58 protein-coding genes and 1 pseudogene (2 of these 59 running past the window's edge) are annotated in these 55,250 nt (G+C 60.6%); 31 read left to right on the forward strand and 28 right to left on the reverse strand.

The genetic code is table 11. From position 1 onward, the window contains the following. On the reverse strand, nt 1-729 hold the 5' portion of the coding sequence (locus AC097L_RS08825; protein ID WP_479585958.1) for a LysR family transcriptional regulator. Its footprint begins 237 nt before the window's first position; 729 of the gene's 966 nt are visible here — the first part of the coding sequence; its start codon is at nt 727-729; its stop codon lies beyond the left edge, outside the window. Nucleotides 730-923: 194 nt separating this feature from the next. On the opposite strand from AC097L_RS08825, the gene AC097L_RS08830 reads away from it, so the two are divergent. From AC097L_RS08830 to AC097L_RS08870, 9 genes are all read left to right on the forward strand, one after another. After that, complete coding sequence (locus AC097L_RS08830) at nt 924-1,889, forward strand: ABC transporter substrate-binding protein (protein WP_479585959.1); 966 nt, start codon at nt 924-926, stop codon at nt 1,887-1,889. Between the two features lie 63 nt (nt 1,890-1,952). Continuing rightward, nucleotides 1,953-3,023, forward strand: coding sequence for a multiple monosaccharide ABC transporter substrate-binding protein (chvE, locus tag AC097L_RS08835; protein WP_479585960.1), 1,071 nt, complete (start codon nt 1,953-1,955; stop codon nt 3,021-3,023). A 114-nt stretch (nt 3,024-3,137) separates the two neighbouring features. Further along, nucleotides 3,138-4,664 (forward strand): multiple monosaccharide ABC transporter ATP-binding protein, encoded by a 1,527-nt coding sequence (mmsA, locus tag AC097L_RS08840; protein ID WP_479585961.1) that lies wholly within the window; start codon nt 3,138-3,140, stop codon nt 4,662-4,664. 34 nt (nt 4,665-4,698) lie between these two features. Further along, the gene (gene mmsB / locus AC097L_RS08845; protein ID WP_479585962.1) at nt 4,699-5,904 is read left to right on the forward strand and encodes a multiple monosaccharide ABC transporter permease; all 1,206 of its coding nucleotides are present in this window, start codon (nt 4,699-4,701) and stop codon (nt 5,902-5,904) included. After that, nucleotides 5,901-7,436 (forward strand): sugar ABC transporter ATP-binding protein, encoded by a 1,536-nt coding sequence (locus AC097L_RS08850; RefSeq protein ID WP_479585963.1) that lies wholly within the window; start codon nt 5,901-5,903, stop codon nt 7,434-7,436. Before mmsB ends, AC097L_RS08850 begins: the two co-directional genes overlap by 4 nt. Nucleotides 7,437-7,594: 158 nt before the next feature. Continuing rightward, nucleotides 7,595-8,641, forward strand: a complete 1,047-nt coding sequence (locus AC097L_RS08855; protein ID WP_479585964.1) for an ABC transporter permease — start codon at nt 7,595-7,597, stop codon at nt 8,639-8,641. Further along, on the forward strand, nt 8,638-9,615 hold the full coding sequence (gene yjfF / locus AC097L_RS08860; protein WP_479585965.1) for a galactofuranose ABC transporter, permease protein YjfF: 978 nt from the start codon (nt 8,638-8,640) through the stop codon (nt 9,613-9,615). Before AC097L_RS08855 ends, yjfF begins: the two co-directional genes overlap by 4 nt. Nucleotides 9,616-9,636: 21 nt before the next feature. Beyond that, on the forward strand, nt 9,637-11,373 hold the full coding sequence (locus AC097L_RS08865; RefSeq protein ID WP_479585966.1) for an IlvD/Edd family dehydratase: 1,737 nt from the start codon (nt 9,637-9,639) through the stop codon (nt 11,371-11,373). Between the two features lie 16 nt (nt 11,374-11,389). Further along, nucleotides 11,390-12,319, forward strand: a complete 930-nt coding sequence (locus AC097L_RS08870) for a dihydrodipicolinate synthase family protein (RefSeq protein ID WP_479585967.1) — start codon at nt 11,390-11,392, stop codon at nt 12,317-12,319. A 45-nt stretch (nt 12,320-12,364) separates the two neighbouring features. Here AC097L_RS08870 and AC097L_RS08875 read toward each other — a convergent pair whose 3' ends face one another. Beyond that, nucleotides 12,365-12,868 carry a hypothetical protein gene (locus tag AC097L_RS08875; RefSeq protein ID WP_479585968.1) on the reverse strand — a complete coding sequence of 168 codons (504 nt, stop codon included), beginning with the start codon at nt 12,866-12,868 and terminating at the stop codon, nt 12,365-12,367. 78 nt (nt 12,869-12,946) lie between these two features. Here AC097L_RS08875 and queC point away from each other — a divergent pair, with 78 nt between their 5' ends. The 8 genes from queC (at nt 12,947) to AC097L_RS08915 (ending at nt 20,581) form a co-directional block, all read left to right on the forward strand. Then, entirely contained in the window at nt 12,947-13,645 is a 699-nt protein-coding gene (gene queC / locus AC097L_RS08880) for a 7-cyano-7-deazaguanine synthase QueC (protein ID WP_479585969.1), read from the forward strand. Between the two features lie 165 nt (nt 13,646-13,810). Beyond that, nucleotides 13,811-16,627 carry an XrtA/PEP-CTERM system TPR-repeat protein PrsT gene (prsT, locus tag AC097L_RS08885; protein ID WP_479585970.1) on the forward strand — a complete coding sequence of 939 codons (2,817 nt, stop codon included), beginning with the start codon at nt 13,811-13,813 and terminating at the stop codon, nt 16,625-16,627. A gap of 147 nt (nt 16,628-16,774) precedes the next feature. Next, a complete protein-coding gene (gene xdp1 / locus AC097L_RS08890) occupies nt 16,775-17,662 on the forward strand; it encodes an exosortase-dependent surface protein XDP1 (protein WP_479585971.1) in 888 nt (295 codons plus the stop codon). Between the two features lie 170 nt (nt 17,663-17,832). Continuing rightward, nucleotides 17,833-18,114: a hypothetical protein gene (locus AC097L_RS08895; protein WP_479585972.1), complete on the forward strand. Its 282-nt coding sequence runs from the start codon at nt 17,833-17,835 to the stop codon at nt 18,112-18,114. 64 nt (nt 18,115-18,178) lie between these two features. After that, entirely contained in the window at nt 18,179-18,700 is a 522-nt protein-coding gene (locus AC097L_RS08900; protein ID WP_479585973.1) for a hypothetical protein, read from the forward strand. Between the two features lie 4 nt (nt 18,701-18,704). Then, nucleotides 18,705-19,241: a hypothetical protein gene (locus tag AC097L_RS08905; protein WP_479585974.1), complete on the forward strand. Its 537-nt coding sequence runs from the start codon at nt 18,705-18,707 to the stop codon at nt 19,239-19,241. A 24-nt stretch (nt 19,242-19,265) separates the two neighbouring features. Then, nucleotides 19,266-19,772 (forward strand): hypothetical protein, encoded by a 507-nt coding sequence (locus tag AC097L_RS08910; RefSeq protein WP_479585975.1) that lies wholly within the window; start codon nt 19,266-19,268, stop codon nt 19,770-19,772. A 35-nt stretch (nt 19,773-19,807) separates the two neighbouring features. Next, nucleotides 19,808-20,581, forward strand: coding sequence for a hypothetical protein (locus tag AC097L_RS08915; RefSeq protein WP_479585976.1), 774 nt, complete (start codon nt 19,808-19,810; stop codon nt 20,579-20,581). A 161-nt stretch (nt 20,582-20,742) separates the two neighbouring features. On the opposite strand, the gene AC097L_RS08920 is transcribed toward AC097L_RS08915, so the two are convergent. Both AC097L_RS08920 and AC097L_RS08925 read right to left on the reverse strand, forming a co-directional pair. Next, the gene (locus AC097L_RS08920) at nt 20,743-21,168 is read right to left on the reverse strand and encodes a group I truncated hemoglobin (RefSeq protein WP_479585977.1); all 426 of its coding nucleotides are present in this window, start codon (nt 21,166-21,168) and stop codon (nt 20,743-20,745) included. A gap of 11 nt (nt 21,169-21,179) precedes the next feature. Further along, nucleotides 21,180-22,106 carry a DUF3034 family protein gene (locus AC097L_RS08925; RefSeq protein WP_479585978.1) on the reverse strand — a complete coding sequence of 309 codons (927 nt, stop codon included), beginning with the start codon at nt 22,104-22,106 and terminating at the stop codon, nt 21,180-21,182. A 153-nt stretch (nt 22,107-22,259) separates the two neighbouring features. Here AC097L_RS08925 and AC097L_RS08930 point away from each other — a divergent pair, with 153 nt between their 5' ends. Continuing rightward, a complete protein-coding gene (locus tag AC097L_RS08930) occupies nt 22,260-23,915 on the forward strand; it encodes an AMP-binding protein (protein WP_479585979.1) in 1,656 nt (551 codons plus the stop codon). A gap of 88 nt (nt 23,916-24,003) precedes the next feature. Here AC097L_RS08930 and oppF read toward each other — a convergent pair whose 3' ends face one another. The 7 genes from oppF to AC097L_RS08965 form a co-directional block, all read right to left on the reverse strand. Beyond that, a complete protein-coding gene (gene oppF, locus AC097L_RS08935; protein WP_479585980.1) occupies nt 24,004-25,005 on the reverse strand; it encodes a murein tripeptide/oligopeptide ABC transporter ATP binding protein OppF in 1,002 nt (333 codons plus the stop codon). Next, nucleotides 24,998-26,035 carry an oligopeptide/dipeptide ABC transporter ATP-binding protein gene (locus tag AC097L_RS08940; RefSeq protein ID WP_479585981.1) on the reverse strand — a complete coding sequence of 346 codons (1,038 nt, stop codon included), beginning with the start codon at nt 26,033-26,035 and terminating at the stop codon, nt 24,998-25,000. Before AC097L_RS08940 ends, oppF begins: the two co-directional genes overlap by 8 nt. Nucleotides 26,036-26,048: 13 nt before the next feature. Beyond that, nucleotides 26,049-26,879 carry an ABC transporter permease gene (locus AC097L_RS08945; protein ID WP_479586332.1) on the reverse strand — a complete coding sequence of 277 codons (831 nt, stop codon included), beginning with the start codon at nt 26,877-26,879 and terminating at the stop codon, nt 26,049-26,051. A gap of 95 nt (nt 26,880-26,974) precedes the next feature. Continuing rightward, nucleotides 26,975-27,895, reverse strand: coding sequence for an oligopeptide ABC transporter permease OppB (gene oppB / locus AC097L_RS08950; RefSeq protein WP_479585982.1), 921 nt, complete (start codon nt 27,893-27,895; stop codon nt 26,975-26,977). 165 nt (nt 27,896-28,060) lie between these two features. Beyond that, entirely contained in the window at nt 28,061-29,596 is a 1,536-nt protein-coding gene (locus tag AC097L_RS08955; RefSeq protein ID WP_479585983.1) for a peptide ABC transporter substrate-binding protein, read from the reverse strand. Nucleotides 29,597-29,991: 395 nt separating this feature from the next. Continuing rightward, nucleotides 29,992-31,209, reverse strand: a complete 1,218-nt coding sequence (gene dinB, locus AC097L_RS08960) for a DNA polymerase IV (protein WP_479585984.1) — start codon at nt 31,207-31,209, stop codon at nt 29,992-29,994. A 4-nt stretch (nt 31,210-31,213) separates the two neighbouring features. After that, nucleotides 31,214-31,498, reverse strand: a complete 285-nt coding sequence (locus tag AC097L_RS08965; protein WP_479585985.1) for a phage integrase N-terminal SAM-like domain-containing protein — start codon at nt 31,496-31,498, stop codon at nt 31,214-31,216. Between the two features lie 666 nt (nt 31,499-32,164). Here AC097L_RS08965 and AC097L_RS08970 point away from each other — a divergent pair. Continuing rightward, nucleotides 32,165-32,395, forward strand: a pseudogene (locus tag AC097L_RS08970) (transposase); the annotation flags it as partial. Between the two features lie 102 nt (nt 32,396-32,497). Here the strand turns inward: AC097L_RS08970 and AC097L_RS08975 are convergent. Further along, the gene (locus AC097L_RS08975; protein ID WP_479586339.1) at nt 32,498-32,875 is read right to left on the reverse strand and encodes a hypothetical protein; all 378 of its coding nucleotides are present in this window, start codon (nt 32,873-32,875) and stop codon (nt 32,498-32,500) included. Between AC097L_RS08975 and AC097L_RS08980 the strand changes: the two genes are divergently transcribed. The 5 genes from AC097L_RS08980 (at nt 32,874) to AC097L_RS09000 (ending at nt 34,768) form a co-directional block, all read left to right on the forward strand. Then, a complete protein-coding gene (locus AC097L_RS08980) occupies nt 32,874-33,689 on the forward strand; it encodes a transposase (RefSeq protein WP_479586333.1) in 816 nt (271 codons plus the stop codon). The two genes, AC097L_RS08975 and AC097L_RS08980, sit on opposite strands and share 2 nt — an antisense overlap. 67 nt (nt 33,690-33,756) lie before the next feature. Continuing rightward, on the forward strand, nt 33,757-33,882 hold the full coding sequence (locus AC097L_RS08985; protein ID WP_479585986.1) for a hypothetical protein: 126 nt from the start codon (nt 33,757-33,759) through the stop codon (nt 33,880-33,882). A 16-nt stretch (nt 33,883-33,898) separates the two neighbouring features. Next, nucleotides 33,899-34,162 carry a BrnT family toxin gene (locus AC097L_RS08990; protein ID WP_479585987.1) on the forward strand — a complete coding sequence of 88 codons (264 nt, stop codon included), beginning with the start codon at nt 33,899-33,901 and terminating at the stop codon, nt 34,160-34,162. Then, the gene (brnA, locus tag AC097L_RS08995; protein WP_479585988.1) at nt 34,152-34,421 is read left to right on the forward strand and encodes a type II toxin-antitoxin system BrnA family antitoxin; all 270 of its coding nucleotides are present in this window, start codon (nt 34,152-34,154) and stop codon (nt 34,419-34,421) included. Before AC097L_RS08990 ends, brnA begins: the two co-directional genes overlap by 11 nt. Nucleotides 34,422-34,438: 17 nt before the next feature. Further along, on the forward strand, nt 34,439-34,768 hold the full coding sequence (locus AC097L_RS09000) for a hypothetical protein (RefSeq protein WP_479585989.1): 330 nt from the start codon (nt 34,439-34,441) through the stop codon (nt 34,766-34,768). Nucleotides 34,769-35,163: 395 nt separating this feature from the next. Here the strand turns inward: AC097L_RS09000 and AC097L_RS09005 are convergent, their stop codons facing one another. The 4 genes from AC097L_RS09005 to AC097L_RS09020 form a co-directional block, all read right to left on the reverse strand. Continuing rightward, the gene (locus tag AC097L_RS09005) at nt 35,164-36,147 is read right to left on the reverse strand and encodes an IS110 family RNA-guided transposase (protein WP_479585990.1); all 984 of its coding nucleotides are present in this window, start codon (nt 36,145-36,147) and stop codon (nt 35,164-35,166) included. A gap of 460 nt (nt 36,148-36,607) precedes the next feature. After that, nucleotides 36,608-37,999, reverse strand: a complete 1,392-nt coding sequence (locus AC097L_RS09010; RefSeq protein WP_479585991.1) for an 8-oxoguanine deaminase — start codon at nt 37,997-37,999, stop codon at nt 36,608-36,610. A gap of 102 nt (nt 38,000-38,101) precedes the next feature. After that, nucleotides 38,102-38,554, reverse strand: coding sequence for a DUF4864 domain-containing protein (locus AC097L_RS09015; protein ID WP_479585992.1), 453 nt, complete (start codon nt 38,552-38,554; stop codon nt 38,102-38,104). 123 nt (nt 38,555-38,677) lie between these two features. After that, nucleotides 38,678-39,598, reverse strand: a complete 921-nt coding sequence (locus tag AC097L_RS09020) for a YihY/virulence factor BrkB family protein (protein ID WP_479585993.1) — start codon at nt 39,596-39,598, stop codon at nt 38,678-38,680. Nucleotides 39,599-39,901: 303 nt separating this feature from the next. Here AC097L_RS09020 and AC097L_RS09025 point away from each other — a divergent pair, with 303 nt between their 5' ends. The 3 genes from AC097L_RS09025 to AC097L_RS09035 are packed head-to-tail and all read left to right on the forward strand — an operon-like array spanning nt 39,902 to nt 41,821. Further along, nucleotides 39,902-40,279 carry a DUF4398 domain-containing protein gene (locus AC097L_RS09025; RefSeq protein ID WP_479585994.1) on the forward strand — a complete coding sequence of 126 codons (378 nt, stop codon included), beginning with the start codon at nt 39,902-39,904 and terminating at the stop codon, nt 40,277-40,279. Nucleotides 40,280-40,306: 27 nt separating this feature from the next. Continuing rightward, a complete protein-coding gene (locus AC097L_RS09030; RefSeq protein WP_479585995.1) occupies nt 40,307-41,218 on the forward strand; it encodes an OmpA family protein in 912 nt (303 codons plus the stop codon). Nucleotides 41,219-41,239: 21 nt separating this feature from the next. Next, on the forward strand, nt 41,240-41,821 hold the full coding sequence (locus AC097L_RS09035) for a BON domain-containing protein (protein ID WP_479585996.1): 582 nt from the start codon (nt 41,240-41,242) through the stop codon (nt 41,819-41,821). Nucleotides 41,822-41,949: 128 nt separating this feature from the next. Here AC097L_RS09035 and AC097L_RS09040 read toward each other — a convergent pair whose 3' ends face one another. From AC097L_RS09040 to AC097L_RS09065, 6 genes are all read right to left on the reverse strand, one after another. Beyond that, nucleotides 41,950-42,441 (reverse strand): dihydrofolate reductase, encoded by a 492-nt coding sequence (locus AC097L_RS09040; RefSeq protein WP_479585997.1) that lies wholly within the window; start codon nt 42,439-42,441, stop codon nt 41,950-41,952. After that, complete coding sequence (locus tag AC097L_RS09045; protein WP_479585998.1) at nt 42,438-43,250, reverse strand: thymidylate synthase; 813 nt, start codon at nt 43,248-43,250, stop codon at nt 42,438-42,440. The genes AC097L_RS09040 and AC097L_RS09045 overlap by 4 nt, the downstream gene beginning before the upstream one ends. Nucleotides 43,251-43,260: 10 nt before the next feature. Next, nucleotides 43,261-43,575: a CcdB family protein gene (locus AC097L_RS09050; protein ID WP_479585999.1), complete on the reverse strand. Its 315-nt coding sequence runs from the start codon at nt 43,573-43,575 to the stop codon at nt 43,261-43,263. 107 nt (nt 43,576-43,682) lie between these two features. After that, nucleotides 43,683-43,922: a type II toxin-antitoxin system CcdA family antitoxin gene (locus tag AC097L_RS09055; RefSeq protein ID WP_479586000.1), complete on the reverse strand. Its 240-nt coding sequence runs from the start codon at nt 43,920-43,922 to the stop codon at nt 43,683-43,685. Between the two features lie 145 nt (nt 43,923-44,067). Beyond that, on the reverse strand, nt 44,068-45,495 hold the full coding sequence (locus AC097L_RS09060; protein WP_479586001.1) for an FAD-binding oxidoreductase: 1,428 nt from the start codon (nt 45,493-45,495) through the stop codon (nt 44,068-44,070). Between the two features lie 16 nt (nt 45,496-45,511). Beyond that, complete coding sequence (locus AC097L_RS09065) at nt 45,512-45,907, reverse strand: DUF2069 domain-containing protein (RefSeq protein WP_479586002.1); 396 nt, start codon at nt 45,905-45,907, stop codon at nt 45,512-45,514. 21 nt (nt 45,908-45,928) lie between these two features. Between AC097L_RS09065 and AC097L_RS09070 the strand changes: the two genes are divergently transcribed. Continuing rightward, on the forward strand, nt 45,929-47,185 hold the full coding sequence (locus AC097L_RS09070; RefSeq protein WP_479586003.1) for a YihY family inner membrane protein: 1,257 nt from the start codon (nt 45,929-45,931) through the stop codon (nt 47,183-47,185). Nucleotides 47,186-47,209: 24 nt separating this feature from the next. On the opposite strand, the gene AC097L_RS09075 is transcribed toward AC097L_RS09070, so the two are convergent. The 3 genes from AC097L_RS09075 to AC097L_RS09085 form a co-directional block, all read right to left on the reverse strand. Next, the gene (locus tag AC097L_RS09075; protein WP_479586004.1) at nt 47,210-47,776 is read right to left on the reverse strand and encodes a DUF3237 domain-containing protein; all 567 of its coding nucleotides are present in this window, start codon (nt 47,774-47,776) and stop codon (nt 47,210-47,212) included. Between the two features lie 241 nt (nt 47,777-48,017). Beyond that, nucleotides 48,018-48,980: a sensor domain-containing diguanylate cyclase gene (locus tag AC097L_RS09080; RefSeq protein ID WP_479586005.1), complete on the reverse strand. Its 963-nt coding sequence runs from the start codon at nt 48,978-48,980 to the stop codon at nt 48,018-48,020. 183 nt (nt 48,981-49,163) lie between these two features. Further along, nucleotides 49,164-49,841, reverse strand: coding sequence for a phosphatase PAP2 family protein (locus tag AC097L_RS09085; protein WP_479586006.1), 678 nt, complete (start codon nt 49,839-49,841; stop codon nt 49,164-49,166). 179 nt (nt 49,842-50,020) lie between these two features. On the opposite strand from AC097L_RS09085, the gene AC097L_RS09090 reads away from it, so the two are divergent. Then, nucleotides 50,021-50,473 carry a CBS domain-containing protein gene (locus tag AC097L_RS09090; RefSeq protein WP_479586007.1) on the forward strand — a complete coding sequence of 151 codons (453 nt, stop codon included), beginning with the start codon at nt 50,021-50,023 and terminating at the stop codon, nt 50,471-50,473. A gap of 149 nt (nt 50,474-50,622) precedes the next feature. Here AC097L_RS09090 and AC097L_RS09095 read toward each other — a convergent pair whose 3' ends face one another. Further along, nucleotides 50,623-51,846 (reverse strand): polyhydroxyalkanoate depolymerase, encoded by a 1,224-nt coding sequence (locus AC097L_RS09095; protein ID WP_479586008.1) that lies wholly within the window; start codon nt 51,844-51,846, stop codon nt 50,623-50,625. A 181-nt stretch (nt 51,847-52,027) separates the two neighbouring features. Between AC097L_RS09095 and AC097L_RS09100 the strand changes: the two genes are divergently transcribed. Continuing rightward, nucleotides 52,028-52,684 carry a glutathione S-transferase gene (locus AC097L_RS09100; RefSeq protein ID WP_479586009.1) on the forward strand — a complete coding sequence of 219 codons (657 nt, stop codon included), beginning with the start codon at nt 52,028-52,030 and terminating at the stop codon, nt 52,682-52,684. Nucleotides 52,685-52,729: 45 nt separating this feature from the next. Here the strand turns inward: AC097L_RS09100 and AC097L_RS09105 are convergent, their stop codons facing one another. Next, entirely contained in the window at nt 52,730-53,152 is a 423-nt protein-coding gene (locus AC097L_RS09105) for a cupin domain-containing protein (RefSeq protein WP_479586010.1), read from the reverse strand. A gap of 111 nt (nt 53,153-53,263) precedes the next feature. Between AC097L_RS09105 and aroC the strand changes: the two genes are divergently transcribed. Beyond that, on the forward strand, nt 53,264-54,361 hold the full coding sequence (gene aroC / locus AC097L_RS09110; protein WP_479586011.1) for a chorismate synthase: 1,098 nt from the start codon (nt 53,264-53,266) through the stop codon (nt 54,359-54,361). A 48-nt stretch (nt 54,362-54,409) separates the two neighbouring features. On the opposite strand, the gene AC097L_RS09115 is transcribed toward aroC, so the two are convergent. Then, nucleotides 54,410-55,250, reverse strand: the 3' portion of a protein-coding gene (locus tag AC097L_RS09115) for an NAD-dependent epimerase/dehydratase family protein (RefSeq protein WP_479586012.1). The gene runs 80 nt beyond the window's last position; the window shows 841 of its 921 coding nt (coding positions 81-921); its start codon lies off the right edge, out of view; it ends in the stop codon at nt 54,410-54,412.

The raw sequence follows: 55,250 nt of genomic DNA on the forward strand, positions 1-55,250 counted from the left end.
GGTGATGAACAGCAGCGCGGCCGACTCGATCACGTTGAGCGGCGGTGCCAGCCCCACTTCCTGGAACATCAGCTCAAATCGGTGCCGCAGCACGCTGCCCGCGGGCGGCACGATCCAGCCTGCGGTCACTACATCGCGCAGTGCCAGTCCTTCTATGTTGACCAGCGGATGGCCGGGGCGGGCAATGGCGCACACCGGTTCTTCGATCAATGGCTCGTAACGCAGATTGGTTTTGTCTTGCTCGGCAAACAGGCGTGCCACCACCAGGTCCAGCTTGCCCTGCTGCAGCCGTTCGATCAGCACAGGGCTGTTTTCAATTTCCAGGCCGACGCGCAGCGTGGGCTGCTCCCGCTTCACCATGGCCACGGCGGATGGCAATAGCGTCAGGCCCGGCGAGGTGATGGCGCCGATGCTGACCTGGCCAAACCGACCAGCCTTGAGGGCCGTGAGCTCCTCGTGCGCCTGGTTCAGGCTGGCCAGGGCCACGCGGGCATGGCGGATCATGGTTTCGCCGTACCAGGTGGGGCGCATGCCGCGCGGCAGCCGGTCGAACAGCGGCACCCCCAGCGCGTCTTCCAGGTCCTTGAGCAGCTTGGAAGCGGCCGGTTGGGTCATGTTCAACACCTGCGCCGCCCGGTGAATGTTGCCCTCGTCGTCCAGCGCCACCAGCAGCAGCAACTGGCGGGTTTTGAGGCGGGCACGGATGAACCACGGAGTGCTTGATGCCATGGGGTTTTCCAGAATGTGAATATTAATATGTATTTTGGCTAAAAAACCATTGGATTGATACCTGTTTTGTTCTTAGACTGTGAGGGTATTTGTAATTAAGTATTCATCTAATTAGCCAAAGAAGCTGATATCGGGTTCTGAACCCGTCCATTTGGACGGTGGACGGGGCAATAACTAAACCAATAGGAGACAACATGCACATCAATCGCCGTACCTTAGCCATCGCACTGGCTGCTGCACCACTGGCCGGGCTGCTGCCTGGCACCGTGTTCGCACAGAAAAAAATCGTGTTGGGTTTTAGCCAGGTGGGTGCTGAAAGCGAATGGCGCACTGCCAATACCGAGTCCATCAAGGCCTCTGCGGCAGAAGCCGGTATCGAGCTGAAGTTCTCCGATGCCCAGCAAAAGCAAGAAAACCAGATCAAGGCCATCCGCTCTTTCATCGCACAAAAAGTGGACGTGATCGCGTTCTCGCCCGTGGTCGAGTCCGGCTGGGAAACCGTGCTGCGCGAAGCCAAGGCCGCCAAAATCCCGGTGGTGCTGACCGACCGCTCGGTGAACGTGAAAGACGACTCGCTGTACGTCTCGTTCATGGGCTCGGACTTCACCGAAGAAGGCCGCAAGGCAGGTCGCTGGCTCGTCGAAGCCATGAAGGGCAGCACCGGCGATGTCAACATCGTCGAGCTGCAAGGCACGGTGGGTTCGGCCCCGGCCATTGACCGCAAGAAGGGCTTTGAAGAAATCATCAAGGCCGACCCCAAGTTCAAGATCATCCGCTCGCAAACCGGCGACTTCACCCGCGCCAAGGGCAAGGAAGTGATGGAAGCCTTCCTCAAGGCCGAAGGCAAGAAAATCAATGTGCTGTACGCGCACAACGACGACATGGCCATCGGTGCCATCCAGGCCATCGAAGAGGCCGGTCTCAAGCCCGCCAAGGACATCACCATCATTTCCATCGATGCGGTCAAGGGCGCATTTGAGGCCATGATTGCCGGCAAGCTGAATGTGTCTGTGGAGTGCAGCCCGCTGCTGGGCCCGCAACTGATGTCCGCCGTCAAGGATCTAAAGGCCGGCAAGACGCTGCAAAAACGCATCGTTACCGAAGAAGGCATCTTCCCGATGGAAGTGGCCGCCAAAGAATTTCCCAAGCGTAAATACTGATCTACAACCCCCACGGCGCGTTGGATACTAGGCGCGCCTTTTACAACCCTCGGAGACAATGGAATGAAACGTACTTTTATCAAATCCCTGCTGGCTAGCCTGGCTTTGGCTGCACTCGGCATTGCGCCGCAAGCCAATGCCCAAGACAAGGGCACCATCGGCATTTCCATGCCGACCAAGTCCTCAGCCCGCTGGATCGCTGACGGCGACAATATGGTCAAAGTGCTGAAGGACCGCGGTTACAAAACCGATCTGCAGTACGCCGACGACGACATCCCGAACCAACTCGCCCAAATCGAGAACATGGTGACCAAGGGTGTGAAGGTTTTGGTGATTGCCTCCATCGACGGCACCACGCTGTCCAAAGTGCTGCAGAACGCGGCCGACAAGGGTGTCAAGGTCATCGCCTATGACCGCCTGATCAAGGGCTCCAAAAATGTGGACTACTACGCCACGTTCGACAACTTCCAGGTTGGCGTGCTGCAAGCGGGCACCATCGTGGACAAGCTGGGCCTGAAGCAAGGCAAGGGTCCGTTCAACATCGAACTGTTTGGCGGTTCGCCAGATGACAACAACGCCTTCTTCTTTTATGACGGCGCGATGAGCGTGTTCAAGCCTTACATCGACAGCGGCAAGCTGGTGGTGCGCAGCAAGCAAATGGGCATGGAAAAAGTCGGTACCCTGCGTTGGGACGGCGCGGTGGCCCAGGCACGTATGGACAACCTGTTGTCGGCCTTCTACACCAAGGACAAGGTCGATGCCGTGCTGTCCCCGTACGACGGTATTTCCATCGGCATTTTGTCCTCGCTCAAAGGCGTGGGCTACTGCACCAAGACCCAGGCTTGCCCTGTGGTGAGCGGCCAGGATGCGGAAGTGCCTTCGGTCAAGTCCATCCTGCGCGGCGAACAGTACTCGACCATCTTCAAGGACACGCGTGAGCTGGCCAAGGTCACCGCCAACATGGTGGACGCAGAACTGTCTGGTAAGAAGCCCGAAGTCAACGACACCAAGACCTACAACAACGGCATCAAGGTGGTGCCTGCGTACCTGCTCAAGCCAGTTGCTGTGGATGCCAGCAACTGGAACCCGATCCTGATCGGCAGCGGCTACTACAAAGAATCCCAGATTAAGTAAAGGCATCCGCTCCAGGCCGAAAGCCTGGGGTGTTGCCAGTGCGCTTGAAAAGGCCCTGCATTGCGAGGTGTGGGGCCTTTTTTTTAGGTGGTTTATAAAAATAAAAGGGTGCTGATGGTGAACACGATCCTAGAGATGCACGACATCCGCAAGACATTCCCCGGAGTGGTTGCGCTGAACAAAGTGAATCTGCGCGTGAGCGCGGGCGAAATACATGCCCTCGTCGGCGAGAACGGCGCGGGCAAATCGACCTTGATGAAGGTGCTGTCGGGTGTGTACCCGCATGGCGAATACACCGGCGAAATCCGCTACCTGGGCCAGGAGCAGCGCTTCAAGGGCATCCACGACAGTGAGCAGCAGGGCATCATCATCATCCACCAGGAGCTGGCTCTGGTGCCGCTGCTGTCGATTGCCGAAAACATCTTTTTGGGCAACGAGACCGCGCACAACGGCGTGATCGACTGGATGGCTGCGCACAGCCAGACCCAGGCACTGCTGAAGAAGGTCGGGCTCAAAGAATCCCCCAACACGCTGATCACCAACATCGGCGTGGGCAAGCAGCAACTGGTGGAAATTGCTAAGGCGCTGTCCAAAAAAGTCAAACTGCTGATCCTGGACGAGCCCACCGCCAGCCTGAACGAAACCGACAGCGATGCGCTGTTGATGCTCTTGCTGGAACTCAAGGCCCAGGGCATTGCCTGCATTTTGATTTCGCACAAGCTCAACGAAATCTCCAAGGTGGCTGACTCCATCACCATCCTGCGCGACGGCACCACGGTGGAAACACTGGACTGCCGCGCCGAGACCATCAGCGAAGACCGCGTGATCCGCGGCATGGTGGGCCGCGAAATGGCCGACCGCTACCCCAAGCGCACGCCCAATATTGGCGAAACCGTGTTTGAGCTGCGCGACTGGCGCGCCTACCACCCGCAGCACGCCGACCGCGAAATGGTCAAAGGTATCAACCTCACCGTCAAGCGTGGCGAGATCGTCGGCATTGCCGGGCTGATGGGCGCGGGCCGTACCGAGCTGGCCATGAGCGTGTTTGGCAAATCCTGGGGCCAGCGCATCAGCGGCAAGGCGTTGCTGCACGGCAAGGAAATCGACGTGTCCACGGTGCAAAGAGCCGTGGCCCATGGCCTGGCCTATGTGACCGAAGACCGCAAGGGCAACGGCCTGGTGCTGGGGGAAGACATCCAGTGGAACACCTCCCTGGCCAACCTGCCCGGCGTGTCCAAAAACGGCGTGATCGACGATGGCCGCGAGTACGTCGTGGCCCAGGGCTACCGCGAAAAAATGCGCACCCGCTGCTCGGGCGTGGACCAGAAAGTGGTCAACCTGTCAGGCGGCAACCAGCAAAAAGTGGTGCTCAGCAAATGGCTGTTCACCAACCCCGAGGTGCTGATCCTGGACGAGCCCACACGCGGCATCGACGTGGGGGCCAAGTTCGAGATCTACACCCTGATTGCACAGCTCGCCGCCGAGGGCAAATGCGTGATCGTGATCTCATCCGAGATGCCCGAGCTGCTGGGCCTGTCGGACCGCATTTATGTGATGAACGAAGGGCGTTTTGTGGCCGAGATGCCTACCGCCGAGGCCAGCCAGGAAAAAATCATGCGCGCCATCGTCAGCGCCAACTAAAGCATTACGAGAGCCCCACCAGAGCATTTGAATCATGGAAAAAACAACTACATCCCCTGCGGCGCCTGCTGCCACCGCTGCGCCTTCGGGCCTGAGCTTCTTCAAGAGCAACCTGCGTGAATACGGCATGCTGCTGTCGCTGGTGGCCATCATGGGCTTCTTCCAGTTCATGACCGACGGCACGCTGATGCAGCCGCTGAACCTGACCAACCTGGTGCTGCAAAACAGCTACATCGTCATCATGGCGCTGGGCATGCTGCTGGTGATCGTAGCCGGCCACATCGACCTGTCGGTGGGCTCCATCGTCGGGTTTGTCGGCGCGGTGGCCGCCGTGCTGATGGTCAACTACAACTGGCATTACCTGCCCACGGCCATCGTCTGCCTGGCGGTCGGCGGGCTGATCGGTGCGGCGCAGGGCTACTTTGTGGCCTTCTTCCGCATTCCGTCCTTCATCGTGACGCTGGCGGGCATGCTGGTGTTTCGCGGCCTGGCGCTAGCGCTGCTGCAAGGGCAATCGGTAGGGCCATTCCCGGACACCTTCCAGTCGCTCAGCTCGGGTTTCATCCCGGATCTGCTCAGCTCGGAAGGCTTGCGCCTGACCTCGCTGCTGCTGGGCGTACTGGTGGCTTTGGCCCTGGTGGTGGCGGGCATCCGCGCACGGGCCAACCAGCAAAAGCACGGCGTGGCCGGCGAGCCCACGGCCTTCTTCTGGGGCAAGATGGTGATTTTCTCGGCCCTGCTGATTACCTTCAGCTACCTGCTGGCATCCTACAAGGGCCTGCCCAATGTGCTGATCGTCATGGCGCTGCTGATTGCAGTGTTTGACTTTGTCACCAGCCGCACCACCATTGGCCGCCGCGTCTACGCCCTGGGTGGCAACGAAAAGGCCGCCAAGCTCTCCGGCATCAAGACCGAGCGCCTGGCTTTTTATACCTTCATCAACATGGGCGTGCTGGCCGCGCTGGCCGGGCTGGTGTTTGCCGCGCGCCTCAACACCGCCACGCCCAAGGGCGGCCTGGGTTTTGAGCTGGATGTGATTGCCGCCTGCTTCATCGGTGGAGCCTCGGCTTCTGGTGGTGTGGGCAAAGTGATGGGCGCGGTGATTGGCGCGTTCATCATGGGCGTGATGAACAACGGCATGTCCATCATGGGCATCGGCATCGACTACCAGCAGATCATCAAGGGCTTGGTGCTGCTGGCCGCCGTGTTTGTCGACGTGTACAACAAAAACAAGGGATGACCCGCGCTGGTGTTCAGCCCGTGGCACAGCCCGTGCTGGAGCTCACGGGTATTGACAAAGCATTTGCCGGTATTCCTGTGCTCCGTGGCGTGCAACTGCGCTTGTACCCCGGCGAGATCCATGCCCTGATGGGCCAAAACGGCGCGGGCAAATCCACGCTGATCAAGGTGCTCACCGGCGTGCTGGAGTCCAGCGGCGGGCAGATGCTGTTGATGGGTGAGCCTATCCGGCCCGATTCGCCCCTGGCGGCCCAAAAGCTGGGCATCAGCACCGTCTACCAGGAGGTGAACCTCTGCCCCAATCTGTCGGTGGCTGAGAACGTGTTTGCCGGGCGCTTCCCACGCCTGGGCTGGACCCAGGGCTACCGCATCGACTGGGCCACCGTGCACCGCCGCAGCCGCGAACTGCTGGCCCGTATCGGGCTGGATATTGATGTGACGCAGCTGCTGTCCACCTACCCGGTGGCGGTGCAGCAACTGGTGGCCATCGCCCGGGCGCTGGGCGTGGAATCCAAGGTGTTGATCCTGGACGAGCCCACTTCCAGCCTGGACGAAGACGAGGTGCAAAAGCTGTTTGAAGTGCTGCGCCGCCTGCGCGGCGAGGGCCTGGCGATTGTGTTTGTGTCGCACTTTTTGAACCAGGTCTACGCCATTTCTGACCGCATCACCGTGTTGCGCAATGGAGAGTGGGTGGGGGAATGGATGGCCGATGCCTTGCCGCCCCAGGCTCTGATCTCCGCCATGCTGGGCCGTGAATTTGCGGTGCAAAACGCCCACGCCGGGCAGCAGCGCGACAGTGCCCAGGATGTGGTGCTGCTGCAAACCCAGGGCCTGGGCCAGGCCGGGCGATTGCAAGCGGTAGACCTGAAGCTGCATGCAGGCGAGGTGCTGGGGCTGGCGGGCCTGCTGGGTGCGGGCCGTACCGAGCTGGCGCGGCTGTTGTTTGGCCTGGAGGCATCCGACAAAGGCAGCTTGCAGATCGACGGCCAGACCGTGCAGCTTGGCAATCCCTCTGATGCGGTGCAGTACGGCATCGCCCTGTGCCCCGAAGAGCGTAAAACCGACGGCATCGTCGCCGAGCTGTCGGTGCGCGAAAACATTGCCCTGGCGCTGCAGGCGCGGTTGGGCGTGCGCAAGTTTTTAAGCATCGCCGAGCAGACCACGCTGGCCGAGCATTTCGTCAAAACCTTAGGCATCAAAACCGCCAGCATTGAAACGCCCATCGGCCTGCTGTCGGGCGGCAACCAGCAAAAAGCGGTGATCGCCCGCTGGCTGGCCACCGACCCGCGCCTGCTGATTCTGGACGAGCCCACGCGAGGCATCGACGTGGCGGCCAAGCAGGAAATCATGGAAGAAATCCTGCGTCTGGCGCGCGGCGGCATGGCCGTGCTGTTTATTTCCAGCGAGATGAGCGAAGTGGTGCGCGTGTCCGACCGCATTGCCGTGCTGCGCGACCGCCGCAAAGTGGGGGAACTGCCCGGTGGCAGTTCCGAAGACGAAGTTTATGCACTGATTGCCGCCGACCATGTGTAGTTTTTGCTCACCCCCAGGCTGCGCTGCGCTGCGCCAACCCCCCTCGCATCGGTTTGACAAAACCGATGCGACACGCAGGGGGCGATACCAGTGGCCCGGCAAAGCCGGTTCCACGGTATCTCTGGCGGGGCACGTTCTGGCTGCAACCGGGGTTCGCTATGTTTAAGGTGTTTTTAATGCACCCGCGGGCGTGGCCCTTGCTGACCTTGCTATTACTTTTGATAGTGAACGTGGTTTTTAATCCCGGTTTTTTGCACATCGAGTGGCGTGATGGCCACCTCTACGGCAGCCTGATCGACATCCTTAACCGGGCGGCACCGCTGGTGCTGGTGTCGCTGGGCATGACGCTGGTGATCGCCACGCGTGGCATCGACATTTCGGTAGGCGCAGTGGTGGCGATTTCGGCCGCGCTGGCCGCCTGGATGATTGGTGGCGCGCTGGTGGTGCAAGACGGTGTGGCCGTACACGCCAGCCGCTTCCCCATGCCGCTGGCGATTCTGGCCGCGCTGGGTGTGGCGTTGGTGTGCGGCCTGTGGAACGGCGTGCTGGTGGCCCGTATCGGCATGCAGCCCATCATTGCCACGCTGATTTTGATGGTGGCAGGCCGGGGCATTGCCCAACTGATCACCGGCGGGCAGATCATCACCATCTACTACGCACCGTTTTTCTTTCTGGGCAGTGGCTATCTGGCGGGCTTGCCGTTTTCGCTGTTCATCGTAGCCCTGGTGTACGGCGTGCTGCACCTGGCCATGACGCGCACGGCTCTGGGCTTGTTCATCCAGGCGGTGGGCATCAACCCGGTGGCGGCGCGCGGTGTGGGTATCCAGGCCCGCAAGCTGACGGTGTGGGTGTATGCGTTCTGCGGGTTTTGTGCCGGTGTGGCGGGGCTGCTCATCAGCTCCAACGTGAAGAGTGCGGACGGTAACAACGCCGGGCAACTGCTGGAGCTGGATGCCATTTTGGCCGTCACCCTGGGTGGCACCGCGCTGACTGGCGGGCGCTTCAGTTTGTTTGGCAGCGTGGTTGGCGCGCTGATCATCCAGACCCTGACCTACGCCATCTACTCGCTGGGTGTGCCGCCCGAGATCAACCTGGTGGTGAAGGCCGTGGTGGTGTTTGCGGTGATGCTGCTGCAGTCTGCCGAGTTCCGCGCCACCGTACGCATGTGGACGCTGCGCCCTGTGCACGCAGGAGGCCGGGCATGAGTACCGCCAAGCGTTTCAACCCCCAGCACCTGCCTATTTTGGCGACGGTGTCGCTATTCGTGGCGATGGCGACATTGGGTTCGGTGTTCTATGACGGATTTTTCTCGCCACAGGTGTTTTTGAACCTGCTGATCGACAACGCCTTTTTGGTGATCGTGGCGGTGGGCATGACCTTTGTGGTGCTGTCCGGCGGCATTGACTTGTCAGTGGGCTCGGTGATCGCGTTCACCACCATGGTGTCGGCTTCGCTGGTGGAGAAGCACGGCTGGAGCCCGGCGCTGGTGATTCCGCTGGTGCTGCTGATGGGCACGGCGTTTGGTGCCTTCATGGGCTTTTTGATCGAGCGCTTTCGCCTGCAGCCCTTTATTGTGACGCTGGCGGGCATGTTCCTGGCGCGCGGCCTGTGCTACCTGATCAGCATTGACTCGATCAGCATGACCAACGAGTTCTATTCTGAAGTCTCACAAATGCGCATTCCGGTGTGGGGCGATGCCTCGCTGTCGATTGGCGCGGTGATTGCGCTCATCGTGCTGGCGGTGGCCGTGTTTGTGGCGCATTGCACACCGTTCGGCCGCACGGTGTACGCCGTGGGCGGCAGCGAAAACTCGGCCCTGCTGATGGGCTTGCCGGTGCGTGCCACCCTGATTGGCGTGTACACACTGTCGGGTTTTTGTTCGGCGCTGGCGGGTGTCGTGTTTACCTTTTACATGCTCTCGGGCTACGGCCTACATGCCGTGGGCATGGAGCTGGACGCGATTGCAGCGGTGGTCATTGGCGGCACGCTGCTGACCGGCGGCTCGGGCTACATGGTCGGCACGCTGTTTGGCGTGCTGATGCTCGGGATTATCCAGACCCTGATTTCCTTTGACGGCACTTTGAGTTCCTGGTGGACGCGCATCGTCGTGGGCGCGCTGCTGTTCCTGTTTTGCCTGCTCCAGCGCGTCTTTGCCGCGCGCAAATCCCCCCATTCCTGATTTTTTTCTGAAGACCCCCCTATGACCGATACCCCTAAAAAAATGCGCTCCGCCGAATGGTTTGGCTCGGCCGACAAAAACGGCTTCATGTACCGCAGCTGGATGAAGAACCAGGGCATCCCGGACCACGAGTTCGATGGCCGCCCCATCGTCGGCATCTGCAACACCTGGAGCGAGCTGACCCCTTGCAACGCCCATTTCCGCAAGATCGCCGAGCATGTGAAGCGCGGCATCTTCGAGGCCGGTGGCTTCCCGGTGGAATTCCCGGTTTTCAGCAATGGCGAATCGAATCTGCGCCCCACGGCGATGCTGACCCGCAACCTGGCCAGCATGGACGTGGAAGAAGCCATCCGCGGCAACCCCATCGACGCAGTGGTGCTACTCACCGGCTGCGACAAAACCACGCCTGCGCTGCTGATGGGTGCGGCCAGCTGCGACATTCCGGCCATCGTGGTCACCGGCGGCCCCATGCTCAACGGCAAGCTCGAAGGCAAGAACATCGGCTCCGGCACGGCGGTGTGGCAACTGCACGAATCACTGAAAGCGGGCGAAATCAATTTGCACCAGTTCTTGTCAGCAGAGGCGGGTATGTCACGCTCTGCGGGCACCTGCAACACCATGGGCACTGCCAGCACCATGGCCTGCATGGCCGAGGCATTGGGCACCTCACTGCCGCACAACGCTGCCATTCCGGCGGTGGACGCGCGCCGCTACGTGCTGGCGCATATGTCGGGCACGCGGGCGGTGGAGATGGCCCGTGAAGGCCTCACGCTGTCCAAAATTCTGACCCGCGAAGCCTTCGAGAACGCCATCCGCGTCAACGCGGCCATCGGTGGCTCGACCAACGCCGTCATCCACCTGAAGGCCATCGCTGGCCGCATCGGTGTGCAGCTGGATTTGGAGGACTGGACCCGTATCGGACGCGGCACGCCGACCATCGTCGACCTGCAGCCCTCGGGCCGTTTCCTGATGGAAGAGTTCTACTACGCCGGTGGCCTGCCCGCCGTGCTGCGCCGCCTTGGCGAACACGGCCTGCTGCCGCACCCCGATGCGCTCACCGTCAACGGCAAATCCATGTGGGAGAACGTGCGCGAAGCTCCCCAGTACAACGACGAAGTGATTCGTCCTATCGACAACCCCCTGATTGCCGACGGTGGCATCTGCATCCTGCGTGGCAATTTGTCGCCTCGCGGTGCGGTGCTCAAGCCGTCTGCCGCCACGCCCGCGCTGCTCAAGCACCGTGGCCGTGCCGTGGTGTTCGAGAACCTGGAGCACTACAAGGAACGCATCGTCGACGAAGACCTGGACATCGACGCGAGCTGCGTGATGGTCTTGAAGAACTGTGGGCCCAAGGGCTACCCCGGCATGGCCGAGGTGGGCAATATGGGCCTGCCGCCCAAGCTGCTGCGCCAGGGCGTGAAGGACATGGTGCGCATTTCCGATGCCCGCATGAGCGGTACCGCCTACGGCACCGTGGTGCTGCACGTGGCCCCCGAAGCCGCTGCGGGTGGTCCGCTGGCCGCTGTGCGCGACGGCGACTTCATCGAGCTGGACTGCGAACAAGGCCGCCTGCACCTGGATATCAGCGATGCCGAGCTGGCCGAGCGCTTGGCTGCCCTGGCAGGCAATGCGCCCAAGCCGCTGTCGGGTGGCTATGCCCGTTTGTATGTAGACCACGTGCTGCAAGCCGACGACGGCTGCGACTTCGACTTCCTGGTCGGTTGCCGTGGCTCCACTGTGCCCCGTCATTCCCATTAATTTCTTGTTGAACACCATGCACAACGCATCCAACCCGCGTTACCGCGGCATCTTCCCGGTCGTCCCCACCACCTTCACGCCCTCGGGCGAACTGGATCTGCCCAGCCAGAAGCGCTGCGTCGATTTCATGATCGACGCGGGCTCTGACGGCCTGTGCATCTTGGCCAACTTCTCCGAGCAGTTTTTGCTGTCGGACGATGAGCGCGAAGTGCTGACCAAAACCATCCTGGAGCACGTTTCAGGCCGCGTGCCGGTCATCGTCACCACCACCCATTTCGGCACCACGGTGTGCGCCCAGCGCAGCCGCCGTGCCCAAGACATGGGTGCAGCCATGGTCATGGTGATGCCGCCCTACCACGGTGCCACCTTCCGCGTGGGTGAGCCGCAGATTTACGAGTTCTACGCCCGGCTGTCGGATGCCATCAACATCCCCATCATGGTCCAGGATGCGCCCGCTGCGGGCACGCCGCTGTCGGTGCCGTTTCTGGCCCGCATGGCACAAGAGATCGAGCACCTGGCGTATTTCAAGATTGAAACCGCTGGGGCAGCCGCCAAGCTGCGCGAGCTGATCCGCGTGGGCGGTGCAGCCATCGAAGGCCCATGGGACGGCGAAGAAGCCATCACCCTGATGCCCGACCTGGATGCCGGTGCCACCGGTGCCATGACCGGCGGTGCCTACCCCGACGGCATCCGCCCCATCATCGAAGCTCACCGCGCGGGCGACCGCGACACGGCTTATGCGCTGTACCAAAAATGGCTGCCGCTGATCAACTACGAGAACCGCCAGGGTGGCATCCTCACCGCCAAGTCGCTGATGGCCGAGGGCGGTGTGATCGCCTGCGAAGCGCCGCGCCACCCCTGGCCCGCGATGCACCCCGATGTGCGCGCCGGTTTGATGGACACGGCCCGCAGGCTCGACCCACTGGTGCTGCGCTGGGGTAAATAGCACTTACTATGGTTTTGATAGCTACTTGCGTAGGCAATATCTGCGCTAGAGGCCTAAAAAGTTTATAAATTTTCGTGCAGCGCGGCGGGCCCGGCGGGCGATGGCCTGTGCCAACCGCCAAGGGCGCGCGTTCTTCACCTGCGCGATCAGCCCGTCTTTCCACACTAACCAGCGTGGATACCAGCGGCGGAACCAGGCCAGTTGCATCAAGGCCGGTTGCGTCAGCTGAAACAAGCGTGCCGCTACGGCCGTGCCCACCACCTTGGCGGCCAGTACGACCAGCAGGCCCAGCACGGTGTGGCCCCGGGCCATCCAGTACACCGCCAGCAGCTTGACCGGCAGCAGGGTCAGCATCGGCACGCACAGCAATAGCAGCGCGGCGTAGGGTGGTAGCCGCCGTATCAAGACTTCCAATTGCGACCACACGGGTAAGCGTGCCAGGCGGTCCATGGCCCGCGCCAGTGGCTCCCAGCCCCATTCGCCAAAGATCAGCACCAGCGCCAACGCAGTGTGGAACATCGCCTTTAAAAACCGACGTAAAAATGGCATAGAGGAGTCCGGTGGGGTGGCATGGGCGGTGGTAAATTGCCCGATTGTTGTACCCCAATCTGAATTTGTTCTGAAACCATGCATTCCCGCGCCCTAGTTTTGTTTTCTGGTGGGCAAGATTCCACCACCTGCTTGGCCCTGGCCTTGTCCAAGTACGCCCATGTGGAAACCGTGGCCTTTGACTACGGCCAACGCCACTACGTCGAATTGGATGCGCGATTGCACGTTCTGGCCCATATCAAAGCCCAGTTTCCGCAATGGGCGGACAAGATGGGCGAAGACCATTTGCTGGATTTGTCGGTGCTGGGCCAGGTCAGTGAGACCTCGCTCACCCGCGACATGGCGTTCAAGATGGAGGAGGGCGGTCTGCCCAACACCTTTGTACCCGGCCGTAACCTGCTGTTCCTGACCCTGGCCGCCGCCCTGGCTTACCGGCGCGACCTGGAAGTGATCGTCACCGGTGTCTGCGAAACCGACTTCTCCGGCTACCCCGACTGCCGCGACGACACCATGAAAGCCATGCAACTGGCTTTGTCGCTGGGCATGGACAAACGTTTTCTTGTTGAGACCCCGCTGATGTGGATCGACAAGGCCCAAACCTGGCAGCTGGCCCAGCAACTAGGCGGCCAGTCGCTGGTGGACTTGATCGTAGAAGATACCCACACCTGCTACCTGGGTGACCGCGTGCACCGCCATGCCTGGGGCTATGGCTGCGGTGAGTGCCCGGCCTGCGTATTGCGGGCGCGTGGGTTTGAGCGCTTTGTGGCCGCTGCGTAAATTGGGGGGTCTGGTCGGCTGTTCATATCTGCGTGACGGATGTCACCGATAGGCCTTTTCATTCCGCTTTGCAGCGCAGTGCGGGCCGTTTGTATTTGTTACATCGACTAACATACTTTGGATATGCGCACGCCTTGTGCGCGCGTTCAGCAGCCGGATATCCCCATGAAGCAATTCCCCCTTACCTACCGTGCCACGCTTCTTGCAGTGTTGTGCGCCACCGGCTTCGCCAGCCATGCCGTCACTGACAGCAAAGCTTCTCGTTACTACGAAGACGCGCTGGGCCGTTTTGAGAAACGCGACATGCCGGGGGCCATCATCCAACTGAAAAACGCCTTGCAGATCGACAAAAATATGCTGCCTGTGCAAGTGCTGCTCGGCAAGGCATTTTTGGTCAACGGCGAGGCCGTGTCTGCCGAGGTGGCTCTGACGGAGGCCTTGCGCATGGGTGTGAACCGGGCGGAGGTGGTGCTGCCATTGGCCCAGGCTTTCATTGCCCAAGGCAAGCAAAAAATGGTGCTGGAAATGCCCCAGTTCAACCCCGCAGGCTTGCCGCAGGATACCCAGGTTCAGCTGTTGGTGTTGCGCGCCTCGGCGGCATCTGACACCGGTGACATCCGTGCAGCGATGCGGAATATCGAGGATGCCCGCCTGGCCGATCCACGCTCTGTCGATGCCTGGCTGGCTGAAGTGCCCATCCGCATCCGCGAGCGCAAGTTTCGGGAAGCCAATGATGCAGTGGGGCGGGCATTGGCACTGGCCCCGAATGCGACCGAGGTTTTTTACCAAAAAGCGGCCATTTTGCATGTACAAGGCGATTTAAAAGGCGCCCTGGCGGCCTACACGCAAGCTCTGCAAATTAATCCTAAACACATAGAAGCCAGGGTCGCCCGTGCAGGGTTGTTGGTAGATTTAGGTAAGCCAGCCGATGCCTCCAAAGACATAGCCGAGGTGCAGCAGCTGTCCCCCAGAGAGCCGCGCGCAGCCTACCTCAAGGCTTTGTTGGCCGAAAAAGAGGGCAATACCAAGGCCGCCACATCAGCGCTGCAAGAAGTCACCGCGCTGATTGATCCGGTGCCGCTGGACTTCATCCGTTACCGCCCGCAACTGATGATGCTGAATGGATTGGCCCACTACGGACTGAATGAACGCGAAAAGGCCCGGCCTTATCTGGAGGCGTTTCAGCGTGCGCAGGGCGCTACCACCGTGTCCAAGCTGCTGGCCCAGGTGTACTTTGCCGAGGGCAATGTAGACCGTGCTATCGAGACACTGGAGGCTTACACCAAAGCCATGCCCGGCGATAGCCAGGCACTGATCCTGCTGGCGTCTGCCCACATGTCGCTGGGCCGAAACGCCAAAGCTACTGCGCTCATGCAAGAGGCCTTGCTATCGAAAGACACGCCAGAAGTGCGCACTGCGCTGGGCATGAGTTTGATGGTCAGCGGCCAGTCCGGCAATGCCACCGTGCAACTGGAAAATGCCCTTAAAAAAGACCCCACCCAAAAGACCGCCGCTGCGGCATTGGCCGGTCTGTACTTGCGCTCCGGCCAAAATGCAAAAGCCGCCACGATCGCCCAAGGCCTTGTCAAACAGCAGCCCGGTAACGCCGGATTCCAAAACTTGTTAGGCATAGCGCTGGCCCAGGGCGGTGACATGCCTGGGGCCAAGGCCGCGTTCGAGGCCTCGGTGAAAATAGACGCGTCGCTGCTACCGCCGCAGCTCAATCTGGCCCGACTGGAGATTGCCGGGAATGACTTCGATGCTGCAGCCATCCGGCTTGCAGCCATGCTCAAGACCAACGAAAAGAACGTCGAAGTGCTCATGGAGCTGGCCAATCTGGCCGACCGCCGCGGCCAGGCCGACGAGGCGGCCCGCTGGCTTAGCAAGGCCGATGACTTCAGCGGTTTGCACGATGTGCGCCCAGGCCTGGCACTGGTGCAATTGCATCTGCGCAAGGGGCAAGTGGCACCGGCCATCGATGCGGTCAAAAAGCTGTCCATCAAGGCCCCGGATGATTTGGCAGTATTGCTGACCTCTGCACGCGCCATGCTGGCCAACGCCGACCAGGCCGGAGCCCGCACAGCCCTGGCATCGGCCACGCGGGTGGCTGAATTCAATGCCAACCAACAGGTCGAAATTGCGCTGCTGCAAATGTCGGCCAATAACCTGGGCGGCGCGACCTACAGCCTGGACAAAGCACTCTCCACCAGCCCTACCCATCTGCCTGCCCAGGCGCTAAAAACCGATGTGCTCCTGCGCCAGGGTGATGTTGCCAAGGCGGAGCAACTCGCCCGCCAGATCGTCGCCCAGGCGCCGAAACGCGCTGTGGGCTACAGCCTGCAGGGCGATATTGCCTTGGCGCGGGGGCAAACGGCCGCCGCCGTTGAAGCTTACCGGCGGGCGCACCAGGCCGAACCTTCTAGCGACACACTGTTGCGCTTGTTTGGCGTGCTATCGGCGCAAGACGGTGGTAAGTCTGCCTTGCAACTGGCAGAGCAATGGACCAAGGCCCATCCGCAGGATGTGCCGGTGCGCCGGGTGGTGGCTGATTTTTATGCCCGTACTGCCAACTTTACAGCGGCCCGCAGTGCCTACGAAGCGCTGCTGAAAACGGCGCCAGGCGATGCCGCGTTGCTGAACAACCTGGCCAATGTGCTGCTGCGATTGAAAGATCCTTCTGCCGTAGCCATGGCAGAGCAAGCTCTGGCCAAAGATCCGGCCAGTGCCAGCGCCATCGACACCCTGGGCTGGGCCCTCTTTCAGCTGGGTGGCACTGTCCAATCGGACCGGGCACTCCAATTGCTGCGGGACGCGCGTTTGCGGGAGCCGGGTAATCCCAGTATCCGTTACCACCTTTCCGCAGTGCTGGCCCAACTTGGGCGTAAGACCGAAGCCCGCGAAGAGGTGGAGGCAGCATTGAAGCTTGGCCGTGCATTCGAAAATGTGGCCGACGCCGAAAGCCTGGCGAAGACGCTTCGCTAGGGTGTCGGTATTCATTACAACCCGTTACGCTAGCTTGGCTAATTTATATTTAAGTTGTTGATAAATATAAGTTAATCGACTGTGGCATGTATTTGGCTTGGTTGTATCAATATGTTTAGTTTTTGTGCAATTTACGAGGTGAATCAAATGACAAATAAGCGCAACCTGAATGTGGCCAAGTGGCTTGTGGGCAGTGCACTGGTACTGGCTGGTTCGTCGGCCATGGCTGACTGGACGTTTGGTTCAAACAGCCTCAACGCCACTCTGACCGGGACCACCATTTCTTCGACGGCCTCGGGCCTGTCGACCACCGGTTCGGGCGGCGCGTTTGCGACTGCCACTGCCACTCCCTACGGCGCGTCGTACGGACTTGGTGTGACTGCTGCAGGAGAAGATACGGGTTCCCCAGACCACTCGACCGATAACGTAGGCAGCACAGACGCTATCTTGCTCAGCTTTGGCAGCAGTGTTGTCTTGACGGGTATCGAGTCTGGCTGGACTTGGAAAGACGATAAGCTGACCCAGCAAAATGGAGAAACTCAGGCCCAGTTCAAGGCCCGTCTGGCTGCGCAAACCGCATCTGATTCCGATGTCAGCGTGCTGCGCTATGTCGGTACCGCTACCAATGCTGCTGACGTAGCCACCGCTACCAAAGGCAAGACCGTTGGGCAATTGACGGCTACCGGTGGTGGTTGGGCACTGGTAAGCCAGTTGGCGAATGTGGCCTCTGACGTATTTACGTCGACCGGTAACACAACGCTGGGCTCTAGCTGGTGGTTGATCAGCGCCTACAACTCGGGTTACACCCCTGTTTCTACAACTTTCAGCAGCGCATCCAACCTTTTGGACGACGGCAACGACTACTTCAAGTTACTGGCTGTAGCGGGTATTGCCACGCCTACCACCCCGCCTGGCAACAAGGTGCCTGAACCCGGTTCGCTGGCGCTGATGGGTGCAGGCTTGCTGGGTTTGCTGGCCAGCCGCCGCAAGACCAAGGCACCATCGTTGGCCAAATCAGTGGGTTTAGCCGCTTAATCTTTCGGCTGTCCGGCCGCTAGCGGCCACCACTCCCACCCCCAAAAAGGCACCGAATTTCGGTGCCTTTTTGCATTGGGTCGCGCATTGTGTGGGTTTCATTAATCTTGTGGATGTAGTTTTGCGCGGCATCGCCCATCATGAAACCAGTTCAATCTTGAGGCTGGCAGATGCAGACAGCAGAGCGTTTTGGGGCCAAGGTGTCTATCGGCTCACCAGGGCGTGGCATGTTTTTGCTGCAGGCGGCGGAGCCCGAGGGCCTGGATTTTTTAGTGCGCAGCGTGGGTGGCCAACTGGTGGCCCGGCTAGATGCTGGCAAGGCTTTGGTCGTGATGGGGGTAACCTCTTACATGGGTTTGCGAGGGTCTAGTGCGGTACGTTTTATCGGCCCGGTCAACGTGGACCAGCAGCGTTTGGCGGCAGTTCTGGGTGCCAATCGGCAGAAGCCTTAGCAGGGCTGCCACAGGTTTTGTAACTGCTGCTGTATGACCGGCAGCCCACTTCAAGGAGACGGCCATGGCCAGTGTTGGACAAGAATTGCTAGACGTACCGCTACCTGAAATGGTATTGAAACTCGCTCTGGGCATCGCCGAAGCCCAGCGGGCGCTGGACGAAAACTCCGTGGATACAGCCAAAGCTTTGGCCGATACCAAGCTGGACATGGTGCTGGGCGTGACCCAGAACATCGATGTCAACGGCGTGGTGACCTATGTGAATGCCGACCCGGTCAAGGTGTCGCTCATCCAGATTGGGTTGATGCCTACTTTCTACCAGTTTGCCGAAGCCACCATCGAAGTCACGATGGACATCAAAACCACCACTTCGGTGGAAACCAACATCAAAGTCGGCATCAAGGCCCAGGCGGGCTTTGCCTGCTGGAGTGCGTCGGTGGCGGTAGATGTGTCGCATAACCGCAAGTTCGGCAAAGAGGTGCATGGCACCAGTCGCTTGTTGACCCGCATGGTGCCGGTGCCGCCACCACCGCGCCTGGCACCGCAGTTGCTAACGGTGGATGCCCGTAAGCCTGTACCGGCCTGAACGTATGGCTGCGCTGATTGCCGCCAAGGCCTTTCGGGCCCCCATCTTCGCTCCTGAGGCGGTGGTGCAAGAGACCGCATCTACCTCGTTCGCTGACCTGGTGCGCTTGATGGCTGAGGGCATTGCCGATGCACAAATGGCACTGGACCGCAGCGCAGCCGAGATGGTCACCGAGCTGGCCGAGACCACGGTGCAGATCATCCCCAGCATCACTGAAACCGTGGCTGCGGACGGCACGGTTACCTTCACCCAGGGTGCGCCACAGACCGTGTCGCTGCTGGCGCTGGGTGTCAAGCCGACTTTCTACCAGTTCTCCCAGGCTACGGTCGAGGTCAGCATGGACCTGAAACTGGTGGAACAGCTCAATGAAGACGGCACCGTCAAGAAGGGGGGGCTGGGCTTGTTTGCAGAGACCTCCAACATTCGCTTTGAACGCAAGCTCAACCGCGATGTGTCGGTGCATTCCAAAATTACCGCCACTTTGGTTCCCGTGCCTGCCCCGCTGCGCCTGGAGATTCCGCGCCGCACGGTTATTGGTTAATTTGGCTGCTGGAGCACTTCTGCCATGGTCCTCGCCACCAACCTACCCAACCCGCAGCGCGCCCCCCTGGGCGTGCTGCTAGGCAATGCCGGTGCTGCGCTGACCAGCGCCCAAACCGACCTTGGTCTGGGAGTCGGCTTGTCTAGTGGCATGGTGATGTCCGAGGCCACGCTGGAGATCAAGGCTGCGGTGTCGCGTAGCAGCACCGGCGAGCTGGAGATCGAGCCGTTGTCATCCGCCCACTTGGCGGGCGCGCTCAATGCCTCGGCCGTATCCACCATCCGCGTCAACTTTGTGGCTACCGCCGCTACACCTGCCGTGGCCAGCAACTCCGGCGGCAGCACCGTGCCCGTGAAGACCAAGAACGAGATCATCAAAGGTTTTCGCCAACGCGACGATCTGCAGGCGCTGGAGCGGGTGATCGGCCCGCTGCAAGTGCGCGCCACCTTTGTGCCGGGCAGTAGCCGCTGGCTGGTGAATGCAGTGGATGCCGATGGCCGCATGGTGCGCGAGCAGTTGGTGGCAGACTGAACCAGCCGGTCCTGTGCGCAACCTAGGAATCCACGATGGCGACCAAACCACCCACCCAGGCCCAATTGCAAGCCGCGCTGAAGTCGGCCCAGGCCCAGGCCGCTGCCACCGAAGCCGCCGCCCGCAAAAGCCTGGCCGAAGCGGCTGACACCATGTCGCGCCTGAAGCTGGCTGCCGCTGCCGCCAGTGACCGCGAACTCAAAGCCACCGCCGATGCCGACGCGCTGCGCCAACAGCTGGCAGCGGTGCAGGCGCAATTGCGCGCATCGGCTGACGATCTGCCCGCCCAGATCAGCGTGTTGAAAACCCAAATCGACGGATTGGTGGCCGAAAACCAGCGTCTGGCCCAGCTACGTGACACGGCCCAGGCCGACAACCAGACCCTGTTCAAACGCCTGGATGCCAGTGCCGAGCGCGAGAAAGCCGCCGTCGCTGCCGCTGTGCAGGCCACGGTTGCCGGTCAAGAGGCCACAACCAAGGCCACCTTGGAAAGCCTGCGCCTGGGCACGGCGCGCATTGCCGCCTTGTCGGCCCAGTTGGGCAGCGCGGGCAAGCTGGAGGTGCTGGCCCCGGACCAGGTGGGACATTTGATGGGTGGGTTTTTGCAGCAGCTGGAAACCGGCATGCCCACCCTGCGGCTGGCCGAGGGCGAACTCAAACTGAAACTGGGCCTGGCACGCGCCGACCAGCAAGACGGCTTTGTCATCTTGCCGCCCAATGCCAGTGCCGAACTGCGCAGCAGTTTGCATGAAATCTCCCTGCGCTTCGACCGTGCAGGTGGCACGGTGTTGAACACGGACGAGGGCTGAATTTGAGGTCTTTCAGGCCTCTGGCGCTTGTTCTACCTACGTATGATGCTATGGATAAAAGAGCGATCTAGATCTGGAGCGCTACTGATTTCTATGTGCTATCAAAAAAGTAGCGGATTGTGCAGTTGCTATCTACGCTAGGAGGCAATTTAGTCCTAAATTCACTCCACCGTAATGATCTCGCGGTGCATCGGAGCCAGCTTGGCCAGCAACTGGTTTTGCGCGGTGAACGGGATGCCGCGCGCATCCATCGTGCCTTGCAAAATCTCCACCACCAGGTTGAACTGGGCTTTGTCGATGGCCAGCTGGGCGTGCGAAGCTTTCATGGTTTCACCGTCGTACTTGCAGGGGCCACCGCTCAGTTCGCAAAACTGGTCGGTGAGCTGCTCTTTCAGGTAGGCGGGCTTTATGTTGTCAAACATTTTGCCGATACGCGGGTTGGCCTTCAGGCGGTCTACAAAATCGCTGGCCAGGGCGGCAATGCCGGGCTTTTCGCCCAGCGACTGGTACAGCGGGGCGGTTTGGGCGTGCGCAGCGCCCAGCAGCACGAACACAGCGGTGGCGATCCAGGGTTTGAAAAATGTCATGCTGCAGCTCCTCAGAATGCGATTTGGGCGGACACATAGCCACCGGTTTGTTTGCGGCCCGAGACCAGCGCCGGGGCGATACGGCCCAGGTCCACATAAGCCAGGGTCAGCGAAAAGTGTTTGCTGGGCGCCCAGGCGATAAACAGGTCTTGCCAGTTGTCTTCGCGCAATGCAGCAGAATTGGCTCCGAACACGGCATTGCCTACCGGCTCCAGATTGTTGGGTTTGAAGCGTACTTCTGCACCAATGGCGATGTCTTTGCGCAGCAGGTAGGCGACTGAGAACTCGGGCATCAGCCGGTACTTGTCTTGCCCCAGCGCTCCGCCAAAGCCCAGCAGGCCGTTCTGGTTTGCTTTGGTCGCGCGCAGCGTGCCGTTGACCAGCAGGCCCTGGCCCAGGAAAAGCTTGGTGGCGCTCAGGTACACATCGTTGCCGGTGGTTTTTGCACCCAGGGCGGTCAGCACCGGCTCCATGCTGCCCGCGTGTACGCGTTTGTGCTGTAGGCCCACGGCGATCTGCGGCATCCAGTTGTCGCTGTTCAGTACGGCATCGCCTGCTACACGCACTTTGGCACCCAAGATATCCATCTTGATGTGTTGACCGGGTGTCACGCCAAAAGCGGCCAGTGCCGAGGTGGGCCCGGCGTTAAAGTCCTGCTGTGCCAGGGACAGTTCGAACCGGTCGTGGATACCGAGCACCGCACCGGCTACGTTCAGGCCATAGTCTTGGGTATGCACGCGGGTGAGGGCGGCGCTGCCCCCGATCTCACCCGCGGTGGCATTGCTGCCCACCATGGCCCACGGGGTCAGCCCGCCACCGGCTGCGCCATCGATGCTGCTGACACCGCCCGTCAACAACAGCTTGCCGGTGTCGGCAAGGCTCCAGGGGCTGCACAGGGCTAAGCTGGTGGCGGCCAGTGCAGTGGTCAACAAACGCATAAAAACTCCTCGTGGAATGGGGCGAAACAGAGGACTTTATTTGTAACATGGTTGCCTGGGCCGCCACATTCGGATACACCGAAAATAACCGAAAACAGGCATTCATGCCACCTTGTCCATTGGCCATTGGCCATTTCAACCGAGATACCTTCCATGCAACACCCTTGGCACTCTTACTATCCTGCTGGAATGCCGACCACCTTCGACATCTCGGACCCGCAAACGGTTGTGGCTCTTTTGGAGCATAGCTTTGTAACTTACCGTGACAGCGACGCCTATGTCTTCATGGGCCACGCGCTGCGGTATGGCGACGTGGATGCTTTATCCAGGGCGCTGGCCGCTTGGCTGCAGGCGCAGCCGCTGGCGCAGGGCGACTGCGTGGCCATCATGCTGCCGAATCTGCTGGGTTTTCCGGTGGCCATGGCGGCGGTGCTGCGGGCCGGGTTGGTGGCGGTCAACATCAACCCGCTGTACACCCCGCGCGAGCTGCAGCACCAGTTGCAGGACTCGGGTGCCAAGGCCATCGTGGTGCTGGACCGATTCCTGCCCACGCTGAATGCCATCGTGGCCCATACCGATGTGGCCACCGTACTGGTCGCTGCGGGCAATGACCTGCTGGGCCTGCCCGCTGGAGCGGTGTTGCCCGCGCTGGCTGAACTGTCAGAAGGCAGCAGCAGCTTTGTTGATGCCATAGTGCAAGGCCGCAGCCTGCCCTACCACCCACCCGTGCTGCAGCCCAGCGACCCGGCGGTGCTGCAGTACACCGGCGGCACCACGGGGGTGAGCAAAGGAGCCACGCTGCTGCACAGCACGCTGATAGCCAATGTGCTGTCTTCCGAGGCCTGGATGCAGCCCGGTCTACAGCGCCATATCGGCAAAGGGCGCAGCACCCAGTTCACCATCGTCTGCGCGCTGCCGCTGTACCACGTGTTTGCGTTTGTGGCCTGCAGCCTGCTGGGCATGCGGGCCGGTGCGCGCAACATCCTCATCCCGAATCCGCGCGACCAAACAGCCATGGTTGCGCTTTTGAAGCCCTACAAGCTGCACATGTTTCCGGCGGTCAACACCTTGTTTGGCGCGCTGCTGCAGCAACCCGATTTTGCGCAGCTCGACTTCAGCGAGCTGTGCATCAGCAACGGCGGTGGCAGCCCGGTGCAGGCCACCGTGGCCCAGCGCTGGCTCGAGGTAACCGGCTGCCCCATCACCGAAGGCTACGGCTTGTCGGAAACCGCTGCCGCCGTGGTCTGCAACCGCACCGATCTGGAATTATTTACCGGCGACATCGGCCTGCCCATGCCCGGCGTGCACATCCGCATGCTGGACGATGCTTGGCACGATGTGCCTCCAGGCCAGCCTGGCGAAATCGCCATCCACGGCCCGCAGGTAATGGCCGGTTACTGGAAGCGCCCCGAGGACACCGCGGCGGCCTTCACCGCAGACGGCTACTTTCTGAGCGGCGACATTGGTGTGATGGACGCGCAGGGCCGCATCCGCATCATTGACCGCAAAAAAGACATGCTGCTGGTCAGCGGCTTCAACGTCTACCCCAACGAGATCGAAGCGGTGGTGGCCCAGCACCCAGGCGTGCTGGAGTGCGCAGTGGTGGGCGTGCCCGACGCGGCCACCGGCGAGGCCGTGCGCCTGGTGGTGGTCAAAAAAGCCCCGGCCCTTTCGGAGGCCGATTTGCTGGCCTTTTGCGCCGAGCATCTCACCGGCTACAAACGCCCGCGCAGCGTGGAGTTCATCGCCGCGCTGCCCAAGTCAGCGCTGGGCAAAGTGCTGCGTCGGACGCTGCGCCACCAGGGCTGACTTGCCGGTAGCGCAAAGTAAGGTATTTTGCTATTAAAATTATAGCTGTTAGCGTATGTATATTATGCGCTTAAGGCCTATTTGACCATTAATTTTCATCATGGTCTCGGCTGCAGGCCACCAGGGTCTGGCCGTTGGATGGGCGCAGCTCGGGCACCTGGTCTGCGCAGGCTGGCCGGGCGCGTGGACAGCGCGTGCGGAACACGCAGCCCGACGGTGGGTTGATGGGCGAGGGCAGGTCGCCTTGCAGTAGCTGCACCACCTTGTTGCGCTCCAGCTGCGGGTCCGGGATGGGGATGGCCGACAGCAGCGCCTGGGTGTAGGGGTGGCGCGGGTCGGCATACAGCGCGTTTTTAGGGGCCAGCTCCATGGCGCGGCCCAGGTACATCACCATGATGCGGTGGCTGATGTGGCGCACCACAGCCAGGTCGTGGGCAATGAAGATCAGCGCTAGCCCCAGCTCTTTTTGCAGCGACTTCAGCAGGTTGATGATCTGCGCCTGTATTGACACGTCCAGCGCCGATACCGGCTCGTCGCAGACGATCAGCTTGGGTTCCAGAATCAGCGCCCGGGCAATGCCGATGCGCTGGCACTGGCCGCCCGAGAATTCGTGCGGGTAGCGGTTGATTTGCTGCTCGGTCAGGCCCACCTTGGCCATCATGATGCGCACCTTTTGCAGCACGGCGGCGGAGCCCAGCGCGGGGTAGTGGGTGCGCAGTGGCTCGGCGATGATTTGCGCAATGGTCATGCGCGGGTTCAGGCTGGCCAGTGGGTCCTGGAAGATCATCTGGATGTCTTTGCGCACCGCCATCCAGGCGACATCGGGGGCACCGGCCATTTCCTGCCCCATCCAGACCACGCTGCCTGCGCTGGCCGGATGCAGGTTCAGCAGGGCGCGGGCCAGGGTGGATTTGCCGCAGCCAGATTCGCCCACAATGCCCAGCGTTTCTCCCGCATGCAGATCAAACGAGACACCGTTGACCGCATTCAGTGTGCGGCTGGGCGACCAGGGCCAGCCTTGGGGGTCCTTGATGGCGTACTGCACATGCAGATTGCGCACCGACAAAAGGGGGGTGGTGGTTTCAGCCATGGTGTTCTTTGGAAGCGTTTGCAACGACAGGAGGGTGGGCGCGCACCACGGCGGGGTCGCGGTGGCAGGCGCGCAAAGCTAGGGCCGGTGCGGGCGCAGTTTGCAGTGCGGGTACTTTTTGCAGCACCGGCATGACCGCGTGGCAATGCGCATCGGCCCAGGCGCAGCGTTCACTGAACGGGCAGCCCTGGGGCAGGCGCGCCATGTTGGGCGGCGCCCCCGGAATGGCCTGCAGCGATTCGTCGCTGCGGTCCATCCGTGGAATGGCGTTCAGCAGGCCCAGGGTGTAGGGGTGCGAGGGCGTGTGGAAGATGTGCCCGGCATCGGCTTGCTCCATCACCCGCCCGCCGTACAGCACCATCACCTGGTCGCACAGGCCGGCAACCACACCCAGGTCGTGGGTGATCATCACGATGGCGGTGCCAAAGTCGCGTTGCAGCTCGCGCAGCAGCACCAGAATCTGGGCCTGCACGGTGACATCCAGTGCGGTGGTGGGCTCGTCGGCCAGCAGAATTTCAGGTTCGCACAGCAGCGCCATGGCAATCATCACCCGCTGGCGCATGCCGCCGGAGAATTCATGCGGGTACATGGCTATGCGCCGCGCAGCTTCAGGGATCTTGACGGCATCCAGCATGCGCACGGCACGCAGGCGGGCCGTCTTGCGGTCCAGCCCTTTATGGAATTGCAGCACCTCGGTCATCTGGCGCTCTACCGTGAGGTAGGGGTTGAGCGAGGTCATGGGGTCCTGGAAGATCATGGCCACGCGGTTGCCGCGGATCTGGTTCAGCTCGGTCAGCGGCAGGGTTAGCAGGTTGCGGCCCTGGTAGAGCACTTCCCCGCTGGCTTTTCCGTTGCTGGCCAGCAGGCCCATCATGGACAGCACGCTTTGGCTTTTGCCCGAGCCGCTCTCGCCCACGATGCCCAGCGTTTGGCCTTTTTCGAGGGCAAAGCTGAGGCCATTCACGGCGTACACGGCACCGTCTTCGGTGCTGAATTGCACACCCAGGTTGTTGACTTGCAGTAGTGGCATGGGGTGGCGGGCCTTATCGGTCTTTGGGGTCGAGTGCATCGCGCAGGCCATCCCCGATGAAGTTGAAACAGTACAACGCGATAGACAGCAGGGCAGAAGGAAACAGCAGAATCCAGGGCGATATTTCCATCACCTGGGCACCGTCGTGGATCAGCACGCCCCAGCTCGTCATGGGTTCCTGGATGCCCAGGCCCAGAAAGGACAGCACCGACTCGGTCAATATCACGCCGGGTACGGTCACGGTGGTGTAGATCACCACGATGCCCATCAAATTAGGCACGATGTGCTGGAAGATGATGCGCCGTGTGGGTACGCCGATGGCCCGCGCCGCTTCGACAAACTCGCGCGAACGCAGCGACAGGGTTTGGCCGCGCACCACGCGTGCCATGTCCATCCACGAGAACACGGTGATGGTGACCACCACCAGGTAAAAGTCCCGGCCCAGCAGGGTCACCATCAAAATGGCGATCAGCAGGTACGGCACGGCATACATCATGTCCACGATGCGCATCATGACGGCATCCACGCGGCCCCCCAGAAATCCCGCAGTGGCCCCCCAGGCGATGCCAAGGGTGACCGAAGACAGCGTGGCCAAAAACCCCACCATCAGCGAAATACGCCCGCCCACCAGGCTGCGCACCAGCAGGTCGCGCCCGGAGTCGTCGGTGCCAAACCAATGCATGTTGGTCCAGGTGGGTGGGGCGCTCATCGCATCCCAGTCGGCGGTGTCAAAGGCGTGGGGCAACAGCCAAGGCCCGACCACGCAGGCCAGTGTGATCAGGCCCAGCAGCACCAGGCTGAATACGGCGGCCTTGTTGCGCATAAAGCGCTGGCGCGCAGCCATCCACGGGCTGCGGCCTGGGGTGGCGGGCTCCAGCGCCTGGCCCAGGGCGGCCACCAGCGCATCGTTCTTGTTTGTGAAAACCATGGTTGTACTGTTCAGTATCGAATTTTGGGGTCCAGCAGGGCGTACGCCAGGTCGACCAGCAGATTGAAAACCACCGTGATCACGGTCACCAACACCACCAGGCCCAGCACCAGGGTGTAATCGCGGTTGCTGGCTCCGTTGATGATCAGTTTGCCCAGGCCGGGCAGCGAAAAAACCGACTCGGTGACCACCGCCGAGGTGATGGAGGAAATGGCCAACGGCCCCACCAGCGACACCACGGGCAGCAGCGCGGGTTTCATGGCGTGGCGCAGCACCACGGTGCGCATGGGTAAACCCTTGGCGCGGGCGGTGCGGATGAAGTTGCTGCCCAGCACCTCGATCATGCTGCCGCGCATCACCCGGGCGATGGTGGCCACGTTGATGAATACCAGCAAGGCCATGGGCAGCACCATGTAGCGAGGTGCAAAGTCATCCCAGCCGCCCGATGGCAGTAGCTTGAGCCAGATCGAAAACACCAGTATCAGCACCGGCCCGATCACGAACGAGGGAAACGCACTACCGGTGCTGCCCACCAGCATGGTGGTGTAGTCCAGCAGGCTGTTTTTGCGCAGTGCCGCCACTGTGCCCAGGGCCACGCCGACCACCAGGGCGATCAGCAAGGAGCCGCCGCCGATGGCTGCGGACACCGGCAGCGCCTTGGCTACCAACTGGTTGACGCTCCAATCCGCATAGCGAAACGAGGCGCCCAGGTCGCCGTGCAACAGGCTGTTCAGGTACAGCAGGTACTGCTTCCACAGGGGTTCATTCAGGTGGTATTTGGCCTGCAGGTTGGCCAGCACGGCGGCCGACACCTTGTGCTCGGCATCAAACGGGCCGCCCGGTGTGGCATGGAGCAGCAAATAGCAGACGGTAATCACCGCCAGCAGGGTGGGCAGCGTGGCTAGCAGCCGGCGCAGGGAATAGGACCACATGGGGGGGTACCTTTTGAAAAAAAGCTAGCGCAGCACCCGCATGCACGTCTTTGGTGCGTGCTAATGCTTGTTGGTGGGGCGCTGCGGGTCTTGAAAAATAAGGGCCCCACTGCCAGGCAGTGGGGCCACAACAAAGCCTTTAGACCAGGCGGGGTGCAGTCAAGCTCAGTGCTTGATGATGTACAGCTCTTTGCCGCGGTAGCGGTCCATGGTGTTCTCAACCGAGTAGCCGCCTACGTACGGCTTGACCAGGCGCGGGTAGGTGTACTGGAGCAAGGGCACGATGGGGTAGTCGTCCATGATGATTTTGGCAGCTTGGGTGAGCAGGGTTTTGCGCTTGGCGGGGTCGCTGCTTTGGTTGCCCTGGGAGATCAGTTCTTCGGCTTTGCGGTTGCAGTTTTTCTGGCTGTTCTGCTCAGAGTCGCACTGCACCAACGTCAGGAAGGTGCTGGCATCGTTGTAGTCGGCAATCCAGCCGTTGCGGGCCATCTGGAAATCGCCGTCATTGCGCTTTTTGATCAGTACCTTGAACTCCATAGCTTCGAGTTCCAGCTCTATGCCGAGCTTGGTCTTCCATTCAGAGGCGGCAAAAATCGCCATTTTCTTGTGGTATTCGCTGGTGTTGTAGGCAAACTTGATCTTGCTGCCAGCGGGCACACCGGCGTCAGCCAGCAGTTTCTTGGCTTCTGCCACCCGCTTGGCCATGGGCCATGTGGCCCAGTCGTAGCTGATGACATCGGCACCAACCGTCCCTTTGACGATCAAGCCGTATGCGGGCAACTGGCCGTCGGCGGTTACTTTTTCGGCCAGGATGTCACGGTCCAGCACCATCGACAAGGCCTTGCGCACCCGCATGTCTTTCAGCAACGGGTCGCTGTTGAGCATGGAGTAGTAGCGCAGGCCCAGCGCTGGGCCGTTGCGGATGTCTTTGGGATACTGGGCTTTGTACTTTTCGTAGGTGCCGGGTGGCAACTGGTACACCCAGTCGTTTTCGCCCGATTCGTACAGTTTCACATCGGCATTGCCGTCTTCTACTGGCAAGTAGGTGAATTTGGTGAGCTGCACGTTTTTGGCATCCCAGTACTGGGTGCTTTTGGTGAGCATGATTTTGCTGTTGACCTGCCAATCGGCCAGGATGAATGCGCCATTGGTCACCAGGTTGGCGGGTTTGGTCCATTCCTTGCCAAATTTTTCAAGCGAAGCCTTGTGCACCGGGCCGAGCTGCAGGTTGGACACCAGTTCGGGAATGAAGCTGACCGGGTACGGTGTTTTGATTTCCAGGGTGAACTTGTCGATGGCTTTGATGCCGAACTCTGTAGGCGGCTTTTTACCCTCGACGATCTCTTTACCGTTCAGGATAAATATGCCAAAAGTAGGTGCATACGTGGAAGCCGTGGCGGGGTCCACAAAACGTCGCATGCCGTACAAAAAGTCATCGGTGGTGATGGGGTCGCCGTTGGACCACTTGGCGTTTTTACGCAGCTTGAAAACCCAGGTTTGCGGGTCGGTTTGCTTCCAGCTTTCGGCCACGCCGGGCACGATTTTGCCCTTGCTATCCATGGCCGTCAGGCCTTCAAACAGGTCGCGAATAATGTTGTTAGCCGGGACACCCGAGGCCAGCGCGGGGTCTAGCGTTTCGGGTTCTGATCCGTTGTTGCGAACCAGCTCCTGCTTGGCATCCAGCACTACGCCAGCGGGCACGGTGGCCGCTGTTGCCAGGCTTCAAAGGCCTGCCATGCCGATACAAACGGCGGCAGCTAAAACATTTTTCGCAAAATAGGTATGTGACATCAATTCGGGTTCCGATGGTTGAGATAGAGGCATGCCAACGCCGGATAAAGCGTATGGCAAGTAAAAGGCACGGGGTACATGCCAAGGTAAACATGCCCCAGCGCTGAAAAGAGATGCACTGTAGCGGCTGGCAGCATACCGGTGCGTGGGGTCAGGTATGTCCCCTGCCACAGCATGAAAGATCAAGCAATAGATGGGCCAGCTAAAAATGGGTTCTAAGAAAGGCCCGCATTTTTACATACCGACCCAGCTGCGCGGAGCTGCTTTTAGAGGCTATGGGCAGCGCTGGTTTGTAGGGGCTTTGCCTAAAACAGCCAGGCCGTCTGTGCTTCCAAATGCATAGCTGCTTGCGTAGGTGGTATATGCGCTAGGGCCGTATTTGGCTCTAAATCGGCTTTTACCAGCGACCCGACCCGCACCCCCAGCAGCCGCAGGCGTTTGTCCAGCGGGGCGCGCTTCAGGCACTGCCCGGCGGCGTGGCGGATAGCTTTGGCATCTGCAGTGGGTTGGATGAGCGTGTGGTCGCGGGTGGCGGCTTTGAAATCGTCATAGCGCAGTTTGATGCCAATGGTTTTGCCTACATAGCCCTTGCGCTGCAGGTCGGCGGCCACCTGCTCGCACAGCCGGGTGAATACCGCGCCCAGCTCGGCCCGGTCGTGCACCGCGTGCAGGTCGCGGTCGAACGTGGTTTCGCGGCTCATGGACACGGGTTCGCTCTCGGTCACCACCGGCCGGTCGTCGCGCCCGTGGGCAGCGGCATGCATCCACGCCCCGGTGGCCCGGCCAAAGTGGGCCACCAACCACTGCGGGTCGGCGGCGGCCAGGTCGCCAATCGTGTGCAGACCCAGCGCTGTCAGCTTCTCGCTGGCCTTGGGGCCGATGCCGTTGATCTTGCGGCAGGGCAGGGGCCAGATCAACGTTTGCAGATCGTCTGGCCCGACGATGGAAATACCATTGGGCTTGTTGAATTCGCTAGCCATCTTGGCGATCAGCTTGTTGGGTGCCACGCCCACCGAACAGGTCAGCCCTGTGGCATCCAGCACCGCCTTCTGGATCAGCCGCGCCAGCACCCGCCCGCCCTCGCGCTGGCCGCCGGGTACGTCGGTAAAGTCCAGGTAGATCTCGTCTACCCCCCGGTCTTCCATCAGCGGCACGATGTCCTGGGCAATGGCCTTGAACTGGCGCGAGTAGCGGCGGATTTCCTCAAAGTCCACCGGTAGCAAAATCGCCTGCGGACACAGCTTGGCCGCCTTCATCAAGCCCATGGCCGACCCCACCCCAAACTGCCGCGCCGCGTAGGTGGCCGTGGTGATCACCCCGCGCCCCACGTAACTCTGGAGCCGGGGAAATTCGTCCACGGCAATCTCGGCCAGTGCCCGCCCCGCCAGCGACTCGTCCTCTTTGCGCCGCCCACCGCCAATCACCACCGGCAAGCCCTTGAGTTGCGGATAGCGCAGCAGCTCCACGGAGGCGTAGAACGCGTCCATGTCGAGGTGGGCGATGCGGCGGGGTGGGGCGGTCACGCCATTAGCCGATCCAGTGGGCTGGTGGTACCCCTTGCCGCCACTTTGAGAACGTGGGTGTAAACCATGGTGGTGGATAGGCCGCTATGGTGAGGAAGGCTTCAACCTCCTGCGCACCCATCAACCGTGGGTGCTGCATCTGCCCACCCCGGCCATGCCAGCGGATGAAAAACCGAATCCAGTACAGGTAAACCTTCTCGGTGCTGAGGCTATAGTGCAAATAGCGAATCCGCTCCCGCACCTGGTCAAGTATCCGGGTCGATTGGAGCGGAAGAGTGCCGAGTTTCATGGAAATTTTATAACTGGTTATTTATCCAGTATACTGGTTGGAAATCCAATCTGCAAGCCACTTCCAGGAGATTTCAATGGATGATTTAAACCTCAGTAGCCGATTTAAACCGCAGGGTTTGCGGTGTACATTACGTTAGGCTTTTCATGACGGACACACTCGTTCTGGCAGCTTTTCCATTAGTGCTTGCATGCGCCAACACGATCGTGCCATACCGCATTGCCAAGTCAGACGTATTCGAACGCAGGCAAGTCCTCTGGCAAATCGCCCTGGTTTGGCTTGTACCCATAATCGGCTTTATGCTTGTCGGCCTCTTCTTGCGTAATGAAACGCGACCAACCGATCGGTCGAGGACGGCCGATGACATCAACACCGACGAGATAGGCACATTACTAGATTCGCCACTGACTGGTAACCAGCAACATGACTAAGCTCTCAAATTCAAGGCAGGCCAACGTGTTCTCAAAACCCTCTCCTTCGCGCCTCAGCCTAACTGTAGGTTCAACTCGGACGCTGATACACCTCACGCTTCGGGATCGCCTTATGGGCGCCGGTTAACCAGGGCGTTGAAGCTGTAAAAAAACCCCTGGCACGACGTTTGCCATCCACCTGGCCAAGGAGATCGCGACCATAGCCCGCTACAAACCCCAAAACCACAACAGCCTGTTGTTACCGGTAGTCCTGTCCGAGCAAATCATCCCCGGCAGCTTCGCCTTCTCGCTGAACTACCTGGTCGATCACGAACTCGATCTCAGCGCGCTGGATGCCGAGTTCAAGAACGACGACGTAGGAGTCAGCGCCTACGACCCGCGTGTCATGCTCAAGATCGTACTGCTGGCCTACAGCCAAGGCCTCATCTCCAGCCGGGTGATTGAGCAAACCTGCCAACGCAACGTCCAATTCATCGTCATCAGCGGCGACAGCCAGCCCAGCCATACCCACATTGCCAAGTTCGTGGCCAAGCTCAGCGCCCAGATCAAGCCCTTGTTCAGCCAGGTATTAATGACCTGCGATGCCCAAGGACTGATCGGACGCGACATGTTCGCCATTGACGGCGTCAAGCTCCCCTCCAACGCCAGCAAAGAGCGTAGCGGTACCCATGAAGAGCTGCAGCACCGCGCTGATCGGCTGGACAAGGCCGCTGACAAGATCCTGGACCTGCACCAGGCCCAGGACAAACACGGTGCAGACGGTGCAGACGGCGCACTGGAGCCCAAGCGCCAAGCCCGCATGGACGCCCTGCGCAAAGAAGCGGCACGCACCCGGGAGTTTCTGGCCCATAGCACCCCGCGCAAGAATTGCAAAGGCCAGGAGCTCAAGACTAACGTTACCGACCCCGAAAGCGCCAAGATGGCCACCAGCCAGCAAAGGCGTCATCCAAGGCTACGCGGCACAGGCTGCGGTGGATGGCGCCCACCAGATCATTGTGGCAGCCGATGTCATCGGTTCAGGCTCCGAGCAGGCCATGCTGTTGCCCATGGTTGCGCAAAGCCAGCCTTACCGGCAAGCCCACACCCTGATCACCGCCGATGCCGGGTACCACAGCGATGCCAATGTCCAGTATCTCAAGGACCACAACATCCCCGCGCTGATTGCCGACAACCAAATGCGTAGCCGCGATGAGCGCTTTGAAGGCCAAGCCAAATACAAAGACAAGCCAGATCCGTTGTCCGAGAAGACGGCAACAGGTAAACCCAAAGAGGTCAAGCGCTTCCAACCTGAAGACTTCACCTTCAACAACGACAACACCGCCACCTGCCCTGCGGGCAACCTCATGACCAGCCCAGGCAGCATCTACACCACAGCGACGGGTTTGCACTACCAGACCTACACCGCCAAGGCGGCGGACTGCAATGCATGCAAACTCAGTGGCAAGTGCCTCAAAGGCCCCCTCAAGTCCCATGATGGAAGAGGCCGCCAGGTCACCCGCTTTGAGCCCAAGGTTAAAGACCCGAGCAACCCCAGTGAACGTATGCGCCAGGCGATTGACTCCCCTCGGGGCAGACAGCTGTACAGCCAGCGCATTGGCACCGTGGAGCCGGTGTTTGCCAACATCCGGCATAACAAGCGTATGACCCGTTTGAATCACCGAGGCCATGTCAAAGTTAATACGCAGTGGAGCCTGTACTGCATGGTGCACAACATTGAGAAGTTGGCGAAGACCCGGCTAGGGCGAGGCAAGGGCCGGTAGGGTGGCGGCAAGGCTGGCGACCCCTCTACAGAATCAGATAGGGTCGAAATTGCGGCAAACTGTGGGCATGAACATTCAAATCCTGATCTTGAAGCGGCGTTATGCGCAGGGCATGGAAAACGCTTGGGCGATTCAGGTTTTTTTACAGCCTCGTTATAAGTTCGAGCTGGCTGGTGAGTTGACGCCAATTTAGGTATAGTTTCTATACTATGAACTCCTTCGAATTTGACGCCGCAAAGAGCGAGTCCAATCGCACGAAGCACGGCATCGATTTTGTCGAGGCGCAGTGTCTCTGGGACGACCCAATGTTGCTGGAGATTCCGGCGAAAACGGATGATGAGCCGCGGTATTTGGTGATTGGGTCAATTGATGGGAAGCATTGGTCGGCTGTTATCACTTACCGAGGGGTCAATGTCCGATTGATATCCGTGCGTCGTGCACGCACAGAAGAGGTGGTACTTTATGAAAGCTAAAAAGTTCGAGCAACAGTTTGATGAGGGCGTCGACATCACGGCTTCTTTGGACTTGTCTAAGACCAAGCGCGTGCTGCAAGAGCAGAAGCGGGTGAATGTCGATTTTCCAACCTGGATGATTGACTCGCTAGATCGCGAAGCTAGCAAACTGGGGGTTACAAGGCAGTCTGTTATTAAGGTCTGGCTGGCTGAGCGTCTTGAGACGACCGCTTCTAACTTGCCGTTCCAACAGGCGCGCGCTGGTGCCGCGCGTCGCTGAACTCTACGTTAAATCGCATGGAAACCGCAGCGTTCGCATTGGTCTACTCGGTCTTTGGCCTGTTGGTTGGCATGGGACTTGGGACTATGGCAATGGGTTTTACGCTGCGTCGACGGTTCCCGGCGTTGTGGATGCAGTTGGGCGAGCCCATCGAATGGTTGTCGCTTCAGCGAACCACGCTCGGGCGACATGTTTTTGAATTTTTGGATAGTCGCGCTTACCACAAAAGCGAAGACCCCGGGTTTATTCGCTTTTGTGGTGTTCTTCGTTTCGGCTGGTATGCATCCTTTGTACTGTTTTTCATCGCCGTTCTTGTCCTTGGCGCTGCGTTGGTGTCGAAGCAATAAGCATCTGAAAAACGGCTTGAAAGTTTGAAGAAAACAAAATACACCTTCAGCGCGATGCCCGGCGCAGCCGGGCCGATCCCGCTCCCCGGGGTCCCTATCTGGTTGCGCCGAGGAGCACAGCTTTGGGCGGATCAGGGCTGGCGTTGTTTGAGCACCAGCGAGTTTAGCCAGACCCTGCCCAAAGCGAGCACCGCAGGTTCCCCGAACCGCTAGCGGAGGGCGCAGACAGTTGGGGAGCCTTTTCTTTGGGTTACTTTTCTTTTGCGCAAAAGAACAAGTGACTACACCTCCGTGCGAACTACCCGGCCGGGGATGCTCATGGCACCCAGAAGAGGCAATTCCGCCACCGTCTGTCACGGAGAACCGCCCAGAGGGGTCAGCAACTGTCTTAAAAATCAAGATTTTTCTGCCCTAAAAACATGCAATGCGTCGTTAAAAGGGACGCTGTCACGCACCATGGCATTGAGGATGGTCAGCAGCTTGCGCATGCATGCCGTGAGGGCGAGATTTTTAGGTTTTCCTACGGCCAGCAGGCGTTGGTAGAAGGTTTTGATCACCGGGTTGAACCGTGTGGCCACCAAGGTCGCCATGTACAGCGCCGCCCGCACCGATGCCCGCCCGCCGTAGATCGAGCGCTTGCCGGTGCTGCGCCCGGAATCATGGTTCATGGGTGCCACGCCTGCCAGAGCGCTAATCTGGCGGCGTGAGAGCTTTCCCAACTCGGGTAACTCCGCAATCAGCACGGCTGCCGTCCGTTCTCCCACACCGCGCACGGCTGACAACTGCTCCGCCAGCGCCTGGCTGTGCTTTTTGACGTGCTTGGCAATGTCGGCTTCGACATGGCGTAACTCCGTCTCGATGAACTTAAGCATGGCCTTGATGCTCCTCTTGCACGGCGCGATTCCCGTGTTCAGATGGTGGATTTCAGCAATCTTTGACTGAACCAACTGGCGTCTGCGTGTGACCAGGGCACGAAGGGTCTGCTGTTGGACATCGGGGAGCGCTCGGGTCAAACGCCCCAGGTCTTTGCGCAATACCAACACGCTGGCCAGATGCGCCAAGCCCTGCGCATCGATGCGGTCTGTCTTGGCCAGATGCCCCATGGCGCGGGCAAAGTCGCGTGCTTGGCGGGCGTTGATCACTGCGACCGCAAGACCCGCGCCTTGCAGCATTGCTGCACACACAAACTCATAGCCTCCGGTGGCTTCCAGCACCACCAAGGCTACCGGGCCTGCCTGGGCGGCAAGCGCTTTGAGCAGGCGCTGGTGCCCCGCATCATCATTGGTGAAAGTCAGCACCTCAGAGTCTGGCCCCAGGGCCAGGTCCAAGCTTGTTTTGCTGACATCAATGCCTGCGCACAGTGGTTGGGAAGCGTCCATGATGGCCCTTTCTTGTGGATACGAACTCAAAGCTCGGACAACTGTTCGGGCTCTTCACAGAGAGAATCCGCCTTGCGCCCAAAGCTGACCCACGGGCTGCAAACCCAAGAGCAAAACGGGCTGCAAGGCGGTTCCCAACCGATCACACGGATGCAGGGGGGACTTCTCAACTCCCGTATTCGTGTATTCCAACAATGCTCCAAAAACTGGGAAAAGTGCATGTATTTAAAGATACAAGAGCCCAAATGCGGATTACGGCTGTTCTTTTACCGTCGTGATCTTGCGCGCAATTGGGATCTGACCCCACCAGGCTCTGATCCCTATTGGCTACTGCCCGTGCAGTCGAAATAGGTTGCTTCTCTTTTGATAGTCAAAAATAGGAGCCTCTCACGCCCATCCCATTGGCGCAGAAGGCTATTTTGGCACCTGAAAATAGGCCTAAAAATAGCGAACTCACACCTCAGCCCGCCAGCGTCCGCGCCAACCGGTTGTGCCGCTCCACCAACGGCCCCAGTTCCACCGTTACCAGCTGCCCCTCTCGCACCACCACCCGGCCATTGACGACCGTGTAGGCCGCCTGCGCGCTGGCGCAGAGCAGCAGGCTGCCGACGGGGTCGTGCACTGCACCGCCTGCGAAGGGCAGGGTGCGCTGGTCGAACAGGGCCAGGTCGGCGCACATGCCGGGGGCGAGGTGGCCGATGTCGCTGCGGCCCAGTACCTGCGCGCCGCCGCGGGTGGCGATTTCCAGCGTATCGCGGACGGTCATTTCAGCGGGGCCGTGGTCGCAGCCGAAGGGCTCCAGCGACCGGCCCACGCGCGCCAGCAGCAGGGCCTGGCGGGCTTCGTTGAGCATGTGGGCGGCATCGTTGCTGGCGCTGCCGTCTACGCCTAGGCCTACGGGTACGCCGGCGTTGAGCATCTTGCGGATGGGGGCGATGCCGCTGGCCAGGCGCATATTGCTGCAGGGGCAGTGGGCTACGCCGGTGCGGGTGGCTGCAAAAAGGCTGATGCCCTCGTTGTCGAGTTTGACGCAGTGGGCGTGCCATACGTCGGGGCCGAGCCAGCCCAGATCCTGGGCGTATTCGGCGGGGGTGCAGTTGAACTTATCACGGGTGTAGGCGATGTCGTGGTCGTTTTCGGCCAGGTGGGTGTGCAGCCTGGCACCCAGGCTGCGGGCCAGGGCGGCCGACTCGCGCATCAGGTCGCGGCTGACGCTGAAGGGGGAGCAGGGGGCCAGGGCCACCTGGGTCATCGCGCCAAAGCTGGTGTCGTGGTAACGGGTGATGAGGCGCTGGCTGTCTTGCAGGATGGCGTCTTCGCGTTCGACCACGCTGTCGGGCGGCAGGCCGCCCTGGCTGGCGCCGACGCTCATGCTGCCGCGGGTGGCGGTAAAACGCATGCCGATGTCCGTTGCTGCGGCGATGCTGTCGTCGAGCTGTACGCCGTTGGGGTAGATGTAGAGGTGGTCGCTGCTGGTGGTGCATCCCGACAGCAGCAGTTCGGCCATGGCAACTTGGGTAGAGACGTGCACCATCTCGGGCGTGAGCCCGGCCCAGAGAGGGTACAGGCCGCGCAGCCAGCCAAACAGCTCGGCGTTTTGCACCTGGGGGATAGCCCTTGTTAGGCTCTGGAACATGTGGTGGTGGGTGTTGACCAAGCCGGGGATGACCAGGTGGCCGGTGGCATTGATCACCTCGTCTGCGCTGTGCAGCAGGGCTGGGGGCAGGTCGGCGGCGCTGCCCAATGCTTCAATTTTGCCGTCGCGCATGAAAACCCAGCCGTGGCGCAACTCGCGGCGGGTGGCATCCAGGGTGGCGATGCAGTCGGCGTTGTGGATCAGCAGTGTGGGCATGGCGTATTTCGGGAAGTGTGCTCCGAATATTACATGCCAAATCGTGCTCTAGCGCATATTAAATATGCGCTGGTAGCTATTAAAATGATAGTAATCAAACTTTCAGGCCATGCGCCCGTTGGTGCCTTGTACAAAGCAGCCGGTGATGCGCCACTGCTTGTTTTTTTGCCGCTGCAGGGTGTAGACGGCCAGCCAGGCGACGCCTTCGGCATCGGACATTTGCACCGGCTGCACCACCAGGTCGCCTTCACGCTCGGGTTGCATGAAGGCCACCGAGGCCGGGCGGTAGACCACGGCGTACTGGCCGCGCACCATGGCCATGAAGTGCTCTGCCGATGCCGCGGATTTGCGCACATTGGGGGCGGCATACGAAAAGGCTTTGGCGGCATCGTCGGCGGCAAATGCGGCCAGCTGGGCCTGGATGACTTCGCGCACGTTTTTGACCTCCTGGGTGCTCAGCGGCGCGGCCAGGGCCGATACCGACAGCAGCAGTGTCGCCAGGGCGGTGGCCAGGCTGCGCCAGAGGGGAAGCGTAAAGCCCAAAGGAGAAGCCAAGGGGGATCGGGGAAGTGTGTGCATGGCAGCCCATCCTTTCAAAAATGCCACGATGTGGGTGGCGCGCAACCAGAACATGCTGGTATCTCTATTCTCATCCTGCGGCCACAAAAAGCCAGGGGCTTAAGGCGATAACTGCGAGCGATGTGGTGCTATTTTTAACGCGGAATCGGTACCGTCCGCCAGGCCCTTGCGCGAGCCAAAGGCGTTAGCGTAGCACCAGGTGAATTCGGCCCCTATCAAAAAGATTTGCGCCGAGTAGTACACCCACACCAGTAGCACCACCAGCGAACCCGCCGCACCAAACGCTGATGCCACGCCGCTGCGGCCCACGTACAGGCCAATCAGCGATTTGCCCAGCGTGAACAGCAGGGCGGTAAAGACCGAGCCAATCCACACGTCTTTCCACTCCACATGGGCGCGGGGCATGACTTTGTAGATGAGTGCAAACATGGTGGCGATCAAGACGAAGCCACCTACAGCGTTGACGATAGAGGCTACCGCCAGCCAGGTGCCAAAGATGGGCTGCAGCCAGCGCTCGGTGGTGGCCAAAGCCGCGCTGACCAGCAACGAGACCATCAGCATGAAGCCGATGGCCAGGATCATGCCAAACGACAACAGCCGCGCCCGCACCATACCGACCCACCCCGTTTGTTGGCTGTGGGCCGGTACGCGCCAGATGCGGTTCAGCGCGTCTTGCAGCTCACCAAACACGGTGGCTGCACCGACAAACAGCAGCGCCACCCCCAGCAAGGTAGCCGCTATGCCTTCGCCGGGCTGGCGCACGCTGGCCAGCAGCTCCTGGACGGCACCAGCCCCCTGGTCACCCATCAAAGAGCGCAGCTGCTCGGCGATTTCGCCACGTGCAGCCTCTTGGCCGAACACCAGCCCGGCCACAGATATGGCGATCAGCAGCAGCGGTGCCAAAGAAAAGGTGGTGTAGTAGGCCAAAGCAGCCCCCATGCTGAGGGCATAGTCGTCAACCCAGGAGTTGGCGATGCGCTGAACGAGCTTCCAGTAGGGTGCGATGGTTTTCAAATGCATACCAACATCATCATGCAGGTGGTGTGCCCTCTGTAGCGGATGCCATGACTTTGGTGTGTCGGATGTTGCCTACGCAGCGGTGGCTTGGCGTGCCTGTAGGAGGATGCCGATTGCCCTGGCGCTACCCCGTCCTACCCTGGGTCGCGCGGGTGTCTGCTGGGCTGGGCCAGGGGTGATTTCTACACTGGCTTCATAGCAAGTTCAGCTTGAAAACTCGCTTCATGCCGGTAATCCGCCATGCTTGCTTTGACCGCCATGGACCGCGCAGCGCGCAGGTCCTTCACTTTTCCACAGGAGACTTTTATGACAAAAAATACATGGGCTTTGGCCTTGAGCGCCACGGCATTGGCAATGCTGATGGGCTGCAGCAGCATGAAAACCCCCGCCACCGCCGACGTGGCTGTATCTAAAGCTGCAGTAGACAGCGCAGTGGGCGCAGGCGGAGCGGAATTTGCCCCGTTAGAGATGGAATCGGCTCGCACCAAGATGGCCGCCGCCAACAAGGCCATGGCCAACAAGGACTACAAGCTGGCCGCCAGCCTGGCCAATGAAGCCCAGGCCGATGCCAAACTGGCCCAAGGCAAAGCCAATAGCGCCAAAGCCCAGGCTGCTTCCGATGCGCTGCAAGACAACCTGCGCGTGTTGCGCGAAGAGCTAGACCGCGCCAGCAAAACCAATTAATCCAACCCCATAACAACGAAAAATCTAATGAAAAATCTCTACGCCACCCCCCTCGCTCTCGCCGTTGCCTTGCTTTTAGGTGCCTGCAGCTCCTTGCCCACCAGTACCACGCTGCTAGACCAAACGCACAGCGACTACCGCATGGCCCAGGCCAGCCCCAACGTGAACCGCTACGCCCCGCTGGAACTCAAGCAGGCCGGTGAGGCCCTGGCCCGTGCCGATGCGTCGGCCAACGACAAGGACAAGCCCGCCAAGGTCGATGAACTGGCCTACTTGGCCAAGCAGAAAATTGCGTTGACGCAAGAGGTCGCCAACCAGAAGTTTGCCGAAGCCGAAGTACTGCGCACCGGCAAAGAAGCCGACCAGTTGCGTCTTCAGCAGCGTTCGAATGAGGCCGACGCAGCTAAGGCCAAGGCCGCTGAAGCCCAGCAAGCCGCCCTGTTGGCCCAAAACACTGCCGCCGAGGCCCAGCGCAAAACCGACGAGGCCCGCCGTGTGGCGATGGAAGCGCAAACCCGCAATATGCAGCTGGAAGCCCAGTTGGCCGACCTGGCCGCCAAAAAGACCGAGCGTGGCATGGTCATCACCCTGGGCGATGTGCTGTTTGGCACCGACCAAGCCCGCCTGACTCCTGAGGGTGTGCGCACCACCCAAAAGCTGGCCGATGTGCTGCAGCAAAACCCCCAGCGCAAGGTATTGGTTGAAGGCTTTACCGACAGCACCGGCAGCAGCGCCCATAACCAGGAGCTGTCAGACCGCCGCGCCGCTGCCGTGCGCACTGCCCTGGCCGGCATGGGCATCGCCAATGACCGCGTCGCCACCCGGGGCTATGGCGAAGCCTACCCCGTGGCCGCCAACGACAGCGCCCAAAACCGCCAGATGAACCGCCGCGTCGAGATCGTCTTGTCCGACGAAACCGGCAAGACCGTGCAACGCTAATTTTTTGCCAGGAGAACCGCTATGAAACCAACCCCTTTAGAACGCTTCGCTGCCATCGCCTTGGTCAGCGCTATGTCTTTGTCCATCGTGGCCTGCAGCAAGCCGGTCGAGACCGCTGCCGGCACCCCCGCGGCCAGCACCACCGTGGGCACCGAGATTGACGACACCGTGGTCACTGCCACCGTTAAGTCGGCCTTGCTGGCCGATGCCGATGTAAAAAGCGTAGACATTAAGGTCGAAACCCGCAAGGGCGAGGTCATGTTGAGCGGCTTTGTGGACAGCCAGGCCCAGATCGAACGCGCCACCGCCGTCACCAAAGCCGTGGCCGGTGTGAAGAGCATCGACAACAAGATGGCCTTGAAGACCGCCGACACCACTGTCGGCAACAAGGTGGATGACGGCATCGTCACCACGCGCGTCAAGGCTGCACTGCTCAACGATGCCAGCATTAAAAGTCTGGACATCGCGGTGGTGACCCTCAAGGGCGAAGTGCAGCTCAGTGGTTTTGTAGACAACCAGGGCCAGATCGACAAAGCCCTGCAAATCGCCAAAGCCATCGAAGACGTGAAGGCTGTGAGCAACGAGATGAGCATCAAAAAGTAGGCTGGGGGGCGTTGCGGCGACCCCAATCTTTGCCACCCCAGGGTCATTCCAGGGGCGGCTTTTTTATATGTCTTTTAGGCCTCTAGCGCATGTTTTATCTACGCTGGTAGCTATCAAAAGCATAGTTTTCAGACTGTGTGCTGGTAACTTACAAAACTGAAGCCTAGTCCGGTGCTGCTGGTATGTGCATCGCGACTGGCTTCCACCCAGGTTTCGTCAAAGGTGGGGGCGAATGCATCGCCGTCGAAGGCTGCATCGATCTCGGTCACCACCGCCGACTGCGCCAGCGGCAGCGCCTGGGCGTAGATCTCGGCCCCGCCGATCACCCAGGCGTCGCCGTCCGCCGGGCACAGCGCCGCCGCCTCGGCGATCGATCCGGCCCGAACCGCGCCTTCTGCCTGCCAGTCGGCTTGCCGCGTCACCACAACGTTCACGCGCCCTGGCAACGGCCGAAAGCGGGCGGGCAGCGAATCCCAGGTCTTGCGCCCCATGATGACGGGGCAGCCCAGCGTGGTGCGCTTGAAGTGCGCCATGTCTTCCGGCAAATGCCAGGGCAGGGTGCCGCCCACGCCGATGACACCATTGGCGGCGCGGGCGAAGATCAGGTGCAAGCGTGTCATACCGCCACCGGGGCTTTGATGGCCGGGTGGCACTGGTAGTCTTGCACCTCGAAGTCTTCAAACTGGTAGCTGAAGATGTCCGCCGGGCGGCGCTTGATCTGCAGCGTGGGATAGGGGTAGGGCGCGCGGCTGAGCTGCTCATTCACCTGGTCCGTATGGTTGCTGTAGATGTGACAGTCGCCGCCGGTCCAGATGAAGTCGCCCACGGCCAGGTCGCACTGCTGCGCCACCATGTGGGTGAGCAGGGCGTAACTGGCGATGTTGAAGGGCACGCCCAAAAAGATGTCGGCGCTGCGCTGGTAGAGCTGGCAGCTCAACCGGCCGTCGGCGACATAGAACTGGAAGAAGGCGTGGCAGGGCATCAGCGCCATCTTGTCGAGCTCGGCCACGTTCCAGGCGCTGACGATGATGCGGCGGCTGTCGGGGTTGGTCTTCAGGGTTTGGATGACTTGGGCGATCTGGTCGATGTGGCCGCCGTCGGGGGTGGGCCAGCTGCGCCACTGCACGCCGTAGACGGGGCCCAGGCTGCCGTCTTCGCGGGCCCATTCGTCCCAAATGCTCACGCCGCGGTCTTTGAGCCAGTTGTTGTTGCTGCTACCGGTCAAAAACCACAGCAGTTCCTGGATGATGCTGCGCAGGTGGACTTTCTTGGTAGTGACCAGCGGAAAGCCTTCGTTCAAATCGAAGCGCATCTGGTGGCCAAACACGCTGCGCGTGCCGGTGCCGGTACGGTCGGTTTTGGCAGTGCCAGTGGTGTGCACCAGGCGCATGAAGTCTTCATACTGGGAGCGGACGGGGCGGACGGTCATGTCGGGTCAGTCAATAAGATCCAAAAAGCAGGTCCAGCGCCGCCACGATGTCGGTTTGCCGGTCCAGAAGATTCCCGACGGACTTTTTCAGTCCGGATGCAGGAAAGGCCGCCAGTGCGGTGGTGTCCAGCACCACGGATACACCGGCCACCACAAACTGCGGATTCAGGTCCCGCATGGGCGGGCCAAATGCGGCGGCGGCGCGCAAGGGCACCACGATGCGGGTGCTGACGCGGTCGATAAAGTTGTTTTGCACATCCAGCAAAAACGGGGTGCGTCCCCGCAGCTCCGCCTCGGGGTGCGGGTACACGTCAAACCGGGCCATGTTTATTCCAATTCCAGATCGATTCGAGATTAGGCGCGAAACCGCAGACAGTGCTTTAGCACGACAAGGTGAAGCAACGACATATTCGGATTGATCTGGGGTTGGAATTAAAAGGTGCGGTACTGCGCCAGGGGCAGACCTTCGGCTTCAATGCGGGCGTTGTAGTGGTCGATGGCATCTTTGTTCTCGGCATTCCAGCGTTCCCAGTAGATGCGTTTGACCTCGGCGGCCAACAGCACATCGACGGTTTGCGACACGTTGATACCCAGGCTGCGGGCCATTTCCAGGGTCTTGGTGTTCAGCGTAAGGTTGGTGGCTTTTTTGGGGGCAACGGCGAAGTCCAACATGGTCAACTCCTTGTGTTATGCGCACAGTATATGCGCATGGGCATATTGCTTACCCCCAGGCTGCAGTGCTGCGCATCTTTCGCCAACCCCCTTGCAGGGGGCAACACCAGCAGCCCGGCAAAGCCGGCTCTGCGGTGTTTCTGGATTAAAAACCAGCCACAGCCACCTGCACCACGCGACCTGGATTCATCAGGTTCTGCGGGTCCAGGGCTTCCTTGATGCTGCGCATCAGTCCCATGGCCACGGGGGATTTGTAATGCTCCAGGTGGCCTAGCTTCAGGCTGCCCACGCCGTGCTCGGCCGAGATGGAGCCGCCATGCGCCATGACGGCATCGAATACCAGGGTGTTGACACGGTCTTCCTGGGTGCGCAGAAATACCGACGCATCCCCTTCGGCGGGGGCTTGCACGTTGTAGTGCAGGTTGCCGTCGCCCAGGTGACCAAAGTTGACCAAGCGTACGCCGGGGATCTGTGCAGTCAGCAGGGCATCGGTGTGGCGCACGAATTCGGGGATGCGGGACACGGGGATAGAGATGTCGTGCTTGATGTTCAGCCCCTCTTCGGCCTGGGCCATGGAGATGCTTTCGCGCACATGCCACAGGGCGTGGGCCTGGGCGATGTTTTCGGCCACCACCGCATCGCTTACACAGCCTTGCTCCATAGCCATCTCCAGCAGGTGCTCGAAGCGTTCGCGGGCGTGGGTTTCGGATTCGCTGTCAGAGTTCTCCAGCAGCACACACCAAGGCGTATCGAGGTACAGCGGCACGCGCTGCTGCGGGTAGTGCTTGGCCACCAGGCTGAGGGCAAACTGGCCCATCACTTCAAAGCCGGTCAGCCCCGCGCCCAGATGCTGGTGGGCCATGCCAAGTAGGGTGACCGCGTGGTCCAGGCTGGGCACGGCCGCCCAGGCGGTGAGCGTGGCGGCGGGCAGGGGTGCCAGCTTCATCGTGGCGGCGGTGATGATGCCTAGCGTGCCTTCGCTGCCGACGAACAGGTTGCGCAGGTCGTAGCCGGTGTTGTCTTTGCGCAGGCCGCTCAGGCCGCTCCAGATCTCGCCGTGCGCTGTGACCACTTCCAGGCCCAGGCAGAGTTCGCGGGTGTTGCCGTAGCGCAGCACCTGGGTGCCGCCCGCGTTGGTGGCCAGGTTGCCGCCAATGGTGCAACTGCCCTCGGCGGCCAGGCTCAGGGGGAACAGGAAACCGGCTTTTTCGGCTACGTCCTGCAGGTTTTGCAGGATGCAACCCGCCTCGACGGTCATGGTCAGGTTGGCTGCGTCTACGGCGCGCACGGCCTGCATGCGCTGCAGGCTCAACACGATCTGCGTGCCGGAATCGTCCGGTGTGCTGCCCACCACCAGGCCGGTGTTGCCACCTTGCGGCACGATGCTGACACCGGCGGCGGCGCAGGCTTTGACGACGGCTGCCACCTCGGCCGTGCTGCCGGGGCGCACCACGGCCAGGGATTTGCCGCGGCTGCGTTTGCGCCAGTCCAGCTCGTAGGCGCTGAGGTCGCCGTCGGTCAGCACATGGGCTGCACCGAGGGTCTGGCGCAGGCGGTCTATCAGATCTTGCATGTGGAAATCTCCAGATTTAAACCGGTACGGCTGCCGCCTTGGCGTTTTGGAAGCGCAGCCGCACGTGCATCGCGCAGGCCACGAACAAGGCCACGCACAGCAAGGCCTCGCCCAGCGCGTACCAGCGGCTGGGCGCGGCATCACTGTAGGCGCGGACCACGCCTTCGGTAAAGTACAGCCACACCATCAGGCTGACCCAGCGGTAGGTGTACATGCGGTTTTTCAGCAGGCCGATGAGCGGAAAGCACAGCGGCACGGCCTTCAGCGCCAGCACCACGCTGCCGGGGCGCAGGGGTGCTAGCACCAACTCCCAGGCCAGGCTGAGGGCAATCAGGCCCAAAAGGCTGCCGACGGCCAGGTTGCGGGTCCAGGAGACGGAGTGTTCGGTGGTGGGGTGCGAGAGGGGGGTCATAGCGATGGCATCATAGCGGCCATGTCTTTGTCCCTACCTGCATTGTCCCAACGCTTCGACCAGTTCCTGAAAGACCTGTCCCGCTTCCCCTGGAGAACCACCGCCCACACCCTGCGCGAGCGCTTTCGCGAGGACCAACTGGGCCTGACCGCCAGCAGCCTGACCTTCACCACCTCGCTGGCGCTGGTGCCGTTTTTTACCGTGGCGCTGGCCATCTTCACTGCCTTTCCGATGTTTGGCAAAGTGCAGGGCGTACTGCAAAAGTGGCTGGTGCAGAGCCTGATTCCCGAGAGCATCTCCCGCCAGGTGCTGGGCTACCTGACCCAGTTTGCCAGCCAGGCCAGCAAGCTGGGGGCGGTGGGCCTGGCCCTGGTGCTGTTTACCGCGCTGGCGCTGATTTTGACCATCGACCGCACGCTGAATGCGATCTGGCGCGTCCGCCGCCCCCGGCCCCTGGGCCAGCGGGTGCTGATTTACTGGGCCGGCATCACCCTGGGGCCGGTGCTGCTGGGGGCCAGCCTGGCGTTGACCTCTTACCTAATCTCCAGCTCGCAGGGGGTGGTCGATGGCTTGCCAGGTGGCGTGCGGCTGCTGTTCAGCCTGCTGCAAATCACTTTGCTGTCAGGCGGCATGGCGGCGCTCTACCACTACGTGCCCAATACACGGGTGCGCTGGGCGCATGCCTGGTCGGGCGGGGTGTTCGTGGCCGTCAGCATCGAGGTGGCCAAGCGCCTGCTGACCTATTACCTGGCGGCCGTGCCCACCTACTCGGTGGTGTACGGCGCATTTGCCACGCTGCCCATCATGCTGATCTGGATTTACCTGGCCTGGGTGATCGTGCTGCTGGGCGCGGTGATTGCGGCCTACATGCCCAGCCTGCTGGAGGGCGTGCCGCGCCGCTCCACACCGCACGGCTGGTCGTTTTTGCTGGCCATCGAGGTGCTGCAACACCTGCACGCCGTGCAGGTCCGGGGTGATAAGGGCCTGAGCATGGCGCAATTGGCCCAGGCGCTGCAGGTCGATACCTTGCAACTGGAGCCGGTGCTGGCTGCCCTGGGTGGGCTGGACTGGGTAGGGCGGCTGGACGAAGCCGACCCGCTGGATGCTGCTGCCAAGCCCCAAGAACCACGTGACCCGCGCCTGCTGCTGCTGGTTAACCCTGACACCACGCTACTGCTGCCGCTGGTAGACCAGTTGCTGCTGACCCCGGCACCGGCGTTGGAAAATTTATGGAAAAACAGCGACCGGCGCAGTATGTACCTGCGCGAAGTGCTATGAAATACGTAGCATTCTGGCGCGGGCTCAGTCCAGCAGGTAGGCGTCGTACACCACGGCATTGCCCAGTCGCATCGCATAGCCCACGGCCATGGCGCGGTTCAGCCAGTCGTATTTCTTGGATGCTGTCTCGAATGCCATGGTCAGCCTGAAATAGTATTTGTTGGGGTCTACCGGCTTGCCTTTGGCTACATCGGCCATGACTTCGGGTGGGCCGTAGCGCAGGCCCTTGGTTTGCAGGTAGACCAGCTCGCCATCGTCCATTTTCAGCAGGTAGCGGGTGTCGATGATGGCCAGGCCGTCGGCGGTCACGACCTGCCAATCGGCACCGTTGTTCAGGATGTCGCCGTTCATCAGGGGGCCCTTGAAGCTGCCGCCGGTGATGGGGATGATGCGGCGGCGGCCCAGCTCCGAGGTCTTGCCCAGTTCCCAAATCGGCGCCACCAGATCGACGGAGAACCGTGCGATCGGTGTCATTTTGGGCTTGGGTGGGTCAAAGGCCGCGGTGGCGGCGTCTGAAGTCTGGGCGGTAGCGCCGCCACACAGGGCTGCGCAGAGCAGGGCGGCTTGCCATACACGCTGTAGTTGGGTCATGCTTTGTCTCCGTTATGGTGCTGTTCAACACTGGCACAGTGTCGTTGCCAGTGTACGGTTTTTGGTTATTTAATATAACTAAAAAAGTGTATTTAACCACCGGAAGCAGGTATTCTTTTAGTTTCGTGGGTACTGAAAACCCCGCTCTGTTCTTCTACTTTTTTTACAGAAAAACAGCCGTTGGCGCAGTAACTATCTGCGCGGATAGCTCCTAAAAATAGAGCGTTGTCAGGGTGCGTTGTTAGCGGGTACGCACCACCGGCAGGGTGGCTGCGCCGTGGGTGTCGGGCGGTGCGCATTCGACGCGGTTGCGGCCCTTTTGTTTGGCTTGGTAGAGCAGCTTGTCGGCCGAGTCGATGAAGGCGTGCATGTCCGAGTCCAGTGTTGGGATGGTGGTTGCCACACCCAGGCAGGCGGTCAGGTAAGGGGCAATGCTGGAGCCTTCGTGGGGAATCTGCAGCTGGGCCACCATGGCGCGGCAGCGTTCGGCGACGCCTTGGGCGGCGGCAGCATCGGTTTCGGGCAGCACCAGCACAAATTCTTCGCCGCCGTAGCGGCCCACAAAGTCGCGTGACCGGGTCGCTGCTGCGGCCAAGCCCTGGGCGACGCGTTTCAAGGTGTCGTCGCCCTTCAGGTGGCCGTAGTGGTCGTTGTACTGTTTGAAAAAGTCCACGTCCAGCATCATCAGCGTCAGCGGTTGGTGGTTGCGCCGGGCGTTACTCCATTCGATGTCGATGATGGAGTCGAACAGGCGCCGGTTGGCAATGCCGGTGAGGCCGTCCTTGAACGACATTTCTTCCAGCTCTTTTTGCAGGGTGATGAGTTTTTCTTCGGTCTTCTTGCGTTCGCTGATGTCAAACATGAAGCCCACCAGCGCCTCCACCTCGCCGTCTTTGCGCACCACGTGCACGACATCGCGGATCCATATGTAGTCGCCGTTTTTGGTCAGGGCGCGGTAGTCGGCCTCGTGGTCTACACCGGCCTGGGACTGGCTGACGCAGAAGTTGAAGGTCTCTTCGCGGTCCTCGGGGTGCATGCGGTCGGCCCAGTCTTGCGCGCTGACCCAGCTCTCTGGGCTCCAGCCCAGCAACTCTTCGATTTGCGGGCCTATGTAGGAAAACCTCAAGGTCTTCCAGTCGATTTTCCAGGGAATGGCCTTGGTGGATTCAAGCAGGGTTCTAAAGACGGAGGGATCAATATCCATGGGGCAGTGCAGGCGTTGGGCTAGGGGGCCTGCAGCTTAGCGTATGCGTGTAAATATGTAACAAGTTGTGGTGTCTGTTTCCCGTAGCGCGCGTGCGGCCATTTTTGTCCCCCATATTTTTTAGAAGAAATAGGCCGTTAGCGAATATTGAGCCTGAGCATATAGCTACAAAAAAAGGAGCGTTTAGGCCGCAGGGCCTTTCGCCGGCGCAGCGGGTGGGACGTGCAGGTCGGCACGTCGAAACGCTTTTTCATGCGCTGCCAGGTGCAAGGCCAGCCGCGTCACTATGTCGTGCGATTTGGACGGTCCGGCTTGGACCGGCATCACCACCAACCAGCCCAGCAGTGCCAGCAGCACCCAGTGGTGTGGACGTGGATTCGATGCGGCCAGGTTTTGCGACATGCGCCAAAGGGTCCAGCCGCTTGCGCTGGCGCCCAGCGCCAAACCGGCCACTACTTCGGAGACTGAATGCACCTGGATGTGGATCCGGCTCCAGCCAATCACCAGCGCCAGGGCATAGCCCGCCAGCATTGCGAAGAAATGGGCTCTGGGGGCGCGGCTCCACTGTGCAGCCAGGGTGTAGCCCAGCACCGGATAGATGGCGGACGCGAACATCGCGTGGCCCGAAAACCCGGTGAAGTCGATGGCTGCAATGCCCAGGCCCCAGCCGATAAAAGCAATTTTGGACAGGGTGGTGATACCTACCGCCAAGCCTAGAGGCACCAGCCAGCACAGAACCGGGCGGATGGCACGGGTGCTGACCAGCATCCACAGCGTGAGTGCAGCAGCCAGAGGCAAGATGATGCCCATTTCGCCAAAACGGGTGATCCAGTAAGGGGCTTTGGCGGTGAAGAATTCCATGGGTGGATTTTATTGCAGTGCAGCATGCGGCAAACTCCCCCTAAGCTCCCTGCAGGAAACATCCTGTTTCATGGACGCAGAAGCGTATTTCCTGCCGTGTCGCAGGCCTTTGTGGGCTATATTGCAAGCACATTCTTCACCCACCCATCCATTGCGCACTGCGTTACCAGGAGAAAGCCATGAAAGTCAGCGACATTCTGCGTGTGAAGGGCAATACGCTCTACACCGCCAGCCCCGATGAGCCGCTTGCGACCGCGTTGGCCATTATGGCGGAGAAAGACATGGGTTCTCTGGTGGTCATGTCCCATGGCGACTTGGTTGGCATGCTGACTTTTCGCGAAGTGATCCAGTTGGTGGTGAAGAACGGTGGCAGCATCGGTACCACCCTGGTCCGTACCGCCATGGACGACCACCCATTGACCTGCACCCCCAACACCGAGCTGGACGACGTGCGGCGCATGATGTTGGAGCGCCACGCGCGCTACATGCCGGTGATGGACCAGAAAATGCTGATGGGTGTGATCAGTTTCTACGACGTGGCCAAGGCCGTGGTGGACAGCCAGAATTTCGAGAACAAGATGCTCAAGGCTTATATCCGCGACTGGCCGGCGGGCGAAGAAGAAGGTCGCTGACAGATATTCCCAGGCCTTCTGGGGAGTCAGGGATCTTTCAGGCTGCCTGTGCTTATTCCATAAGCATGAGCAGCTACTCAATGCATAGTATTTGGATTTGGGCGTAAAAAAGCCCGGTGGGTTTCACCGGGCTTTTTGTTGTGTGCCGTTCAAAGCTGGTTGGCGTAAATCATGTCGCGCACGCGGGGGTAGATCTGCTGGTTCCACTTCTTGCCGCTGAACACGCCGTAGTGGCCTACGCCGGTCTGGATGTGGTGGGTGCGCTGGCTGGGGCGCACACTGCTGGCCAGATCCTGGGCGGCCATGGTCTGGCCGACGGAGCAGATGTCGTCGCGCTCGCCTTCCACCGTCATCAGCGCGGTGCGGCGGATGGCGGCGGGATTGACGATGCGGTCTTTGTAGGTGAGTACGCCCCGGGGCAGGTCGTAGGTCTGGAACACCTTGGCTACGGTTTCCAGGTAGAACTCTGCGGGCAGGTCGTTGACGGCTAGGTACTCGTCGTAGAAGTTGCGGATGGTGTCGGCCTTATCGATATCGCCTTCCAGCAGGTATTTGTACATATCCTTGAACTGGGCCTTGTGGCGCGCTGGGTTCATGCTCAAGAATGCGCTGAGCTGGATAAAGCCCGGGTACACCCGCCGCATAAAGCCCTTGTGCGGCAAGGGCACGTGTGTGATCAGGTTCTTTTCAAACCACTCTATGGGTTTGCTGGTGGCCAGGGTGTTGACCCCGGTGGGGTTGATGCGGCAGTCCACCGGGCCGGCCATCAGCGTCAGGCTGCGCGGCTGGCAGGGGTTGTCGTCCTCGGCCATGATGGCGGCGGCGGCCAGCGCGGCCACGCAGGGCTGGCACACTGCCACCACATGGGTGCCGGGGCCGATGGTTTCGATGAAGCGGATCATGTGCTCGGCATAGTCGTCCAGCGCAAAGCCGCCTTCGGTCAGCGCCACATCCCGGGCGTTGTGCCAGTCGGTAATAAAAACATCGTGGTCTTGCAGCAGGGTGCGCAGGGTTTCGCGCAGCAGCGTGGCGAAGTGGCCCGACAGCGGTGCCACCAGCAGCACCGGGGGCTGGTCGTCCATGTCCACCGCGTCACCCGTGCGCTTGAAATGCAGCAGGCTACCAAAGGGCAGGGTGAGGGTGGTTTCTTCGGTGACCGCTACCTCCACATCCCCTACTTTGACCGAGGTGATGCCATAGCCGGGCCGTGAATGGGTGAGCCGCAGGCGTGAGAACACGTCGCAGGCAGCCGCAATTTTGCGCACCGGGCTGTTTTCCGTATCTTTGAACCAGAGCGAGGTGCCAAGACTTTGCGCCATCAGGCGCAGCGGAGACATCAAGTCGGACTGGAGTTGATAGGCCTGATAAAGCATGTTTGTTGTTCCTGACTTGGTGCGGAGATTGCACCAACTATAGGCAAGTTACGGGCCAGTTACTGGGCGCGGCTTAGAGGCATAGCTCCATTCAACACTGTGTACGTAGAAGTACGGATTTGCATTAGTGGGGGCTCTGGCACAGCCCTTGCTGAATGCACAGCAACACAAGGAGCTACCCATGCCTAAAGCAGAGTTGACGATCAGCAGCAAAAACTACGGTGCCTGGGCTCTGCGCGGCTGGCTCGCCGCGAAGCTGGCCGGGTTGGAGTTCACCGAAAACGTGGTCTCTCCCGATGATCCGGCCATGAAAGCCGAGATGATGTTGCTATCGTCCTCCATGTTGGTGCCCTCCTTGCAGCACAACAAAATCAAGGTCTGGGACACTTTGGCTATTGGCGAATACCTCAACGAAATCAAGCCCAAAGCCGGTTTGCTGCCTGCCGACCCGGCCGCCCGCGCCCACTGCCGCGCTATCTGTGGCGAGATGCATTCGGGCTTTTCGTCGCTGCGCACGGCGCTGCCGATGAACATCAAGGCGCACTTCTCCGAGTTCAAAATCTGGTCACGTGCCCAGAGCGACATCGACCGCATCGTGGAGATATGGAAAGAGTGCTTAGCCAACTACGGTGGACCATATCTGTTTGGCGAGCAGGTGGGTATGGCCGATGCTATGTACGCCCCGGTGGTCACTCGCTTTTTGACCTACAGCGTGGCGTTGGACCCGGTGTGCGCGGCCTACTGCCAACGCATCATGGCCCTTCCCGCGATGCAGGAGTGGGTGGCAGAAGCCATGAAAGAACCCGAAGAAATCGACGAACTTGACGCGGAGTTCTGAAGAGGACCGGGGGCTATGAGTCCCCTGCCTTTGCCTTTTACCGTTTTATTTCCAGGGTGTTGATTCTGGAATCGCACACACTGGCTCCACATCAATCGACTTGAAGTCGGCAGGCGACACAATTTCCAGGTACTCCATATCCGGTGAGTAATCGAAAAGGTAGTGGCGGATGCCGGGGCGCTGGTGCACACAGTCACCGGCCTGCACCAGTGTCTCTTTGTCTTCGTACATGAAGCGCGCCCAGCCCTTGACCATGATCACAATTTGGAAGTCTGCCTCATGCCGATGCCAGCCCGTGCCCTTTTCTGGAGCCATATTCGCCTTCACAAGGTGCGCAATCACCTTTCCGTGCGTAGCTTCAGCAATGCCGAGGTCGCGGTACAGAAAAAAGTCGCGCAAACCGCCTTGTACAAAATCGGTGTCGCCGGGTTTGACATGGGAAAAATTGGTGTTGGTTGCTTGCAGCATGGGCCTCTCCTTGGTGGATGTACGTGAAAACCCGCGGTGGGTAGGGGGCTATAAGCATGAACTGTTCCCAACGCTCGGCGCCGTCCTCCAGGTCGGGGATAATCATCGGCTATGAGCGGAAATACCTTCGGAACCCTATTCGCAGTCACCAACTTTGGTGAATCCCACGGCCCGGCCATTGGCTGCGTAATCGACGGCTGCCCCCCGGGCATGGCCCTCTGCGAGGCCGACATCCAGGGTGACTTGGACCGCCGCCGCCCCGGCACCAGCCGCCACGTCACCCAGCGCAACGAGCCCGATGCGGTCGAAATCCTGAGCGGTGTGTACGAGGGTAAAACCACCGGCACCCCCATCGCTTTGCTGATCCGCAATGCCGACCAGCGCAGCAAAGATTACAGCGCTATCGCCCAGAGCTTCCGTCCCGGCCATGCTGACTACACCTACTGGCACAAGTTCGGTATCCGCGACCCGCGTGGCGGTGGTCGCTCATCGGCCCGGCTGACAGCACCTACCGTAGCTGCAGGCGCCGTGGCCAAGAAATGGCTGTCGCAGAAATACGGCATGGTGTTTCGCGGCTGCATGACCCAGGTGGGCGACCTGGTTGTGCCGTTCGAAAGCTGGGACCACGTGCCCAACAATCCGTTTTTCGCCCCGGTGGCCGACGTCTCCAAGCTGGAAGACTACATGGATGCCCTGCGCCACGCCCAGGATTCCTGCGGCGCGCGCATCCGCGTCACCGCCACCGGCATGCCCGTAGGCCTGGGCGAGCCGCTGTTTGACAAGCTGGATGCCGACATCGCATTCGCCATGATGGGCCTGAACGCCGTCAAAGGCGTAGAGATTGGTGCTGGTTTTGCCAGCGTGGCCCAGCGCGGCAGCATGCATGGCGACTCGCTGTCGCCGCAGGGCTTCAAATCAAACAATGCGGGCGGCGTGCTCGGCGGCATCAGCACCGGCCAAGACCTGGAGGTGTCCATCGCCATCAAACCCACCAGCTCCATCACCACGCCCCGCGAGACCATCGACACGGCAGGCCATTCCACCGAAGTCATCACCAAGGGCCGCCACGACCCTTGCGTCGGCATCCGCGCCACACCCATCGTTGAGGCCCTGCTGGCCTTGGTGGTGATGGAGCACGCCTTGCGCCAGCGTGCGCAGAATGCCGATGTGGTGCAGACGGTGGGGCCTATTGCGGCATCTGCGGGGTGATTAAAGGAAATAGTGCCCTAACGCCCTACTGATAAGTGTTGGTTGCTATTAATTAGATAGCATATTGGCGCTGGATGGTGACATGTTTTCGTGTTCCAGCGTGAACGCTCGGGGCTGGAAGCCAAAATCCCGTGCAGCTTCGGTGTGGTCAAACACCAGATCGCGGTTCATGCGCTCGGCCATGGCGGCCGTCCAGTTGCGGTAGCGTGGCAGGCAGCGCAAGAGCTTAACGGCCAACTTGAACATCCACAGCGGAACGCTCAGCACGCGTGCCCTCCGCCTTTGCGCTGCAAATATGCGGCCCACCATGCTCCGATACTGCAGTGTCTCTCCGCCGGAGATGTTGTAAGCCCGGTTAGCGATGCCGGGGGACTGCAGCGCTGCAATACATGCACTGGCCACATCCGCTGCATGGATAGGTTGGCGTAAGCCGTGCGCTTGGCCCAGCACCGGGAAGAACCCAAAACGTCCAATGAAACGGGCAATTTCAGACACGTTCTTGTCTTGGCCTGGCTGGTAAATTAGGGTGGGGCGTAGCACCATCCATTCAATTCCACGGCTTTCGGCCCATGTCTGTAGCAGGCTTTCTGCCTCGGCAAGTCGTTGCGCGATGGCTTGCTCCTGTAGTTCGGAAGACGTATCTTTGGTGAAACGGCTGGTAGATGAAAGCACCACGATCCGCCGCGCACCTTGCGCTTCGAGCCAAGTGAAATATGCTGGTAAAGCCGAAATAGGGGCGATGCATATCCACCAGAAAATATGCCCGGCATGGCGAGATGGAGTCGCAGTTGAGGAGGGGAGTTGTTGCCAGTTCACCCCATGACCACTGAGATGTGCTGTGGCGCTGCGTGAAAAAGCGCTGACTTGCAGGCGTGCTTGTACTAGCTGC

The sequence above is a fragment of the Rhodoferax sp. RT5P35 genome, from assembly GCF_056521385.1.

Coding starts and splice junctions, on each gene's coding strand:
- AC097L_RS08830 (WP_479585959.1), top strand. CDS start 924: ATGCACATCAATCGCCGTACCTTAGCCATCGCACTGGCTGCTGCACCA.
- chvE (WP_479585960.1), top strand. CDS start 1,953: ATGAAACGTACTTTTATCAAATCCCTGCTGGCTAGCCTGGCTTTGGCT.
- mmsA (WP_479585961.1), top strand. CDS start 3,138: ATGGTGAACACGATCCTAGAGATGCACGACATCCGCAAGACATTCCCC.
- mmsB (WP_479585962.1), top strand. CDS start 4,699: ATGGAAAAAACAACTACATCCCCTGCGGCGCCTGCTGCCACCGCTGCG.
- AC097L_RS08850 (WP_479585963.1), top strand. CDS start 5,901: ATGACCCGCGCTGGTGTTCAGCCCGTGGCACAGCCCGTGCTGGAGCTC.
- AC097L_RS08855 (WP_479585964.1), top strand. CDS start 7,595: ATGTTTAAGGTGTTTTTAATGCACCCGCGGGCGTGGCCCTTGCTGACC.
- yjfF (WP_479585965.1), top strand. CDS start 8,638: ATGAGTACCGCCAAGCGTTTCAACCCCCAGCACCTGCCTATTTTGGCG.
- AC097L_RS08865 (WP_479585966.1), top strand. CDS start 9,637: ATGACCGATACCCCTAAAAAAATGCGCTCCGCCGAATGGTTTGGCTCG.
- AC097L_RS08870 (WP_479585967.1), top strand. CDS start 11,390: ATGCACAACGCATCCAACCCGCGTTACCGCGGCATCTTCCCGGTCGTC.
- AC097L_RS08875 (WP_479585968.1), bottom strand. CDS start 12,868: ATGCCATTTTTACGTCGGTTTTTAAAGGCGATGTTCCACACTGCGTTG.
- queC (WP_479585969.1), top strand. CDS start 12,947: ATGCATTCCCGCGCCCTAGTTTTGTTTTCTGGTGGGCAAGATTCCACC.
- prsT (WP_479585970.1), top strand. CDS start 13,811: ATGAAGCAATTCCCCCTTACCTACCGTGCCACGCTTCTTGCAGTGTTG.
- xdp1 (WP_479585971.1), top strand. CDS start 16,775: ATGACAAATAAGCGCAACCTGAATGTGGCCAAGTGGCTTGTGGGCAGT.
- AC097L_RS08895 (WP_479585972.1), top strand. CDS start 17,833: ATGCAGACAGCAGAGCGTTTTGGGGCCAAGGTGTCTATCGGCTCACCA.
- AC097L_RS08900 (WP_479585973.1), top strand. CDS start 18,179: ATGGCCAGTGTTGGACAAGAATTGCTAGACGTACCGCTACCTGAAATG.
- AC097L_RS08905 (WP_479585974.1), top strand. CDS start 18,705: ATGGCTGCGCTGATTGCCGCCAAGGCCTTTCGGGCCCCCATCTTCGCT.
- AC097L_RS08910 (WP_479585975.1), top strand. CDS start 19,266: ATGGTCCTCGCCACCAACCTACCCAACCCGCAGCGCGCCCCCCTGGGC.
- AC097L_RS08915 (WP_479585976.1), top strand. CDS start 19,808: ATGGCGACCAAACCACCCACCCAGGCCCAATTGCAAGCCGCGCTGAAG.
- AC097L_RS08920 (WP_479585977.1), bottom strand. CDS start 21,168: ATGACATTTTTCAAACCCTGGATCGCCACCGCTGTGTTCGTGCTGCTG.
- AC097L_RS08925 (WP_479585978.1), bottom strand. CDS start 22,106: ATGCGTTTGTTGACCACTGCACTGGCCGCCACCAGCTTAGCCCTGTGC.
- AC097L_RS08930 (WP_479585979.1), top strand. CDS start 22,260: ATGCAACACCCTTGGCACTCTTACTATCCTGCTGGAATGCCGACCACC.
- oppF (WP_479585980.1), bottom strand. CDS start 25,005: ATGGCTGAAACCACCACCCCCCTTTTGTCGGTGCGCAATCTGCATGTG.
- AC097L_RS08940 (WP_479585981.1), bottom strand. CDS start 26,035: ATGCCACTACTGCAAGTCAACAACCTGGGTGTGCAATTCAGCACCGAA.
- AC097L_RS08945 (WP_479586332.1), bottom strand. CDS start 26,879: ATGGCTGCGCGCCAGCGCTTTATGCGCAACAAGGCCGCCGTATTCAGC.
- oppB (WP_479585982.1), bottom strand. CDS start 27,895: ATGTGGTCCTATTCCCTGCGCCGGCTGCTAGCCACGCTGCCCACCCTG.
- AC097L_RS08965 (WP_479585985.1), bottom strand. CDS start 31,498: ATGAAACTCGGCACTCTTCCGCTCCAATCGACCCGGATACTTGACCAG.
- AC097L_RS08975 (WP_479586339.1), bottom strand. CDS start 32,875: ATGACGCCTTTGCTGGCTGGTGGCCATCTTGGCGCTTTCGGGGTCGGT.
- AC097L_RS08985 (WP_479585986.1), top strand. CDS start 33,757: ATGAACATTCAAATCCTGATCTTGAAGCGGCGTTATGCGCAGGGCATG.
- AC097L_RS08990 (WP_479585987.1), top strand. CDS start 33,899: ATGAACTCCTTCGAATTTGACGCCGCAAAGAGCGAGTCCAATCGCACG.
- brnA (WP_479585988.1), top strand. CDS start 34,152: ATGAAAGCTAAAAAGTTCGAGCAACAGTTTGATGAGGGCGTCGACATC.
- AC097L_RS09000 (WP_479585989.1), top strand. CDS start 34,439: ATGGAAACCGCAGCGTTCGCATTGGTCTACTCGGTCTTTGGCCTGTTG.
- AC097L_RS09005 (WP_479585990.1), bottom strand. CDS start 36,147: ATGGACGCTTCCCAACCACTGTGCGCAGGCATTGATGTCAGCAAAACA.
- AC097L_RS09010 (WP_479585991.1), bottom strand. CDS start 37,999: ATGCCCACACTGCTGATCCACAACGCCGACTGCATCGCCACCCTGGAT.
- AC097L_RS09020 (WP_479585993.1), bottom strand. CDS start 39,598: ATGCATTTGAAAACCATCGCACCCTACTGGAAGCTCGTTCAGCGCATC.
- AC097L_RS09025 (WP_479585994.1), top strand. CDS start 39,902: ATGACAAAAAATACATGGGCTTTGGCCTTGAGCGCCACGGCATTGGCA.
- AC097L_RS09030 (WP_479585995.1), top strand. CDS start 40,307: ATGAAAAATCTCTACGCCACCCCCCTCGCTCTCGCCGTTGCCTTGCTT.
- AC097L_RS09035 (WP_479585996.1), top strand. CDS start 41,240: ATGAAACCAACCCCTTTAGAACGCTTCGCTGCCATCGCCTTGGTCAGC.
- AC097L_RS09040 (WP_479585997.1), bottom strand. CDS start 42,441: ATGACACGCTTGCACCTGATCTTCGCCCGCGCCGCCAATGGTGTCATC.
- AC097L_RS09045 (WP_479585998.1), bottom strand. CDS start 43,250: ATGACCGTCCGCCCCGTCCGCTCCCAGTATGAAGACTTCATGCGCCTG.
- AC097L_RS09050 (WP_479585999.1), bottom strand. CDS start 43,575: ATGGCCCGGTTTGACGTGTACCCGCACCCCGAGGCGGAGCTGCGGGGA.
- AC097L_RS09055 (WP_479586000.1), bottom strand. CDS start 43,922: ATGTTGGACTTCGCCGTTGCCCCCAAAAAAGCCACCAACCTTACGCTG.
- AC097L_RS09060 (WP_479586001.1), bottom strand. CDS start 45,495: ATGCAAGATCTGATAGACCGCCTGCGCCAGACCCTCGGTGCAGCCCAT.
- AC097L_RS09065 (WP_479586002.1), bottom strand. CDS start 45,907: ATGACCCCCCTCTCGCACCCCACCACCGAACACTCCGTCTCCTGGACC.
- AC097L_RS09070 (WP_479586003.1), top strand. CDS start 45,929: ATGTCTTTGTCCCTACCTGCATTGTCCCAACGCTTCGACCAGTTCCTG.
- AC097L_RS09075 (WP_479586004.1), bottom strand. CDS start 47,776: ATGACCCAACTACAGCGTGTATGGCAAGCCGCCCTGCTCTGCGCAGCC.
- AC097L_RS09080 (WP_479586005.1), bottom strand. CDS start 48,980: ATGGATATTGATCCCTCCGTCTTTAGAACCCTGCTTGAATCCACCAAG.
- AC097L_RS09085 (WP_479586006.1), bottom strand. CDS start 49,841: ATGGAATTCTTCACCGCCAAAGCCCCTTACTGGATCACCCGTTTTGGC.
- AC097L_RS09090 (WP_479586007.1), top strand. CDS start 50,021: ATGAAAGTCAGCGACATTCTGCGTGTGAAGGGCAATACGCTCTACACC.
- AC097L_RS09095 (WP_479586008.1), bottom strand. CDS start 51,846: ATGCTTTATCAGGCCTATCAACTCCAGTCCGACTTGATGTCTCCGCTG.
- AC097L_RS09100 (WP_479586009.1), top strand. CDS start 52,028: ATGCCTAAAGCAGAGTTGACGATCAGCAGCAAAAACTACGGTGCCTGG.
- AC097L_RS09105 (WP_479586010.1), bottom strand. CDS start 53,152: ATGCTGCAAGCAACCAACACCAATTTTTCCCATGTCAAACCCGGCGAC.
- aroC (WP_479586011.1), top strand. CDS start 53,264: ATGAGCGGAAATACCTTCGGAACCCTATTCGCAGTCACCAACTTTGGT.